The organism is Chryseobacterium sp. SG20098 (assembly GCF_031844745.1).
Taxonomy (GTDB): Bacteria; Bacteroidota; Bacteroidia; order Flavobacteriales; family Weeksellaceae; genus Chryseobacterium; species Chryseobacterium cucumeris.
This window is the reverse complement of sequence record NZ_CP134622.1, coordinates 2,768,235-2,825,905: the sequence shown is the minus strand read 5'-3', so window position 1 is coordinate 2,825,905 and position 57,671 is coordinate 2,768,235. Positions and strand designations below refer to the sequence as shown.

58 protein-coding genes (2 of these 58 cut by a window edge) are annotated in these 57,671 nt (G+C 35.3%); 21 read left to right on the top strand and 37 right to left on the bottom strand.

The window, feature by feature from the left end; all coding sequences use genetic code 11:
• Nucleotides 1-417, bottom strand: the 5' portion of a protein-coding gene (gene tsf, locus RHP76_RS12975) for a translation elongation factor Ts (protein ID WP_034692936.1). Its footprint begins 408 nt before the window's first position; only the first 417 of its 825 coding nucleotides appear in the window; its start codon is at nt 415-417; the stop codon falls past the left edge of the window.
• Nucleotides 418-560: 143 nt separating this feature from the next.
• Between tsf and RHP76_RS12970 the strand changes: the two genes are divergently transcribed.
• Entirely contained in the window at nt 561-1,331 is a 771-nt protein-coding gene (locus RHP76_RS12970; protein ID WP_062675713.1) for a DUF6759 domain-containing protein, read from the top strand.
• A 61-nt stretch (nt 1,332-1,392) separates the two neighbouring features.
• On the opposite strand, the gene RHP76_RS12965 is transcribed toward RHP76_RS12970, so the two are convergent.
• Both RHP76_RS12965 and gltX read right to left on the bottom strand, forming a co-directional pair.
• Nucleotides 1,393-2,349, bottom strand: coding sequence for an acetyl-CoA carboxylase carboxyltransferase subunit alpha (locus tag RHP76_RS12965; protein WP_062675714.1), 957 nt, complete (start codon nt 2,347-2,349; stop codon nt 1,393-1,395).
• A 49-nt stretch (nt 2,350-2,398) separates the two neighbouring features.
• Complete coding sequence (gene gltX, locus RHP76_RS12960; RefSeq protein WP_062675914.1) at nt 2,399-3,907, bottom strand: glutamate--tRNA ligase; 1,509 nt, start codon at nt 3,905-3,907, stop codon at nt 2,399-2,401.
• A 440-nt stretch (nt 3,908-4,347) separates the two neighbouring features.
• Here gltX and RHP76_RS12955 point away from each other — a divergent pair, with 440 nt between their 5' ends.
• The 3 genes from RHP76_RS12955 to RHP76_RS12945 all read left to right on the top strand — a co-directional run bounded on the left by RHP76_RS12955 (nt 4,348) and on the right by RHP76_RS12945 (nt 8,725).
• Complete coding sequence (locus RHP76_RS12955) at nt 4,348-5,778, top strand: MAC/perforin domain-containing protein (protein WP_311228362.1); 1,431 nt, start codon at nt 4,348-4,350, stop codon at nt 5,776-5,778.
• A 279-nt stretch (nt 5,779-6,057) separates the two neighbouring features.
• Entirely contained in the window at nt 6,058-7,458 is a 1,401-nt protein-coding gene (locus RHP76_RS12950) for an MAC/perforin domain-containing protein (protein ID WP_062675716.1), read from the top strand.
• Between the two features lie 301 nt (nt 7,459-7,759).
• Nucleotides 7,760-8,725, top strand: coding sequence for a glycosyltransferase family protein (locus RHP76_RS12945; RefSeq protein WP_120232695.1), 966 nt, complete (start codon nt 7,760-7,762; stop codon nt 8,723-8,725).
• Nucleotides 8,726-8,777: 52 nt separating this feature from the next.
• Here RHP76_RS12945 and RHP76_RS12940 read toward each other — a convergent pair whose 3' ends face one another.
• From RHP76_RS12940 to pdxA, 18 genes are all read right to left on the bottom strand, one after another.
• Nucleotides 8,778-9,659, bottom strand: a complete 882-nt coding sequence (locus tag RHP76_RS12940) for a hypothetical protein (protein WP_120232696.1) — start codon at nt 9,657-9,659, stop codon at nt 8,778-8,780.
• Nucleotides 9,652-10,554, bottom strand: a complete 903-nt coding sequence (locus tag RHP76_RS12935; protein WP_238590662.1) for a glycosyltransferase family 2 protein — start codon at nt 10,552-10,554, stop codon at nt 9,652-9,654. The genes RHP76_RS12940 and RHP76_RS12935 overlap by 8 nt, the downstream gene beginning before the upstream one ends.
• Nucleotides 10,533-11,672: a glycosyltransferase family 4 protein gene (locus tag RHP76_RS12930; RefSeq protein WP_120232697.1), complete on the bottom strand. Its 1,140-nt coding sequence runs from the start codon at nt 11,670-11,672 to the stop codon at nt 10,533-10,535. Before RHP76_RS12930 ends, RHP76_RS12935 begins: the two co-directional genes overlap by 22 nt.
• Nucleotides 11,672-12,919, bottom strand: coding sequence for a glycosyltransferase family 4 protein (locus RHP76_RS12925; protein WP_311228361.1), 1,248 nt, complete (start codon nt 12,917-12,919; stop codon nt 11,672-11,674). The genes RHP76_RS12930 and RHP76_RS12925 overlap by 1 nt, the downstream gene beginning before the upstream one ends.
• Before the next feature lie 76 nt (nt 12,920-12,995).
• Nucleotides 12,996-14,231, bottom strand: coding sequence for a glycosyltransferase (locus tag RHP76_RS12920; RefSeq protein WP_280213549.1), 1,236 nt, complete (start codon nt 14,229-14,231; stop codon nt 12,996-12,998).
• 3 nt (nt 14,232-14,234) lie between these two features.
• On the bottom strand, nt 14,235-15,422 hold the full coding sequence (locus RHP76_RS12915; RefSeq protein ID WP_311228360.1) for a glycosyltransferase family 4 protein: 1,188 nt from the start codon (nt 15,420-15,422) through the stop codon (nt 14,235-14,237).
• Nucleotides 15,423-15,425: 3 nt separating this feature from the next.
• Entirely contained in the window at nt 15,426-16,412 is a 987-nt protein-coding gene (locus tag RHP76_RS12910) for a WaaS/CpsH family glycosyltransferase (RefSeq protein WP_062675723.1), read from the bottom strand.
• Nucleotides 16,413-16,416: 4 nt separating this feature from the next.
• Nucleotides 16,417-17,163 (bottom strand): glycosyltransferase family 2 protein, encoded by a 747-nt coding sequence (locus RHP76_RS12905; protein ID WP_062675724.1) that lies wholly within the window; start codon nt 17,161-17,163, stop codon nt 16,417-16,419.
• Between the two features lie 53 nt (nt 17,164-17,216).
• Nucleotides 17,217-17,981 carry a polysaccharide deacetylase family protein gene (locus RHP76_RS12900; protein WP_311228359.1) on the bottom strand — a complete coding sequence of 255 codons (765 nt, stop codon included), beginning with the start codon at nt 17,979-17,981 and terminating at the stop codon, nt 17,217-17,219.
• Between the two features lies 1 nt (nt 17,982).
• Nucleotides 17,983-18,783: a glycosyltransferase family 2 protein gene (locus RHP76_RS12895; protein WP_311228358.1), complete on the bottom strand. Its 801-nt coding sequence runs from the start codon at nt 18,781-18,783 to the stop codon at nt 17,983-17,985.
• On the bottom strand, nt 18,784-20,031 hold the full coding sequence (gene rocD / locus RHP76_RS12890; RefSeq protein ID WP_062675727.1) for an ornithine--oxo-acid transaminase: 1,248 nt from the start codon (nt 20,029-20,031) through the stop codon (nt 18,784-18,786).
• Between the two features lie 285 nt (nt 20,032-20,316).
• Nucleotides 20,317-21,450: an FAD-dependent oxidoreductase gene (locus RHP76_RS12885; RefSeq protein WP_062675728.1), complete on the bottom strand. Its 1,134-nt coding sequence runs from the start codon at nt 21,448-21,450 to the stop codon at nt 20,317-20,319.
• A 78-nt stretch (nt 21,451-21,528) separates the two neighbouring features.
• Entirely contained in the window at nt 21,529-22,101 is a 573-nt protein-coding gene (locus tag RHP76_RS12880) for a Crp/Fnr family transcriptional regulator (protein WP_065119699.1), read from the bottom strand.
• Between the two features lie 128 nt (nt 22,102-22,229).
• Nucleotides 22,230-23,585 carry an acetyl-CoA carboxylase biotin carboxylase subunit gene (gene accC, locus RHP76_RS12875; RefSeq protein ID WP_062675730.1) on the bottom strand — a complete coding sequence of 452 codons (1,356 nt, stop codon included), beginning with the start codon at nt 23,583-23,585 and terminating at the stop codon, nt 22,230-22,232.
• A 98-nt stretch (nt 23,586-23,683) separates the two neighbouring features.
• A complete protein-coding gene (gene accB / locus RHP76_RS12870; protein ID WP_034692974.1) occupies nt 23,684-24,166 on the bottom strand; it encodes an acetyl-CoA carboxylase biotin carboxyl carrier protein in 483 nt (160 codons plus the stop codon).
• 127 nt (nt 24,167-24,293) lie between these two features.
• The gene (rpmF, locus tag RHP76_RS12865) at nt 24,294-24,497 is read right to left on the bottom strand and encodes a 50S ribosomal protein L32 (protein ID WP_002976251.1); all 204 of its coding nucleotides are present in this window, start codon (nt 24,495-24,497) and stop codon (nt 24,294-24,296) included.
• A gap of 67 nt (nt 24,498-24,564) precedes the next feature.
• On the bottom strand, nt 24,565-25,095 hold the full coding sequence (locus tag RHP76_RS12860; protein WP_062675731.1) for a YceD family protein: 531 nt from the start codon (nt 25,093-25,095) through the stop codon (nt 24,565-24,567).
• An 84-nt stretch (nt 25,096-25,179) separates the two neighbouring features.
• Nucleotides 25,180-26,271: a 4-hydroxythreonine-4-phosphate dehydrogenase PdxA gene (gene pdxA, locus RHP76_RS12855; protein ID WP_120232703.1), complete on the bottom strand. Its 1,092-nt coding sequence runs from the start codon at nt 26,269-26,271 to the stop codon at nt 25,180-25,182.
• A gap of 48 nt (nt 26,272-26,319) precedes the next feature.
• Between pdxA and RHP76_RS12850 the strand changes: the two genes are divergently transcribed.
• Genes RHP76_RS12850 through RHP76_RS12840 form a run of 3 tightly spaced genes read left to right on the top strand, consistent with a single transcriptional unit; the run spans nt 26,320 to nt 29,052 of the window.
• Entirely contained in the window at nt 26,320-26,904 is a 585-nt protein-coding gene (locus tag RHP76_RS12850; RefSeq protein WP_120232704.1) for a riboflavin synthase, read from the top strand.
• Between the two features lies 1 nt (nt 26,905).
• Nucleotides 26,906-28,360 (top strand): HAMP domain-containing sensor histidine kinase, encoded by a 1,455-nt coding sequence (locus tag RHP76_RS12845; RefSeq protein WP_062675734.1) that lies wholly within the window; start codon nt 26,906-26,908, stop codon nt 28,358-28,360.
• Nucleotides 28,360-29,052: a tRNA1(Val) (adenine(37)-N6)-methyltransferase gene (locus RHP76_RS12840; RefSeq protein WP_311228357.1), complete on the top strand. Its 693-nt coding sequence runs from the start codon at nt 28,360-28,362 to the stop codon at nt 29,050-29,052. The genes RHP76_RS12845 and RHP76_RS12840 overlap by 1 nt, the downstream gene beginning before the upstream one ends.
• A 38-nt stretch (nt 29,053-29,090) precedes the next feature.
• On the opposite strand, the gene RHP76_RS12835 is transcribed toward RHP76_RS12840, so the two are convergent.
• Complete coding sequence (locus tag RHP76_RS12835) at nt 29,091-29,801, bottom strand: cell division ATP-binding protein FtsE (protein WP_062675736.1); 711 nt, start codon at nt 29,799-29,801, stop codon at nt 29,091-29,093.
• A 154-nt stretch (nt 29,802-29,955) separates the two neighbouring features.
• A complete protein-coding gene (gene rpmH, locus RHP76_RS12830) occupies nt 29,956-30,114 on the bottom strand; it encodes a 50S ribosomal protein L34 (RefSeq protein ID WP_002976260.1) in 159 nt (52 codons plus the stop codon).
• 236 nt (nt 30,115-30,350) lie between these two features.
• Between rpmH and RHP76_RS12825 the strand changes: the two genes are divergently transcribed.
• A complete protein-coding gene (locus RHP76_RS12825; RefSeq protein ID WP_062675916.1) occupies nt 30,351-31,355 on the top strand; it encodes a DHH family phosphoesterase in 1,005 nt (334 codons plus the stop codon).
• 33 nt (nt 31,356-31,388) lie between these two features.
• Here the strand turns inward: RHP76_RS12825 and RHP76_RS12820 are convergent, their stop codons facing one another.
• From RHP76_RS12820 to tilS, 8 genes are all read right to left on the bottom strand, one after another.
• Nucleotides 31,389-32,195, bottom strand: coding sequence for a patatin-like phospholipase family protein (locus RHP76_RS12820; protein WP_062675737.1), 807 nt, complete (start codon nt 32,193-32,195; stop codon nt 31,389-31,391).
• Between the two features lie 71 nt (nt 32,196-32,266).
• Nucleotides 32,267-33,049, bottom strand: a complete 783-nt coding sequence (locus RHP76_RS12815; protein WP_062675917.1) for an alpha/beta fold hydrolase — start codon at nt 33,047-33,049, stop codon at nt 32,267-32,269.
• Between the two features lie 110 nt (nt 33,050-33,159).
• A complete protein-coding gene (locus tag RHP76_RS12810) occupies nt 33,160-33,684 on the bottom strand; it encodes a biopolymer transporter ExbD (protein ID WP_120232708.1) in 525 nt (174 codons plus the stop codon).
• 182 nt (nt 33,685-33,866) lie between these two features.
• Complete coding sequence (locus RHP76_RS12805) at nt 33,867-35,402, bottom strand: T9SS type A sorting domain-containing protein (protein WP_311228356.1); 1,536 nt, start codon at nt 35,400-35,402, stop codon at nt 33,867-33,869.
• Nucleotides 35,403-35,537: 135 nt separating this feature from the next.
• Nucleotides 35,538-37,607: a protein-disulfide reductase DsbD family protein gene (locus RHP76_RS12800; protein ID WP_311228355.1), complete on the bottom strand. Its 2,070-nt coding sequence runs from the start codon at nt 37,605-37,607 to the stop codon at nt 35,538-35,540.
• Nucleotides 37,608-37,942: 335 nt separating this feature from the next.
• Nucleotides 37,943-38,902, bottom strand: coding sequence for a redoxin domain-containing protein (locus RHP76_RS12795; protein ID WP_120232710.1), 960 nt, complete (start codon nt 38,900-38,902; stop codon nt 37,943-37,945).
• Nucleotides 38,903-38,963: 61 nt separating this feature from the next.
• A complete protein-coding gene (locus RHP76_RS12790; RefSeq protein WP_288440949.1) occupies nt 38,964-39,542 on the bottom strand; it encodes an RNA polymerase sigma factor in 579 nt (192 codons plus the stop codon).
• Nucleotides 39,515-40,867 (bottom strand): tRNA lysidine(34) synthetase TilS, encoded by a 1,353-nt coding sequence (gene tilS / locus RHP76_RS12785; protein ID WP_062675742.1) that lies wholly within the window; start codon nt 40,865-40,867, stop codon nt 39,515-39,517. The genes RHP76_RS12790 and tilS overlap by 28 nt, the downstream gene beginning before the upstream one ends.
• A gap of 87 nt (nt 40,868-40,954) precedes the next feature.
• On the opposite strand from tilS, the gene RHP76_RS12780 reads away from it, so the two are divergent.
• Nucleotides 40,955-41,788, top strand: coding sequence for an OmpA family protein (locus tag RHP76_RS12780; RefSeq protein ID WP_047435593.1), 834 nt, complete (start codon nt 40,955-40,957; stop codon nt 41,786-41,788).
• 52 nt (nt 41,789-41,840) lie between these two features.
• On the opposite strand, the gene RHP76_RS12775 is transcribed toward RHP76_RS12780, so the two are convergent.
• Genes RHP76_RS12775 through RHP76_RS12765 form a run of 3 tightly spaced genes read right to left on the bottom strand, consistent with a single transcriptional unit; the run spans nt 41,841 to nt 44,026 of the window.
• Nucleotides 41,841-42,803, bottom strand: a complete 963-nt coding sequence (locus tag RHP76_RS12775; protein WP_120232925.1) for an HTTM domain-containing protein — start codon at nt 42,801-42,803, stop codon at nt 41,841-41,843.
• Nucleotides 42,804-42,807: 4 nt separating this feature from the next.
• The gene (locus RHP76_RS12770) at nt 42,808-43,380 is read right to left on the bottom strand and encodes a hypothetical protein (RefSeq protein WP_120232711.1); all 573 of its coding nucleotides are present in this window, start codon (nt 43,378-43,380) and stop codon (nt 42,808-42,810) included.
• A gap of 52 nt (nt 43,381-43,432) precedes the next feature.
• A complete protein-coding gene (locus RHP76_RS12765) occupies nt 43,433-44,026 on the bottom strand; it encodes a hypothetical protein (protein ID WP_311228354.1) in 594 nt (197 codons plus the stop codon).
• A gap of 827 nt (nt 44,027-44,853) precedes the next feature.
• Here RHP76_RS12765 and RHP76_RS23445 point away from each other — a divergent pair.
• The 6 genes from RHP76_RS23445 to RHP76_RS12740 all read left to right on the top strand — a co-directional run bounded on the left by RHP76_RS23445 (nt 44,854) and on the right by RHP76_RS12740 (nt 48,667).
• Nucleotides 44,854-45,009 (top strand): CCPGW family putative bacteriocin, encoded by a 156-nt coding sequence (locus RHP76_RS23445; protein ID WP_409193480.1) that lies wholly within the window; start codon nt 44,854-44,856, stop codon nt 45,007-45,009.
• A gap of 133 nt (nt 45,010-45,142) precedes the next feature.
• Nucleotides 45,143-45,790, top strand: coding sequence for an O-methyltransferase (locus tag RHP76_RS12760; protein WP_311228353.1), 648 nt, complete (start codon nt 45,143-45,145; stop codon nt 45,788-45,790).
• 85 nt (nt 45,791-45,875) lie between these two features.
• Nucleotides 45,876-46,592: a C40 family peptidase gene (locus RHP76_RS12755; protein WP_311228352.1), complete on the top strand. Its 717-nt coding sequence runs from the start codon at nt 45,876-45,878 to the stop codon at nt 46,590-46,592.
• 22 nt (nt 46,593-46,614) lie between these two features.
• Nucleotides 46,615-47,082: a DUF1648 domain-containing protein gene (locus RHP76_RS12750; RefSeq protein ID WP_311228351.1), complete on the top strand. Its 468-nt coding sequence runs from the start codon at nt 46,615-46,617 to the stop codon at nt 47,080-47,082.
• Nucleotides 47,079-47,423 carry a cupin domain-containing protein gene (locus RHP76_RS12745; RefSeq protein ID WP_311228350.1) on the top strand — a complete coding sequence of 115 codons (345 nt, stop codon included), beginning with the start codon at nt 47,079-47,081 and terminating at the stop codon, nt 47,421-47,423. Before RHP76_RS12750 ends, RHP76_RS12745 begins: the two co-directional genes overlap by 4 nt.
• 5 nt (nt 47,424-47,428) lie before the next feature.
• On the top strand, nt 47,429-48,667 hold the full coding sequence (locus RHP76_RS12740; protein ID WP_311228349.1) for a 3-deoxy-D-manno-octulosonic acid transferase: 1,239 nt from the start codon (nt 47,429-47,431) through the stop codon (nt 48,665-48,667).
• Here the strand turns inward: RHP76_RS12740 and RHP76_RS12735 are convergent.
• The 3 genes from RHP76_RS12735 to RHP76_RS12725 are packed head-to-tail and all read right to left on the bottom strand — an operon-like array spanning nt 48,659 to nt 51,094.
• Nucleotides 48,659-49,285, bottom strand: coding sequence for a deoxyuridine 5'-triphosphate nucleotidohydrolase (locus tag RHP76_RS12735; protein ID WP_311228348.1), 627 nt, complete (start codon nt 49,283-49,285; stop codon nt 48,659-48,661). The genes RHP76_RS12740 and RHP76_RS12735 overlap by 9 nt on opposite strands.
• Complete coding sequence (locus RHP76_RS12730) at nt 49,285-50,040, bottom strand: glycosyltransferase family 2 protein (protein ID WP_311228347.1); 756 nt, start codon at nt 50,038-50,040, stop codon at nt 49,285-49,287. Before RHP76_RS12730 ends, RHP76_RS12735 begins: the two co-directional genes overlap by 1 nt.
• Nucleotides 50,041-50,062: 22 nt before the next feature.
• The gene (locus RHP76_RS12725) at nt 50,063-51,094 is read right to left on the bottom strand and encodes an acyltransferase family protein (protein ID WP_288440971.1); all 1,032 of its coding nucleotides are present in this window, start codon (nt 51,092-51,094) and stop codon (nt 50,063-50,065) included.
• 145 nt (nt 51,095-51,239) lie between these two features.
• On the opposite strand from RHP76_RS12725, the gene RHP76_RS12720 reads away from it, so the two are divergent.
• From RHP76_RS12720 to RHP76_RS12695, 6 genes are all read left to right on the top strand, one after another.
• Nucleotides 51,240-51,716, top strand: a complete 477-nt coding sequence (locus RHP76_RS12720) for a lipocalin-like domain-containing protein (RefSeq protein ID WP_120232718.1) — start codon at nt 51,240-51,242, stop codon at nt 51,714-51,716.
• A 172-nt stretch (nt 51,717-51,888) separates the two neighbouring features.
• Nucleotides 51,889-54,702, top strand: coding sequence for a leucine--tRNA ligase (leuS, locus tag RHP76_RS12715; RefSeq protein ID WP_311228346.1), 2,814 nt, complete (start codon nt 51,889-51,891; stop codon nt 54,700-54,702).
• Nucleotides 54,703-54,942: 240 nt separating this feature from the next.
• Nucleotides 54,943-55,806 carry a MotA/TolQ/ExbB proton channel family protein gene (locus RHP76_RS12710; protein WP_034693032.1) on the top strand — a complete coding sequence of 288 codons (864 nt, stop codon included), beginning with the start codon at nt 54,943-54,945 and terminating at the stop codon, nt 55,804-55,806.
• A gap of 61 nt (nt 55,807-55,867) precedes the next feature.
• Nucleotides 55,868-56,476: an ExbD/TolR family protein gene (locus RHP76_RS12705; protein ID WP_126652498.1), complete on the top strand. Its 609-nt coding sequence runs from the start codon at nt 55,868-55,870 to the stop codon at nt 56,474-56,476.
• 11 nt (nt 56,477-56,487) lie between these two features.
• Entirely contained in the window at nt 56,488-57,057 is a 570-nt protein-coding gene (locus RHP76_RS12700; protein ID WP_062675756.1) for a biopolymer transporter ExbD, read from the top strand.
• 29 nt (nt 57,058-57,086) lie between these two features.
• A protein-coding gene (locus RHP76_RS12695) for an energy transducer TonB (RefSeq protein ID WP_062675757.1) crosses the window boundary here: on the top strand, nt 57,087-57,671 show its 5' portion. 258 nt of this gene lie beyond the right edge of the window; only the first 585 of its 843 coding nucleotides appear in the window; it begins with the start codon at nt 57,087-57,089; its stop codon lies off the right edge, out of view.

Here is a 57,671-nt window from a genome sequence, read left to right as displayed (position 1 = left end):
GATTTCGATTTTCTCACCGATAACTCCTGTTTGCTCAACTAATTTCTCAGCAACAGTGATTCCGTGGAAATCTGTAGCTAAAAGCTCTTCTTTAGTAGCAGCGAAAATAGCCATTTCAGCTAATTCGTAAGCTAGCTCAACGAATGCTTCGTTTTTAGCAACGAAGTCAGTTTCACAATTTAAAGAAATTACAGCACCTAAAGTGTTGTCTTCATTTACTCTTGCGATTACTGCCCCTTCAGTAGACTCTCTGTCAGCTCTGTTAGCAGCAACTTTTTGTCCTTTTTTTCTAAGGATATCTACCGCTTTTTCGAAGTCTCCTTCAGCTTCAACTAGAGCTTTCTTGCAGTCCATCATACCTGCACCTGTTTGGTTTCTTAATTTAGCTACGTCTGCAGCAACTGGTGTATAAGACATAATATCTATTATTTTTTATTTAAGATTAGTATTAATTTTTAGCTTAATTTTAGAGCAGTGCAAAGATAATGATTTTAATGATAAACTAAAAAATGACTTTTCACGTTATTAATATATTTAATACTATTTTAAAGGTTTGATTAATGAAAAAAATCTTCTTCCTTCTATTTATATGCATTTTTGCTCTAGGTTTTTCTCAAAAAAAGAAAAAAACAAAATCTAAAGCTGTTGTTGAAAAAGAAACTGTAATTATCTATACCGAACAGGAAGCTGAGATTTCAAAAGAGGCAAGAGTCATTGCCGGATTTTTGAAACAGAACCCAGGTCATGCTAAAACTGACTATTTCAAAAGAAAGCTGATTGATATTATTATGGCAGATAATTCGCCGGAAGCAAAGCCTACAATCAGACCAATCAGTAAAGAGAAAATTGAAAATATTGTAAAAAATAATGAACTGAATAGCGGTAAAACACTTGCTGCAAATAAAACAAACACAGTAAACGGTAAGGCTGTGTCTAATAATACTGCAGCGGCTATTGAGGCTTTAAAAGAAGAAAGAAGAACTACTTTTGCATCGGTGGGATCTGCAGGTACAGCAAAAACGGCAGGAACATCTAAAGCTGAGCCAAGTGAGGAAGGGAAAAGGAGAGCAGCTATGCTTACTCATCTTTTTAATAATGATATCAACAAAAGTGAAGCTTATATCAATATTAAGAATAGGTCGTCCTGTAATCTTATTGTTAAGATCAGCGGGAAAAAATATTACAATTTAACGGTTCCAGCAAAAGGAGAAAATTTTATCCTGGTTGATAAGGGAGAGTACGTAATGACCACATCAGTCTGTGATGCAAAATATTCATCTGTAAAGAAAATTACTCAGGATATTGAAATTGCTCTGAATGTTGCGGAATAGAATAAATAAGAAGAAAACTAAAGAAAAAAGGTTAAGAAAAAATTCTTAACCTTTTTATTTTTTATCCTTTAAACTGGCCCATTGCAATGAATTTGTCCTGTCTTTGGGTTTCAAGCTCCTGACCTGTAAATTTGGAGAAAGCTTTGATATTCTGTAAAATTGAATTTTTCAGGTTTAAATAGGTTGTCTCCTGATCATAATGAGCACCTCCAAGCGGTTCCTCAATGATTCCGTCAATGAACTTTTCTCTTAAAGCATCTGCCGGAGTAAGATTTAATGCGTTGGCAGCATCTTCTTTGTGATCCCAGTTTCTCCATAAGATAGAAGAACAGCTTTCTGGTGCAATTACTGTATACCAGGTGTTTTCCAACATATACACTTTATTTCCAACACCTATTCCTAATGCCCCACCACTGGCACCTTCTCCGATGATGTAAGTGAAGATTGGAGTTTTCAGCTGAACCATTTCAAAAATATTTCTTGCAATAGCTTCACCTTGTCCTCTTTCTTCAGCTTCCAATCCTGGATAAGCTCCCGGTGTATCTACTAAAGTTACCACAGGGATATTAAACTTTTCAGCAAGTTTCATTAATCTTAAAGCTTTTCTGTATCCTTCCGGATTTGGCATTCCAAATCTTCTGTGCTGTCTTTCTTTAGTCGTTCTTCCTTTTTGAGTCCCTATGATCATTACTTTCTGACCATCAAGGGTAATCAATCCTCCAATCATTGCCGGATCATCAGCGAAATTTCTGTCTCCATGAAGTTCTAAGAAACTGCCTTTGTCTGCCATTCCGTTGATATAGTCCAGTGTATAAGGACGATCCGGGTGACGGGACAGTTGTACTCTTTGCCAAGGTGTAAGATTTCCATAGATTTCTTTTTTCTTTTCTAAAATCTTATCCTCAATCTGGCTGCATGCTAATTTTACATCAACACCACTTTCTTCTCCTACTAAAGAACACGTCTGGTATTGGTCCATCAATTCTTTGATAGGAAGTTCGAAACTTAAATATTCCATTTCTTGAAGTAAATTAAATCTTTCAAATGTATGAAAAATTATGGTTATTCTATTTAAAATTATTTATAGCATTGCTTATTCTGGAGATACTTTCCTCTTTACCAAGGATTTCCAGAATATCCGGAACGTCCGGTCCTTTCAGTTCTCCTACTAAAGATAATCGTAACGGCATCATTACTTTACCCATTCCTAATCCTTTGTTTTCAGCAAAATCATGCATGGTTTGTTTTAATGTTTCAGCAACAAAGTCTGTAGCTTCAAATGAAGCAGCCAATTCTCCTAAAATTGCTGATGTTTCTTCATTCCAAGCCTTTTTTGAGGCCTTTTCATCATATGAAGTAGGAGCTTCAAAGAAGAATTTTCCGCTCTCATAGATGTCTTTCGGGAAAGTGGCTCTTTCTTTCATCAGATGAATTACTTTCAATAGTTTTTCATCAGAAGCACCGGAAAGATCAAGATCTGTGTTTTTCAGAATCTGAAGAAGCTCTTCATCAGATTTCATCTGAATATATTGGTGGTTGAACCATTCAGATTTTTCTTTGCTGAATCTTGCTCCCGCTTTATGTACTTTATGAAGATCGAATTCCCTGATCATTTCATCCAAAGGAAGTATTTCTTTATCATCTGCAGGAGACCAGCCTAATAAAGCAACCATATTAATGAAAGCGTCAGGAAGATATCCGTTTTCTCTGTATCCTTTAGAAATTACCCCTGTAGCAGGATCTTTAAAGTCAAGAGGGAATACCGGGAATCCGAATTTATCTCCGTCTCTTTTGCTTAATTTTCCTTTTCCTTCTGGTTTCAAAATTAAAGAAAGGTGGGCAAACTGTGGTGCTTCCCACTGCATTGCTTCATATAATAAGGTGTGAAGTCCCAAAGATGGAAGCCATTCTTCACCTCGGATGACGTGGGAGATTTCCATTTCATGGTCATCAATAATGTTGGCAAAATGATACGTTGGCATTCCGTCATTCTTTACCAGAACTTTATCATCTAAAGTATTGGTATTGACTGAAAATTTTCCACGAATAATATCTTCAAGATTTAATACTCTGTCAACAGGCATTTTAAACCGTACTACATAAGGCGTCTTTTCGTCTAATAACCTTTGAACCTCTTCTTCAGAAAGGGCAAGGCTGTTTCTTAAACGGTTTCTTGTTTTATTATCATAAGAGAAAACATCACCTTTCGCTTCATATTCTGCACGCATTGCATCCAGTTCTTCTGCAGTATCAAAAGCAATGTAAGCATAGTCTGTCTTCAGGATCTGTTCAGTATATCTGTCGTAGATGTCTCTTCTTTCAGACTGTCTGTAAGGAGCGAATTTTCCTCCTTTCTTAGGACTCTCATCAGGAATGATTCCGCACCATTCTAAAGCTTCTTCAATATATTCTTCAGCTCCCTCTACATATCTGGCGGTATCTGTATCTTCAATTCTTAATACAAATTCTCCTCCTTGATTTTTAGCAAAAAGATAATCATATAATGCGGTTCTTACGCCTCCCAAATGTAATGGTCCTGTAGGACTTGGAGCAAAACGTACTCTTACTTTCTCCATTTCAATTTTAATTTTTGCAAATTTACTTAAAATTATGCGTTTAAGAGATGATTTATGACCGCGTATTGTTTTTTTGATCCTGACTTTTTTATTTATTTCTATAGATTTTCGATAATTACGGTTTTTAAAACTTCCAATCTTATATTTCTGATCAAATTTTTTAGTCATTGATTGTAAACTATAAAATTAAGGTTGTGAAAAATGAATTCATAAATAGTAAATATTGTGTTTAATACGTGTTTTCTTTTGTGAGTATTTGTACGTTTGTTTCTATAATTTATTTTGTTTATTTAAATCACAATTAAGTGATGGTTTTAATATTTATTCATGGTGTTTTAAGCGTGTGATAAAATCACTAATAAATGATATATGTCAGTTGTTGTTTTTATATTTCACCTGGTATTGAAGTTTATATTTGTAGGAAATTTTAAAATAATACTATGAAAAAACAAGTTTTATTTAGCTTCAGTGCAGCACTGTTGCTTTTCATGGGGTCATGTTCTTCAGATGATCTTAATAACGAATCTACTCCTGATAGTCCGGCAAAAACGAATCGTTTATCAGCAGCGAAATTTGCAGGTGATGGTGCTTATGATGTTTTAGGACATGGTTTTAATGCTACCGGGGAATATGCCAATGCTAATTCTGCAGGGTTTAAAGTAATTGATATTGATCGTTTTAAATCTGAACAGGCTGCAAGATTACTTTCTGAAAATACAAATACACAGCAGTATCTTGAAGAATATGGAGAAAATGCAGAAACCTATTCTAAAATGGTTTCTACAAAAGTAGACGCTACTGCAGGAATTCCCTTGTTTAAAAAAACAGTATCAGTAGGATTTAATTCTGCAGTTACGACCAACCATAAATTTGATGCCAAATATATTTATGGCAGTTACAACCTTATTATTAAGCAAAAAAGGCTAAGATTCAATGCTACCACAGATATGTTGGCGGATTATGTAACTCCGGAATTTACCCAGGATTTGCAAACGAAAACTCCTCAGCAGATTGTAGAGGATTATGGAACCCACGTTATGATTGATATTTATACTGGAGCTAAAATGGATATCATGTTTCAGTCTGAAACAACTAACGAAAGCCGTGACCGTGCTGCCAGAATTGGAGTAAAAGTGGGGGTAAAATCTATCTTTGATGTAGATGTAACCAATGATGTGAATACTTCGGAATCATCTATGAATTACTCTAAGAAATTATCCTACAGAACAAGAGGAGGGGATCCTTCAAAAGGTTTGGTTGGAGAACTGAATCTTGAACAGGCTGCTCCAAAAATTAACATTACAAACTGGCAAAGCAGTTCTACTGCTAGCAATTCTGTATTGGTGGAATTTGGAAATAACGGCCTTGTTCCTATCTATAATCTGGTAAAAGATGCTGCCAAAAAAGCTCAGCTTAAGACGTATGTAGATCAGTATTTAATTGATAACCAAATTTCATTGGAGTATAATACTACAATGTTATATGGCTACCAAAATCAGGCAGACAGTAATCATTATTTCACTTTCAATACAAACCTTCAGCCATCTTCTTACTGGACTAATGAAGGACCGACATTTAAAGTGTTTCAGTATAAAGCACCTGATACAGTTCCTATTTATTGCTATAAAAGTACTTCGGGAGCTGATCACTACTTTACCCAGGCAAGTACGTTACAGCCATCTTCTTATTGGAATGTTTATATGGGAGTAGCATTCTATGCTTATAAAGATCCGGGAGCTGGAAGAATTCCTGTATATAGCTATAAAGCTAAAAACGGATCGGATCATTATCTTTCAGTGTCATCTAATTTAGGTCCTGTGAACTATTGGAGCATCAGAGAAGGTATTGCTTTCTATATTCCAGCTAATTAATTTTTGGATTTATATAAATCAATTTGGTTATACATTATGAGTGGAGTCGGTAATTCTGACTCCACTTTTTATTTATCATCAAATAGTGCTTGAGTTTGATGTGAAAATAATAATAGTAATTATTTATTTTTGTTATTTCTCCATTGTGTGATGTTGTAACTGTTTATTAATAGAGTTTTAAATGATTATTAAATTCACTTATTGATGATATATATCATCAATAAATTATTTCCTCACTTGGTGATGAGTTTTATATTTGCAGAAACTTTTTAATAATCTATGAAAAAACAAATTTTATTTTGCTTCAGTAGTTTACTGATGCTTTTTATGAGTTCGTGTTCTTCTGAAGATCTAAATTCAGAGGTAACGCCTGAAAGTCCAGCGGCAAAGGCTAATAACAGAATGTCTGCAGCTAAATTTGCAGGCGACGGAATTTATGATGTCTTAGGACATGGCTTTAATGCTGCAGGAGAATATGCTAATGCTAGTTCTGCGGGATTTAAAGTGGTTGATATTGATCGTTTCAAAGCTGAACAGGCAGCAAGACTGGTTTCTGAAAATACAAATACTCAGGAGTATGTTGAAGAATATGGAGAAAATGCAGAAACTTACTCCAAAATGGTATCTACAAAAGTAGATGTGACTGCAGGAATCCCTTTATTTAAAAAAACACTTTCGGTAGGATTTAATTCTGCGATTACTACCAATCATAAATTTGATGCCAAGTATATCTATGGTAGTTACAATCTTTTGATCAAGCAGAAAAGATTAAGATTTAATGCAACAACAGATATGTTGGCTGATTATATTACACCTGAATTTGCACAGGATTTACAGGTAAAATCCCCACAACAAATTGTACAGGATTATGGGACTCACGTAATGGTTGATATTTATACCGGGGCAAAAATGGATATCTTATTCCAGTCTGAAACAAGAAATGAAAGTCGTGACCGTGCTGCAAGAATCGGAATAAAATTGGGAATGGCTAAGATTTTTGATGTTGATGTTCAGAATGATGTCAATACATCAGAATCTAGCATGAACTATTCTAAAAAATTATCATACAGAACAAGAGGAGGAGATCCTTCAAAAGGTTTGATTGGGGAACTTAATCTCGATCAAAACACTCCCAAAATCAATATAGCAAACTGGCAGAACAGTTCTACACCCAATAATTCCGTATTAGTGGATTTTGGAAATAACGGGTTAATATTTATTTTTGATCTGGTAAAAGATCCTGCTAAAAAAGCAGAACTTAAATCATACGTTATCCAATACCTTATCGATAATAAAGTAATGCTGGATTATATTCCGGTTCCAATTTATGGATTTTATAGCGGTTCAGATAGGGATCACCTGCTTTCTACATGGGCTGGAACTCCTAATAATTATCAGGCGGAAGGCGAGCAGTTTAAAGCGTACAGCTATAAAGCACCTAATACAGTCCCTGTTTATCAGTTCTATAGTGCAAATGACAGGGATCATTATTATTCCACTTATCAGGGAACACCATGGAATTATACCTATGAAGGGATAGCTTTCTATGCAACAATGGATAGCACAAAAAAACCTATTTATCAATTTTACAGTGGCAGCGACAGAGATCATTACTACAGCACTTATCCGGGAACACCCAATAACTATGTTGCAGAAGGAATTCCTTTTTATGCTTATTAACTAAATAATATTAATATTTTACAATAAAGAAACCGTTTCAATTTTGAGACGGTTTCTTTCATATGATAAAGAAATAGAAATCAATTGTGAAAAATTTCATTAGTGATATGAATTTAAGACTGATATTTTTTACTCGCTTATAGGTAAAAATGTATTTTTGTAGCTTATTAGTTTAGTTTATCAATGAAAAAGCACTTTGTTTTTATCAGAAACTATCTCAGAAACTACAGAAATAAGTTCATAATACTTTTAGCACTGTCATTGAGAAGGGTTGAAACTAAATAATTTAACTTACTAACAAATGAAAATTATTTTCCACGAAAATCAATTGTGCTATAGAGGGACGTCCAATGCTCTTTTTGATTATGCTTATTATAATGAGGAAATGCTTGGTAACGAGTCGATGATTCTTTATCCTAAAAATAGTCCGAATAATGCTGAAGAAGCTATTGAACGTTTTAAAAAAAGGTTTAACGTTGTTGGATATAGCGACATCAAGGAAAGGGATGAAATTATTAAAAAGGCAAATGCAGATCTTTTCTATGCAATAAAATCCGGAGAAAGAGAAACAGATACTCCTCATGAGCTTATTAAAACGGCTATTCATGCGGTTTTTAAATACAACGAACCCTATGGAGATGTTTATGCCTATGTTTCTGAATGGCTGGCCAAAACGATGAGCGGAGGAAAGCTTCCTTTTGTTCCCCACATTGTAGATCTTCCCGAGGTGAGTGGAGACCTTCGTGCTGAACTTAATATTCCGAAAGATGCAGTGGTATTTGCAAGATATGGAGGAACTGAAACTTTTGATATTGGTTTTGTAATGGAAGCCGTAAAGAAAACGGCTCTGAAAAATAAAAATATATACTTTGTTTTTATGGGAACTGATGAATTTGTAAAGAGAAATTTTTTCAGGTCTTACAAGAATATTATTTTTCTTCCACCGACTACTGATGTAGAAAGAAAAGTGAAATTTATTAATACTTCTGATGCATTTTTGCATGCCCGCACGCAAGGAGAGAGTTTCGGAATGGCTGTAGGTGAGTTTTCTATTAAAAATAAACCTATTATAACATGGTCCGGATCTGATGAGAAATCACATCTGGAGATTCTGGGAGATAAAGCTATTCTATACAAAGATAAGCAGGATATCATGCAAATCCTGAAGAGCTTTCAACCGGATGCAGGTAAAAACTGGGATTGTTACTCAGAACTTTTCAATCCGCGGGCAGTTATGGAGAAATTTGAAAATGTTTTTATCAAATAAAATAATAAAGGCTAATGTAACAACATTAGCCTTTTATTTTGGTCTGAAAGAATTAAAAAAGACTTCTAATTCTCATCTTTATTTTTTTCGTGAAAGATAAATTCAGATTGAGTTTTTGCTGAGGATATTTCTTTGAAAAGGAAAGAATAAATTCATCAATGTTTTTTGCAGGGAAAAAGGAAAGCTCTTTCCAAATGCCTTTATATAAAGGATGAAAGTCTATGAATGTCTTATAATTGTCAGCATTCACCGTTTTCCAGGAGTTTAAAAACGTTGAAGTGTCAAAATCATTTTTATGCCCCCAGTTATTGATCTTTTCTGAAATTTCACTTTCTTCCCGCGCCCATGACTGATGTATTAAATAAAAATCCAGTGGCAGAATTCTGCCTTTATTTGTATTTCTTGCATATTCATATTGAGGATTGTTTGTAATAAGCATACACTTTTCATCAAAAGGCGTAATAACAAAGAATCCCTCCGCATTATGTTTGAATAATGTCACAAAATTTACCTGAAAATTAAAAGGATTTTTAGCAGGGTTCTTTAGTAAAAATTTATTCCCTTTCAAAAACTTTGCTAATACTCCGAAGTCATAAGCATATTCATCTCCATCCATCTGGATATGCCATCCGCCAGAGCCCATTTTTTCTGCCATCATGTTCCTTTGTCTGGTCTCCAGCTCCATTGGCTGCATCCCTTCAATGAAAAAAGTGTCTTTGTAAAAGATGATTTTATTCTGAGTATCCAATTTTTTGATATCACTGAAAACACTTTCAGGAATATGAATATCATTACCTGCCCATGTCTTATTATTGGCATCATAGCTTATCACAATACAGTCCGCATGCTCATAAATATGCTTAAGAGATGTAAAGATGTAACAGTAGTCATATGATAGAAGATATCCTACTTTAATAATATTTTTTTTACTCATTTTTTATTTTATCTAAATTGGAATAAAGACCGTCTAATATACCTTTTATGTACGCTTTCGCCATGGAAAATTTTCTTTTTTTAAGGGCTTTCCTTGCAAACTTCCATCGTTCTTTGGTTACATATTTTAAATTCCCGTCATACAGCCTGCACATCCAGATCCGGTTTCTGGTGATGTAATACTCATAAAAACTGCCTTTGTCGCTGGCAAGATTGAAAGCTTCACATTGTGTATTGACGGCAATTTTCCATTGGGTGTTTTTAAGAAGCCGCAGACACCATTCAGACTCTTCATAATACATGAAAAAGCTGGTGTTCATTAAGCCTACATCGTCCAATATTTCTTTTCGGAACATCAAGGCGCTTCCATCTACATATTTTATATTGTAGTTGTAATGAGGAGCATTTACATGGTTTTTATCCTGTTCAGAATGGGTGTGTCCTCCCTGAAAACCTTCTTCCGGGAATAACAGCCCACCGTCTGAGAATATTCTGTCACGAATGTTTCTGTAGCAGATTCTTGGGCCAATGATTCCTATATCTGGAAATTCTTTTAAATCGTTATATAACTGACTAATTGTGCTGCGGGATATTTCAATGTCCGGATTTAATAGTAAAAAATAATTCCTGCCGTCTTCAATCGCTTTTTTAATGGCTAAATTATTACCGAAAGCATAACCCCCGTTATAATCACTTAAAATATAATTGATTTGCTTTTGTGAGCCCAGTTGCTCTATTTCCTTTCTGTCTTTTGAATGATTATCTACTACATAAATAGATTGTTGCGAAATGCCTTCGTTTAATAATGAATTAACTTCTCGCTGGGTATCTTCAAAAGAATTGTAATTCAGTATGATAATGGCCAGGTCATCCATTAGTGTAAAATCTTTTTCCATTTTTCAATTGCTTTTTCTTCAGAAAAATTATTTTTAAAATATTCCTCAGCCTGTATTTTCATATCCTGATAATAAGATTGATCCAGTAGTAAAGACATGATCTGATCTTTAAAAATTTCAGGATGATCATTTACCAGACATCCATTTGAAGTTTTTGAAGGGAACCCATCAATCGCTCTTTCTGTTCCCACAATAGGAAGTCCATAGGATAACGCTTCTATGACTTTAATTTTGATTCCTGTGCCCTCCAGCATTGGGCAAATTGCAATTTTTGACTGGTGGTAATACTCTTCCAGGCTTTCTGCAAATTCTATTAAGGTAACACCTTTTCTTTCTTGAATATGCTTGCAAATTCTCCCGATAATTACAATGTTGATATTTGGAGGAAGCAATGGATATACATGATCAAAAAACCACTGTATGGATTGTATATTGAAAATGTTTTCAGACCCTACGAAAATCAGATCATACTTTTTATCACCATCACTTTTTTCGAAATGAGATGGGAAAGAAGGCGGTATATTGATTACTTTTTCACCTAAAAATCTTTTAAAAACAAGGTTTTCATCTTCTGATATGGTGATTACTTTATCAAACTTTGAAAGATTATTGATTTCCTCATTGAAACGTTTTCCGATATCTAATGATTTGTTTTTGTAGAACTCATTCAGGGTAATCCAATCATGGGTATCTATGATTTTTAAAGTATTTTTCATAGATTCATGATCAACTAATCCAGCCCAGAATTCATAATTGATAATGATGGCATCATATTTTTCCTTATTGAAGATGTTAGAAAATTCTTGCTTGGCAAAATCTGTCAATAAGTGGTTATATTCATTAGGCTTTTTATAAAATTTTGATATTTTGTGCTTCCAATATGCGGAAGATGTTTTTACTTTTAATGGTCTGTGTTTAATTAAGAACAGATGATCAACAATATTTTGATCAATATCTGTAGTGTCGTTTTGGCTCTTATAAATCTCAGCGGCTCCTACCAGGTCAATATGATATCCCATTTTTTTTAAAACAGTAAGGGTCGTTTTTGCTCTCGTAGTATTTCCTGCCCTGTTTGAAAATGGATTTTCAGGAAAAAAAAATAGAATTTTTTTTGTCATTATAAAGATGTAATGGCGGAATTAAATTTGTTGATGATGGTATCCCATGAATAGTTTTTTAAAACATAATCTCTCGCTTTGATGCCTTCAGAAACAAGATCATCCTGTGATTGTTGCATATAAAACGTTAATGACTGGGAAAATTCTGTACTGTTTGTAAAGCTTTTTCCGGTTTTACTCTTTTCAATATGAGAATACAAAACCTCACAGTTTTTATTTACAATGATAGGGATTTTCAATAACATGGCCTCTAATGTAATCAATGAAAGGCTTTCATAGAATGAAGGCATTATAAGTGCGCTGGCATTTTCCAGTAAAGCATTTTTGAGGTCGTGGTCTACAAATCCCGTAAGGATAATATCATCTCCCTGAGTTATTTTTTCCTCAAGAGAATTTTTGCCTGCCAAAACGAGCTTTACATCTCGATATTCAGGATGTTTTTCTTTGAAATCTTTAAAATATTCAATCATCATGACACAGCCTTTGTCTTCAACAATCCTTCCTATATAAATAAAGTATTTGGTCTGATAAAGATCCTTAGGGAGTTCACCCGATGCAGCATCATAATCATCAAAACCAATTCCTGCAATTTCTGATTTTAACTTTTTTGCCTGAGGATAAACGCTTTCTACAAAATCTTTTTCAATCTGTGTATTGTACATGATGAACTTTGGAAGAGAAAACAATTGAGAATAGCCATCAAGATAAAACTGAGACTCGTCGTGGGCAGTTGGAATAAGAATGCTTTTGTCAGCAACTTCTCTGATTCCTATATTGGTTGGGTGATATAAATAGGTAAAGAAAATAAAAGCCTTGTAATCTTCTTTTTTCTCTTTTATAAATTGAATTAAATCCGGGGAGAATGGTCCTTGTACTTCTAACCATTCATTGAAATTAAAGTTTTTTTTGTTGTATTTAAATCTCTTATAAAGCAAATAAGGGAAGTTTAAAAAGCTTAGCTTTCTACTATAATATTTATATAAGTTACGGGCTGTTTTACTGAGCTCATTAAATCTTTTTAAATCCTTTTTTAACGTTTTAAATCTTCTTACTTTAATATCATTGATAATTTCAACACCTTCCGGGTAATGATTATCCCAACGTTCGAATTCTATAGCACAGGTTGTAATAATTTCAATATCATAGAGAGGAGACAATTTTTCAGCTAATAATCTTGCGTGAAGTTCTGCACCTCCGTTGATCTCCAGCCCATATCTTTGGACTACTATTGCAATTTTGTCTTTCATCTGAAATATGATAAGCTCATTCGTAAATATAACAATTCGTCTATAAGCTGGCGAACCAGAACATTAACCAATACAATTATTTTCTGCCTTTTTTGAAGAAAGCATTGACTTTCTTTCTGATTTTATTATAAAGAGTTCGCTCGAGATAATGAACTCTGGAATTTAATCTTTCGATTTCGCTTAAATAGAAAACATTATTGACATCACTTCCTCCGGTGCTTTCTTTTTTACCAAAACCATCAATGAAATTCAATCTGATTTTAAATAGCTCTCCGATAGATTGAATAGAAAAATTTTCAGCAATTTGTGATTTTGCCTTTTCTCTCATTGAAGCCAGACTGTCAAAATTGTTTTTGATATACTGGAGTTTTTCAACAGCATCTTTCAAGCTAGGCTTGGCAAGCGTTAAGCCTTCGTCAATCAGTCCTTTTGTATTGGATGTTTTGATGAAATCATACTGGATAAGGAAGCTGTTATTTACATTCATAAAATCCAGATTTCCGGAATAGCCCGTTCCGACAACAATTTTTCCATAGGCCATGGCTTCTGCCATAGTCAGACCGAAACCTTCTGAACCGTGGAGAGAAATCAGAACATCAGACTGCTGGATCAAAGAATGTAGTTTCTCCTTTGAAAAATGCTCGTTAATGATGATGACGTTCGGAATATTTTGGTAAGCTTCCAGCGCTTTCTGAGCATCCTTGCTTCTTTCAAGATTATGAGTTTTCACAATAAGAACACTGTTTTTATCTTCTTTGAAAACTGTTGTGAAAGCTTCCAGCGTAGCTTCCGGATTTTTCCTGATGGTGGTACTCAGAGAATCGAAAATCGTCAGATAGATCTTTGATTCCGGAGAAATATGATATTGGCTTAGCTGAAAATCCTTAGACTCTGCCATTTTTTGGATCGGATGAGAAAATCTGATCACAGGAATTCCTGTATACTTTGTAAAGATATTCACACAGAAATCACTGGGTACCCACAGTTCATCAAAGACATTTAATATCTCAACAACTTTCTCGGAAACTTCGGGAAATTCCCAGGCCCAATAAATAATATTATAATGATCCTTAAGATTCAGATCCTGATTCTTAGAAAAGAAATTGTTGATAAAATTGATATTAATGTGGAAAACATTAATAGAAGATGATGACTCGGAGCCCGAATCAATTCTTTCAAAAGTTTCACTGGAATAATTAATCCGGTTGACTTTGATGCCGATTGTTTCCAAAGCGATAGCATTCAGCCGTGTAGCTTCGGAAATTCCGAAATTTCCATCAAAAAAACCGTGGTAATTTACACTTAATGACATGGATTATAATGTTTTAAGTTTTTCTTTTACTTCTTCAGGTGAAAATGCTCTCAGACTGTCCACAGAATTTCTGCTTAAAGTATTCCAAAGCTCTTCATCATTATTCAGCTGAATAATAGCCTCTGCGAAACTGTTCTCATCATTGGCAATCAGTACATTCTTTTTATCGGTAAGTTTCATTCCTTCAGCTCCTATATCCGTTGTCACCACAGGAAAAAAGTATTCAAAGGCCTGTCCGATTTTTCCTTTCACGCCAGCACCGAATCTTAAAGGTGCCACCATAATTTTCGAATTCATAAAGTGCTCTTCAATGCTTTCCACAAAACCTAAAAATTTAAACTTAGGAAATAGTTTAAGGTCAAGTTTTTCTGCAACATTCCCGATAATGCTTACTTCCAGTTCAGGATTGGTTTTCCAGACGATAGGCATTATTTTTTCATAGAGAAACTTTACTGCATCAATATTCGGCTCGTGAATAGAACCAATGAAGGTAATTCCCTTGCTTTCACTGAAGCTTTTTCGCTCAGAAATATCAATTTTAGGATAATGGATATTAGATATTGTAACGATCTTATTTTTGTCCGCATACTGGCTCATAATTTCTTTCTCCTTATCAGATATAGCAATGATATAATCCAGTTGTGGGGCAACGACAGTTTCCAGACGGAAAAAATGTTTATAATTCTTCTTTAAAGAAATACGGGTAGGTTCCAGTTCGATCGCTCTTTTAAACCTTAAAAAATGAATATCCACCATATCATAAATGAATTTGGCAGAAGGTAAAATGGCTTTCATTTTTTTATAAAAAAGATTCAGCGCCAGAGGGCCGTTGAACCAAACGTAATCTATCTTTTTAAAAGAAGACAGGAAATCATAAATATTCCTGTACTTATTGTTCTCTATGTAAACGATAACATTATGCTGCTGATAAAACTTCACATAAGAATCGTCTTCAAACATATGGGGTGCAAATAAAATGCAGTTGTATCCTAATTCTTTGTAAATAAATATAAGTTCTTTTAGTCTGTTAGCCCCGGATTCTTTATCGTGGGCAGGAAAATCTCTTGATGCAAACAGGATTGTTTTTTGGGAAGCGTCATATAGATTAATGTTGACTATATCCTTAGACTGAAGGTTTTTAAGTTTTTCTTTTCTTTCGAAGTGCTTTTTTATTTTTTTTAAGATTCCCATTTGTCAGTTTTTAGTATCGAGTTCAAAAACTTTATTTACCCAACTATCCAAAGTATATCTGTAGTAGATTTCTTCCGGAATTTTCTCGTAAGGTTTTTCAAAAAAAGATTTGTCAAGATTACTAATATTTTTGTTTAAAATCAAAATATTATTGGGATTGTAAAAATCATAGGTTTTAATGGCTTCATTATCAGTTATGATTTTCTTTTCCAGAGACATGGCTTCAAAAACTCTGAAACTGAGTCCATATTGCCCTTCACGCATCAGATCAAGTAGCACTTTTGAATTCTTATAATATTTTGGAAGATCATTATGCGGAATCTTCTTAATGCTGAACACCAGGAAAAGATTCTTAGGCACTGTCATGAACATATTGGTGAGCTGATGCTTCCAGGATTTTTTTCCAATGATCATAATCTGGAACTTCAATCCTTGTTCAATGAGCTTTTTAGCCAATAGTTTTATCAATGAAACCCTTCTGTTGTCATAAGAGGTAATGTAAAAAAGATCCATTTCAGGCTTTTGAGACTCTTTTGCACAATGCGGAAGATAAATATAATTGGTTAATTTTTCAAAGCCGTGTTTTTTAACATCAATATAATCAAAGGAAAATACTTTGTCAAAAAGATAGAGTTTGTCTTCCACAGGAACTCTTTCAAGATTATCGTAAAGATAGGTTACCAGACGGTCTGTAGATTTTCGGATTTTTTTAAGGGTAGACAGATCAAATGTATCAGGATTCATCACCAGAATCTGATCCTGATGCCCTAATTTTTCCAGAGAATCCAGAACATATTTCTGTCTTTTTTCAGTCTTAAGATTTTTGTTTAAAAAAGTTTTGCTTAAAGCATTTACAGCTCTTTCGTTGAAGTTGGAATGAGTAACGGTACTGATCTTTATATGATGAGCATCAATACCTCGCTGGCATAATGTTTCAACAATATACTTATCATAATCCCAAAAATCATAACTAATGATACAAATCTTCATTCAACTAATTTTGCTCTTTTTTTAATGATTCATAGGTTTCATAAACGCTTAAAGATTGCAGGTAAGATAACTGATAGCCTTCTTTTCCGTCTAAAATACCAAGTCTCATTATATAGGCTTTAAAAAATTTAAAAGCAGTTTTAAGATATTGAATCCAAACACTGTACTTTTTTCCTTTAGCAGCCAGTTCTTTCCCCTTTAAAACTCCGTAATGAATCATTTTTTTTTTGTAAGATTCATAATCTGAAACGGAGTAATGGAGTAATTTATTTTTTAAAACTCCAATGGTTCCATTAACCTCCAGAGTTTCATGTACCTTTTTTCCTGCCATATATCTGGCCTTCGATTTTCTGAATAGCCTGAAATTTTTATCAGACTGTGTTCCCGAAAAATGAATTGGTTTCTGGGCAAAAAAGAATTTCCTGTAAAAATAATAGGCATCTTTTTGCCCGGGTTTATTCAGCTTATCAATAATTTCCTGCTTCAGGGCTGGTGTAATTCTCTCATCACCATCCAAAAATAAAACCCAGTCATTGGTTGCAGTATCCAGAGCCAGATTTCTTTGCTTTGTAAAGTCTTCAAATTTATTCTGAATCACCTTTACATTGGGGAATTTCTTTGCAATTTCTACAGTGTTATCCGTGCTAAAAGAATCTACTACTATTATTTCATCGCAGAAATCAAAAGATTCCAGGACATCCTGTATATTTTTTTCTTCATTATATGTTATGATCAAACCACTTATATTCATCACAACGCTTTGTTTGACAGAGAAGTAAGTAAATACTTCCCTAAAATTGTTTTTTAAAATAGTTTTAGTCTGCCAAAGATAAGTTTTAATTTGAATTTTATAAGCGAATCTTTGCCTTTTATATCAATTCTACACAGTTCGTATGGGCGCTGGGTAGGGTAATAATTCACTTTATTTCCAATTCTTACTGCAAAATCAATTCCTAATTCTTTCAAAATAGAAAAAAATGCTAATTTATCATGTTTTTTTTGTGGATATTTTCCATAAGGATATGCCAAAACCTTTGAATATCTTATATTTTCGGCATCGAGAATCTCCATGTTTTTTTTTAGATCTTTTTCTATAAAGTCTAAAGACACGTTTCTTACATTTTCATGGGCATGGCTATGAAGGGCAATCTCAAAATATTTTTTATCCAGACTTCTGATTTCATCAAAGGTCATCATTGAATAATTATTATATCCCTTTTCAATAAATCCTGTTGGAATAAAAATTGTTGCCTTCAGATTATACTTTTTCAGTAAATAGGGGAGATACTCAAGGTTGTTTCTATATCCATCATCAAAGGTGATGACAATGTTTCTTTTTGCTGAAAGAGTAAGTTCCGAAAAAAAATATGAAGTATATTTTTTCGAACTCAGATATGAAAACTGCTGTTCAAGATTTTTTAAACTGACGGTAAGATCTTCATGACTTTCTTTTTCAACCTGGTGATACATAAGAATGACCAGTCTGTTGTAGGGAAAGGCAAATAAATAGAGACGGAAATATACAACGATAAGTACCGCCAATAAAAGAGGAATAAGATGCAGAATCATACTATTTTACTGTATTTTTTTCAATTTCCTGCAACCGTATTTTTTCGTACAGTCGTGTTTTTTCATGCAATTTTATGTATTTCAGGAAGGTGTAATAAGACATTGTTTTGGCAATGTAAAATCCTGGAAATCCATCCAGAAAACCAAGTTTGAAAATAAAAACCTTAATAAACTCAAACATTGGGCTTACAATAATTTTAAATCTATTGATTCTTTTTCCTCTCTCAAACATCTTTTCAGCCATCATATCCGAATATTTATTGATTTTCGAAACATGATGATGAATGCTTTTATAAGTATAATGATCCAGCTTTCCTTCCATAAGACCCACTTTCTCATCAGTAATCAAAAATTCATGGACTTTATCATCAGAATACTTTGCATATTTTTTTCTGAAAAGCCTTTCACGGCATACATTTCCCCAACCACCAAATCGGATCAGGTGAATCCCAAGATGATTGTTGAATTTTGCTTTATACACATTGAATCCGGTGCTTCCAGAAGAAGTAATGCGTTGTATAGATCTTTTCAGAGTTTCATCAGGAACTTCGTCGGCATCCAGAAACAAGACCCATTCATGGGAACATAGAGCAAGGGCATGGTTTTTTTGTTCACCATACCCATTAAATTTTTTCTCAAAGAATTTTACCTGAGGATATTTTTGAGTGCAAATCTCTTTGGTCTTATCTGTAGAAAAGCTGTCGACAATAATTATTTCATCTACAATATCTGTTAATGAATCTAAAAGTCTTACAATATTCTCTTCTTCATTATAAGTAATGATTGCAAGGGAAAGAGCCATTTATTTATACTCAAGAATTGTCTTCTCAATAATTTTCACACAATCCAGCAATTGCTCTTCAGTAATTACCAATGGCGGTGCAAGTCTGATGATATTGCCATGCGTAGGTTTTGCCAGCAATCCGTTTTCTTTTAATTGCAAGCAAAGGTTCCATGCAGTAGAACTATCAGGGGTATCATTGATAAGGATAGCATTTAAAAGACCTTTTCCTCTTACTTTGGTAATAAGGTCTGTCTTTTCAATAAGCTTCTCTATTTCAGCTCTGAAAAGCTTTCCTAACTCTTCTGCTCTTTCAGACAGTTTTTCATCAGCTACCACATCCAATGCTGCCACTGCTACTGCACAGGCAATAGGGTTTCCTCCGAATGTAGAACCGTGTTGTCCCGGTTTGATAACATTCATGATGTTATCATTTGCTAATACAGCAGATACAGGATACATTCCTCCGGAAAGTGCTTTTCCTAAAATCAGGATATCCGGCTGTACATTTTCGTGGTGGCATGCAATCAGTTTTCCTGTTCTTGCAATACCTGTCTGAACTTCATCAGCAATGAAAAGAACATTGTATTTTTTACATAATTCAGAAGCATTTTTAAGGAAGTTTTCATCCGGAACATATACTCCGGCTTCTCCCTGAATAGGTTCTACAAGGAATGCCGCAATATTTCCAGCTTCTCTGCTCAGAACTTCTTCTAAGGCTGCAATATCGTTATAAGGAATTTTGATAAATCCTGGCGTAAAAGGTCCGTAGTTTTGGTTGGCATCCGGATCGTTAGAGAAAGAAACAATAGTTGTCGTTCTTCCGTGGAAATTGTTTTCGCAAACGATAATTTTCGCTGCGTTTTCAGCAATTCCTTTTACTTCATAACTCCACTTTCTGGCTAGTTTTACAGCAGTTTCCACAGCTTCAGCTCCGGAATTCATTGGTAAAACTTTATCAAATCCAAAAAGAGTTGTTATTTTCTGCTCATATTCTCCTAATTTAGAGTTGTAGAAAGCTCTTGAAGTTAAAGCAAGCTTTTGGGCCTGTTCTACCAAAGCACCTACGATTTTAGGGTGAGAATGTCCTTGGTTCACGGCAGAATATGCTGAAAGAAAATCATAGTACCTTTTACCTTCCACGTCCCAAACGAAAACACCTTCTCCGCGGTCCAGAACTACTGGAAGTGGGTGATAGTTGTGTGCTCCATGTTTGTCTTCAAGGTCAATAAAATACTGCGAGTTTTTTGTTTGTTCTGCTGTTGACATATATTTTGGTTTTCAACAAATTTACGCAATATTAATGATACTCATAAACAAAAATAGAGTAGAGTATAAGGCTGTGATTAGAGTATATTTTGAGGTAAAATGAATCCTCTAATGGAAAATATTTTCTTAACGGATAACAGTTGCAGGTATTCTATCTTTAAGAATAAGAAATTTATACTGAGAAGATAATTCTACATTTTAATTATTCCGATATTGATTTGCTGTTCCATCAGGACTATAATTTTTAAATGCTGTTCCCTAAGTAGCTTTTGATTAGGGTTTATCTTATAAATTGTTCTGGTACGAAATATCAAAAACTTTTTCCATTTGTTTTTCGTTAACAGAGCCAGGTGTTGCCTTTAGTAAAGTATTACGGAGCCAAACCGCCAGACTGTTCTCATAGTGTGAAATTTTACCGATGGCTGAGCTTGTGTTAACAATGTAATGCGCTTTTTTCATACGCAGTTTTTCGTATTGAGTGAAGACTTCATCCACGTTTTTCCCTTCACCAAAAAGTTTTCCTAGGATATATGCATCTTCAACGGCCTGGCAGGCACCTTGTCCCATATTAGGAGTCGTTGCATGGGCTGCATCGCCAATCAGGCAAACACGGTCTTTTTGCCATTGATAAATCGGTTCCAAATCGATAATGTCACTAACAAATATTTTTTCTTGCGGTGTTACGGAAATCATTCTTGGAATTTCGGGATTAAATTCAGCAAAAAGCTCAGCAAGATTATTGGGATTTTTGACCAGGTGCTCGTTAACCACAGCGTACCAGTAAACTTTGTGATCACTAATTTTCACGAAGCCGAAGCGTCTGCCTTTTCCCCAGGCTTCATAAGCATGGTGATTATATTTTTCTGTCCAATCAGATTCGATGACGCCACGCCAGCATTTTTGCTTGGAAGATCTGAGTTTTCCAATATTTAAAATTTGATGACGTACTACTGATTTAATTCCATCTGCTCCAATAACAGCATCTGCATTAGCGATAGTTCCGTCTTCAAAAGTGAGTTGATAACCGTTTTCCTGTTCGATTTTGGATAAACGTTTAGAAAGTTCAATGTTTTTAAAACCAATTTCTTCAGTTAGAATATTTTGTAAATCAGCACGATGGATGGCAGTGTTGCTTACTCCATATTTACTTTCGAATGTATTCAGTTGTACGTCCGATATGGTTTTGAGCTGTGGATCAGTAATGTTAATAGTTGAAATTTTATGACCTGCCATTTCGATTTTGTGGCGAATGCTTAGTTTGTCAAAAATCTGCATGGCATTATTAGCCATAATGATTCCGGCGCCCACAGGTTTTATTTCGGGTGCACTTTCGTAAACGGTAACGTCCAGATTATTTTTTTGTAAGGCTAAAGCTGTTGTCAAACCACCAATTCCGCCACCGATAATTGCTATTTTCATTGTGATTGCATTTATATTATGAGGCAAAATTAAGGGCTGAAAAAACCAAAAACGTTCACTTAAGTTAATTTTCTGAAATTAGCAAATTCTTTTCCGGATTCTGCTCAACGATTGTGGCGTAATTCCTAAATATGACGAAATATATTTCTGTGGAATTTTGTTCAAGATTTCGGGTGACTTTTTCAAAAGATTGATATAGCGTTCTTCCGGTGTATAAAAAAACAGTTCGTCAAGCCTTTGTTTTGCATCCAGAAAAGCTAGATCCGATATGCGTTTTGCCAGCCCAAGCCAGCAAATATCTTTCTGAATTAAAATCTCAACATCTTTTTTATCAAAATATAAAACTTCAGTTTTTAGAAGAGCCTGTATAATTGCCATTGATTTTTTTCCGGTAATATAGCTTGCGTAATCACCAATTACATCATTATTCACCTGCAAAAGATAGCTGATATCCTCGCCTTTCTCGTTGATATAATAAATCCGGACGGCGCCATTCAAAATGAGTCCTAAACGATCAAATACTCCATTTTTAGGTACTATCATTTTGTTTTTATCATAAGTTACGATATAGCAAATATCCAAAAATTCCTTCGCACGCTCCATAGAAATCTGAAGTGTCTCTGCTAATTTCTCCTGTATTGCTGATGTCATCGCTCCTATGTCGGTTTTAATTGATACTACAAAAATAACTTTTCCTGCTTTATTAGAACGAAATAGAGTATAAAACTGAAGAAGGCGCCTTTTCGGACGCCTTCTTTTTATATGAATGATAATTCTTTTTAGTGATTATCGTATTTTCTATCCATTACAAAATCTTCCATGAATTTTGTAGTATAGTTTCCTGAAAGATAATCTTCATTATCCATCAGCTGTCTGTGGAAAGGAATAGTTGTTTTTACTCCTTCAATATAGAATTCTTCAAGAGCACGTCTCATTTTTGCAATAGCTTCTTCACGGGTCTGAGCCGTAGTGATAAGCTTGGCAATCATAGAGTCATAGTTAGAAGGAATTGTATATCCGGAATAAACGTGAGTGTCTACTCTGATTCCGTGTCCTCCAGGGATATTTAATCCTGTGATTTTTCCCGGAGACGGTCTGAAGTCTGCGTAAGGGTCTTCTGCGTTGATTCTACATTCGATTGAATGTAATTTAGGATAATAGTTAATTCCTGAAATAGGAGTTCCTGCAGCAAGAAGAATTTGTTCTCTGATCAGGTCATAATCAATTACCTGCTCAGTGATAGGGTGCTCTACCTGGATTCTTGTATTCATTTCCATGAAATAGAAATTTCTGTGTTTGTCTACAAGGAATTCGATAGTTCCTACACCTTCATATCCAATGAATTCAGCAGCTTTTACGGCAGCTTCTCCCATTTTCTCACGAAGTTCGTCTGTCATGAAAGGAGAAGGTGTTTCTTCAGTTAATTTCTGATTTCTTCTCTGTACAGAACAGTCTCTTTCAGAAAGGTGGCACGCTTTACCGAATTGGTCACCCGCAACCTGAATTTCGATGTGTCTAGGCTCTTCAATCAGTTTTTCCATATACATACCTCCGTTTCCAAAGGCAGCTACAGCTTCCTGAATAGCAGATTCCCAGTGATCTTTAAGGTCTTCAGCTTTCCAAACAGCTCTCATTCCTTTACCTCCACCACCAGCAGTAGCTTTGATCATGACAGGGTAACCTGTTTCTTCAGCTACTTTTACAGCGTGTTCGTAAGATTCGATCAATCCGTCAGAACCTGGTACACATGGTACACCTGCTGCTTTCATGGTAGCCTTAGCATTTGCTTTGTCTCCCATTTTTTCAATCTGTTCAGGAGAAGCACCAATAAATTTGATACCGTTCTTCTGGCAGATTCTTGAGAAGTTAGCATTTTCAGATAAGAATCCGTAACCTGGGTGAATCGCATCAGCATTGGTAATTTCCGCAGCAGCAATAATGTTAGGGATTTTAAGATATGAGTCTTTACTCATTGCAGGGCCAATACATACTGCTTCATCAGCAAATCTTACGTGAAGACTGTCTTTATCAGCAGTAGAGTATACCGCAACGGTTTTGATCCCCATTTCTTTACAAGTACGTAAAATACGCATTGCAATTTCGCCTCGATTGGCTATTAATATTTTTTTGAACATCTTCTTCAATTTGAAAATTAGATAATTTGAAAATTAGATAATGTTATTTTAATGTAGAATTTAATCTAACATCTAATGTCTAACATCTAACTTCTAAATTAAGATGGATCTACTAAGAATAAAGGTTGGTCATACTCTACAGGAGTAGCGTCATCCACTAAAATTTTAACAATTTTTCCGCTGATTTCAGATTCAATCTGGTTGAATAGTTTCATTGCTTCAATAACACAAACTACTTTACCAACAGAAACTTCGTCACCTACATTTACGAATACATCTTTATCAGGAGATGGTTTTCTATAGAAAGTACCAATCATTGGAGATTTGATTGTTACATATTTGCTGTCATCAGATGCAGCTTCAGCTTTTTCAGCAACAGGAGCGGCCGGAGTTGCAACAGGTGCCGGAGCAGCTACCGCTTGTGGAGCAGTGTGGTATACTGCAGGTTGTGCATAAACAGCATCGCTTCCAGCTAATGGAGTTTTAATAGTGATTTCGAAATCTTTAGTTTTGTACTTCACTTCTGATACTTCAGCCTTAGATACAAACTTGATAAGATTTTGTATGTCTTTAATGTCCATAAATTTGATATTTGATTTGATGTCAAAGATACCAAAAAAACGTAAAAAACAACAAAAAACCGCCAAATTTTATCAAAATTGGGCGGTTTTTGTATTAAAATGAGGCTTTTTCAGCGAAAAGCGACTCTTAGTTTTCTTCAGTAGCAGCTACTTCTTTTTCCAATACTACTTTACCTCTGTAGTATAATTTTCCTTCATGCCAGTGAGCTCTGTGGTATAGGTGAAGCTCTCCTGTTGTTGCATCTTTAGCTAATTGAGGAACTACAGCTTTGTAGTGAGTTCTTCTCTTATCTCTTCTTGTAGACGACTGTCTTCTCTTTGGATGTGCCATTTTCTAATAACTTTTTTAATTGATGAGCGATGAGATTCATCATCTCATCATATTTAAATTATTCTATTTAATTATTGTCTTTTAATTTTCTTAAAGCATCCCATCTAGGGTCACTTTCATGTTCTTCTTCTTCAGTTACCTCAATATCTTTAGGACTGAACTGGTCAAGAATTTTAAGATCTTCATCACTTACATTCGGTGAAATCTTTTTCATCGGAATAGAAAGCATTACATTTTCGTAAATCAAATGTGCTACATTGAAAGCATGCTCTGCAGTAGGAATAGTAATAACATCTTCATTGCTGTCATCATATTCTTCCCCGAAATTCACCAGAATTTTGATTTCATTCTCAATAGGATAGTCGAAATTTTCATTTGTGATATCACAAACCAACTCAACCCATCCATTAATTTTAATCTCAAATTCTAAAAAAGTAGTGTGTTTATCAAGTGATACATTCACTTCTATTCTAGGATTTGTAAATTCCTGCTCAGTGTCAAATAATTGAAAGAACGTTTTATCTATCTCAAACTTGAACTCGTGTTTTCCGTTTTTAAGTCCGGAAAAGCTTACGTCATAGTTTCTTAACTTGTCCATAAAATGAGTGTGCAAAAATATGCATTTTTTTTATAATAACAAATAAAATCTGAAACAAATTAATTTAAAATTTGTTTTAAAGATTTATGCTTCAGTTTCCTCCGGTAGATCTTCATCTATTCCATTGTCTACAGCCATTTTTCTAGGCTGAAGGCGGTCATTCATCAGTTCGCTGTATTCACTTCTGTTCTTGAAAACCTTGATCGCTGTGAAGATTGCTTCTGTAAAACTCTGCTCATCGGCCACATTTTTTCCTGCAATATCGTAAGCAACTCCGTGATCGGGAGATGTTCTGATAAAAGGAAGTCCCGCAGTATAATTTACTCCTTCCTCATAGGCTAATGTTTTGAAAGGAGCCAGTCCCTGGTCATGATACATCGCCAAAACAGCATCGAAATTTTTGTATTTACTCGGCTGGAAAAAGCTGTCTGCCGGGAAAGGCCCGAATGCCAGTATTCCATTGTCAGAAAGTTCTTTAATAGCCGGGCTGATGATTTCAATTTCTTCGTTTCCGATTACACCTCCGTCTCCTGCGTGAGGATTTAATCCTAATACGGCAATTTTTGGTTTTTGAATACAGAAATCTTCGATAAGCGTTTGATTTAATACTCTGATCTGTTTCTTTATTTTTTCCTTGGAAATATTTTCAGCTACCTGTGCAATAGGAATATGATGCGTGGAAACAGCTACTTTAAGATCTTCAGTAACAAGGAACATTAATCCTTTTTTGTTGAATTTCTCTTCAAAATACCCTGTATGTCCCGCATGTTTGAATCCCATTTTTACCATTTCATCTTTGTTGATCGGAGCAGTTACCAATACGTCAATATCTCCATTCGTCAAAGCTTCAGTAGCTGCTTCTAAAGAATCAATCGCCATTTTCGTAGATTCTTCAGTAGGAACTCCCAATTCTACATTCACGTTTTCTTTGGTAAGGTTAACCATATTAAGTTTCCCAGCCTGTGCCTGTGAAGGTTCGTTAACGTAGTTGAAATTAAGATTCAGCTTAAAAATATTTTTCTGATAAGTGAATAATTTTCCCGAACCAAAAATTACAGGAGTGAAAAAATCTGTAATAGTTTTGTCTTTCAGAGACTTCATAATGATCTCCGGGCCGATGCCATTGAAATCACCGATTGAAATTCCTACTCGTACTTTATGGTTTTTTGGGCTCATTTTGATTATCTTTGAAGATTATAATTTACAAATTTAGCAAAAAATAATATGTTCACAGGAATTATTGAAGCAGTTGGTGTTATTGAGAAGATTGAAGAAAAAGGAAGCAATATAGATTTTACCCTGACTTGCCCTTTTACAAATGAACTGAAAATAGATCAGAGCCTTGCTCACAATGGCTGTTGTCTTACAGTTGTTGAAATAAAAGACAATCATTATGTGGTGACGGCAATCAATGAAACATTGGAAAAAACCAACCTTGGAAAATGGGAATTGGGAACCGTTGTCAACCTTGAACGCTGCATGAAGATGGATGGAAGACTCGATGGTCATATTGTTCAGGGACATGTTGATAAAACCGGTGAAGTGGTGAGTATCGAAAATAAAGACGGAAGCTATTTTATTACTATGAAGTACGAAAATGACGGAAGTTTTGTAACGGTACCTCAGGGATCAATTACCGTAAACGGAATCAGTCTTACTGTTGCTAAAAGCGAAGATGCTCAGTTTTCCGTAGCCATTATTCCTTACACCTGGGAATTCACAAATATGAAACATTTGAAAATTGGTGACAAAGTAAACCTGGAATTTGATATCATTGGTAAGTATATTGCTAGGTTAATTAAAAAGTAGAATGTCAATAAATAAGTATAAAGGATATAGCTTAAGAAACCGGGTGTTTTTCGGTTTCTTGCTGGTATGTTTTTTAAGTGTCGTTGCTACATCACTTGTTCCTTACTTTGTATTGAGAAATCATTCTTTACAGCAGAGTAATATCGATATGCAGGATAAAACCAATGCTGTCATGCGATATCTGGACTATGCGGTAAGCCAGAAACTTATTGAAACAAAAGATCTTCCGGAAGTTTTAGGGAATAAAATCTTTGAAATAGCGGATATCAACCAGCATGACATTTTTATTTATGATCTGAAAGGAAACTATTTGCTTTCCAACAAAGATGAAGGATTGGTGGAGCAGAAAACAATTCCTATAGAAATCATCAATAAGATTCTGTCTACCGATGCAAGGGTAGATATGGTGAATTATGATGCAGCTAAGGATGCAAAATTGACTTCTTCCTATCTTTTGCTGAAAAATAATGAACTTGAACCTATCGGAATTGTTTATATCCCTTTATATCATAATGAATCTGCTTATCTGGAGGTTCTGCACCAGTACGTAAAGTATATTCTTTTAGTCGATATATTTCTTATCCTTTTTAGTATATGGATTAGCTGGGTTACGTCTAATAGTCTTGCCAAAACCATTACGAAATTCTCTGATATGATTACCCGTATTACTTTGTTTGAAAATGAAATGCGCCCTATCAGATATTATAAGAATGATGAGCTTAATGCTTTGGCAAGAGCTTATAACAGAATGATTCTACAGATTCAGGACCAGAAAGAAAGACTTAGATTCAAAGCATCCGAAGAAGCGTGGAGAGAAATGGCCAAGCAGGTAGCTCATGAGGTGAAAAATCCGTTGACGCCAATGAAGTTGACCATTCAGAATTTTGAAAGAAAATTTGATCCTGAAGACCCGAATATCAGAGAAAGGGTAAAGCAAATGAGTAAAACTATTGTTGATCAGATTGACCTGATTGCTACAGTAGCCTCAGCATTCTCAGAATTTGCCAAACTTCCTGAAAAAAATAATGAAGTGATCAATCTGAATACGGAAGTTGAAGATATTCTACGTGTATTCAATGATGACAGTATTTTCATGCATGCCAATAAGACGAATATAATGATCAATATGGACAGAATTTATCTTTCCAGAATCATTACAAACCTTGTTACCAATGCAAAACAGGCAGAGAGTGATCAGAGAAAACTCATTATCAATGTAGATGTGGAGCAGCATCAAAGAAGGGTGATTATCTCTGTTCAGGATAACGGAGTCGGGATTCCTGAAAATATGTACGAAAGAATTTTTGAACCGAATTTTACATCTAAAAGCAGTGGGATGGGGCTTGGCTTATCCATGGTGAGAAAAATGATAGAGGATTATAAAGGTGAGATCTCCGTGAAATCAGAAGTGGGGAAGGGGTCTACATTCATTATTACACTGCCTACCAATTTATAGTGAAGCTTTTTACATTTAAACAATTTGAAATTCAGCAGTCTAAAGACGTCTTCCGTGTAGGAACAGACGGTGTTCTGCTTGGTGCTTTGGCGGATGTTGAAAATGCTTCCAGTATTTTGGAAGTAGGAACAGGCACAGGACTAATTTCTCTTATGCTGGCACAAAGAAATCTACAGGCGGAATTTTTAGGGCTGGATATTAATGATGATGCTGCCAAGCTTACCCAGCTCAATTTTGAAAATTCTCCTTTTCATGCCAGGTTGAAAAACAGTCATCAGGACTTTAAAACTTTTGAAACGGAAGATCGTTTTGATCTTATTGTATCCAATCCTCCGTATTTTGAAGAATCAGGATCTGAAAAAGATAAAATTGCTCGTCAGACCGTAGAATTGAACTTCATGCAGTTGATCAGTAAGGCGGCAGAATTATTGTCAGAAAAAGGGATGTTTTCTGTAATCATACCTGTGGAAGCAGGGGAAGTTTTTATTTCAATCGGTAAGGAAAATAAACTGCATCTGAACAGAAAAGTGAGTATTAGAGGAATTGAAAATGCAAAGGCAAAAAGATTGATTCTGGAGTTTTCATCACAAGTAAAAGAAGTTAACGAGTCTGATTTTATTATAGAAAAAAGTCCGAGACAATACTCGGACCAATATCTTGAACTCACCAAAGAGTTTCATGTTTTTAAATAGAGAAGTTAGTTATTTCTGACCTTCTTATTTTTTTATTCTTATTCGAATAATTCTGAAGTATCCAATACAGAAACTTTTCCGTCTTCACATCTGATGGCTTCACCAGGGAAGTTCTGAATCATGTGGTAATCATGTGTTGCCATTACTACAGCAGCTCCATTTTCAAGGGCAACCTGCTTTAATAGCGTCATAATTTCGTTAGAAGTCTCAGGGTCAAGGTTTCCTGTTGGCTCATCGGCTAAGATAAGATCCGGATGGTTAAGAAGAGCTCTCGCAATGGCAATACGCTGTTGCTCTCCTCCGGAAAGTTCGTGAGGCATTTTGTGCTTCTTGCTTTTCATGTTCACGCTTCCTAAAACCTCATTGATACGGTCTTCCATTTTTACTTTGTCATTCCATCCTGTCGCTTCAAGAACGAACTTAAGGTTTTTCTCAACTGTCCTGTCTGAAAGTAACTGGAAATCCTGGAATACGATACCTAGTTTTCTTCTTAAGTTAGGGATGTCAGAGGGCTTTAGTTTTGCCAGATCAAATCCTACAACAGCTCCGTGTCCTGATGCTAATGGAATGTGTCCGTAAAGCGTTTTCAGTAGGGAACTTTTTCCGGAACCTGTTTTTCCGATAAGGTAGCAGAATCTACCTTTCTTTATATTAAGATTTACATCAGAAAGTACAGTAAAGTTTTTTTGCGCAATCTTTGCATTTTGTAAACTTATAATATTGTCTCCGGCGATATTTGTATGTGGCATAATTAAATTTTAAAGGCTGTTTTCTAACAAAAAAATTTCAATCTTTAAAAATAGAAAAAAGAAGTCTATTTGACTCTAATTTTAGTAAATTTTAACAACAAAAAATGCCTGAAAAGGAACTTCTCAAGCATGTTTTGTATATGATAATTAGAAATTATCTCTTAGCGCGTGCAGCACTTACAGTTAATCTCTTTCTGCCTTTAGCTCTTCTCGCAGCCAAAACTCTTCTTCCATTTGGCGTAGACATTCTTTCTCTGAAACCGTGTTTGTTTCTTCTCTTTCTTTCTGATGGCTGGAATGTTCTTTTACTCATTACTATATGTTTAAATCGTAATTAATCTATTAATTTTCAGGTTGCAAAGATATATAAATTTTTATAAGTTACAAACTTTAATTATCTTTTTTTAAAATTAAATGTAATGTTTTTTGGTCGGGTATTAACAAACCCTCATCACAAAACCATTTTTCCGGCACAAAAATAATATTTAAATGATTTATATAAAAGCTCTATCTTTGAAAACTTTAATTTTAACGAAAAATAAACACCGGATGTTTACACCAGCAGAACTTTTAGATATCAATACATTACTTACCCAGGATAGCAGAATAGTGATCCTTACCCATTATAACCCGGATGGAGATGCTATTGGTTCAAGCTTGGGATTAAAACATTATCTGAAAGCAAAAGGAATTCATGCAGAGGTTATCGTACCTAATGATTTTCCGAAATTTCTGAAATGGATGCCGGAATCTAAAAAAGTTATTATTGCAGAATATAAAAGAAAACTGGCTGCTGATATGATTGCGGGAGCAGATGTTATTTTCTGTCTGGATTTTAATTCCCCGTCAAGAATCGGATTATTGGGAGACTGGTTGGTAAAAGCTCCGGGGAAGAAAATTCTTATTGATCATCACCAACAGCCGGAACAATTTGATTTTGTGTATTCTGATACAGTCATTCCTGCCACTTCACAGATGATTTATCATTTCATTGAAGCAATGGAGGATGAAAAGCTGGTGAACCAGGATATGGCAGAATGCCTTTATACCGGAATCATGACGGATACAGGAGGTTTCCGTTTTCGTTCTACCAGCGCTACTACCCACAGAATTATCGCTAATCTTATCGAACATGGTGCAGATCCTGCCATGATCACTTCCAATACATGGGATACCAATACGGTTTCCCGTCTGCATTTGCTTGCTTTAGTTCTTGGAAGAATAGAAGTAGTGAATGACGGAACAGTGGCTGTGTTAAGCCTTACCAGAAATGAACTGAAAGAATTTGGTTTTCAGAAAGGAGATACGGAAGGTTTTGTGAATTATGGTTTGAGTATTGCTGGAGTGAAAATGTCAGCATTCTTTATGGAAGATCTGTACGAAGACTTCGTTAAAATTTCTTTCAGAAGTAAAGATGATGTGGATGTGAACCAATTCTCAAGAAAATATTTCAATGGTGGCGGGCATATTAATGCAGCCGGAGGGAAATCTTTAGATTCTTTAGCGGGAACGATCGTCAACTTCAAAGAAAAAGTAAAAGAGGAAGGTTTATAGAGGCAAAAATCTGTAAATTTTTCTGATTAACTTCTAAATACTTCTACGAAACCCCTTTTCTTCAAGCTCCTGGCAGGTATAATCATACACTTGCTGAAACATTTCATCCATATATCTTTTGTTGAAAAGACTGTATTTCGTCATTTTGGGCGGATCAAGAAAAATATTGCAGTATTTTGCTTTAGAATAGACCGACTTTGCGATCGCTAAGTGAAGGATTCTGTCGAATTCTTTCATCAGGCTCATCTTGCTTAACTCATCATAGCTGATGGAATTGACATGAGAGGCAATCAGAAAATTACATTTATCCATGATAGGCTCAATGGGAAGGTTATCCAGAACGCCGCCGTCTACATAAATTTTCTCACCAATTCTTACCGGTGGAAGAATAAAAGGAACGCTTGAGGAAGCCAGTAATGGTCCAAAAAGCTCTCCTTCAGAAAAGAAGTCTACGATGCCATGCGTCATTTCCGTGGCAGCTACATACACCGGAATTTTTAAAATACCGAAATTGTCTTCAGGGAAATAATCTTTGAACAGTTTTAAAATAAAATTGGAACTGAAGATTCCGTTTTTGGATAATTTTAAAGATGACCTGGAAAAAAAAGAAGTTTGCTTGACAATTTCCATCATCTCTTCCGGCGTTTTTCCAAAAGAATAAAAAGCACCAATGATGGATCCTGCGCTGGTTCCTGAAATAATGTGTGGTTTCAGATTGTATTCTTCCAAAGCTTTCAGTACGGCAATATGAGCAATCCCACGCATTCCTCCGCCTGAAAGTGTAAGTCCGATAACCGGTGGTGCCGGTGGTTTCTTTTTTTTGAATGAAAATAAAGCCATTACCCAAATTATCCTCTACTAATATACAGGATTTTTTGTTATGCACAGCTTAATTTGTCAGGTAACCTGTTTTATAAAACCAGTTTTTTAGGAAGATTGTGAAGAAGTTCTGTATTGATGATTTCTGCACAGATTCCTGGCTTTTCCCAATGACCGTTGTGTCCGCAGTCCAGGATATAAGATTTGATATTCGTTCTGTCCGGAAGATGTTTGATCATCATATCCGTTTTTACCGCATTATCATGTTTACCCGCCAGTACTAAGATTTTAGCTTCCAGGTTTTCAAGGACATGTTTTTTGTCGGTTCTTTCTACCATACCCTTTACGCAGGAAAGAGCACCTAAATTATTGGTGGAAAGGGCTGTTTCAAGTGCAGTTTCTATTTTACCTTCCAGAATGTCTCTTTCATTCGGATTGAATAAATTAGGTACTCCGGCTCTTGCATAATGGGCAAAAGCATCCTTGATGATTCTGTAGCTTTTGATTCGCTGCTGTTTTTTCTCTTCATCATCCGGAAAATACGTAGAGAAAAATAATGTAAGACTTTTTAAAGAATCAGGATACTTTTCTGCAAAAGCGAGAGATGTATATCCTCCCATAGAATGTCCCAGAAGATGTATTTTTTCTAAATGCTGATCATCCAATACTTTTTTTACTTCTTCAGCCATCAGTTCCATGGTGTGAACTTCAGCCAGAATTTCAGACTGTCCATGGCCGGGAAGGTCAATTTTGAGCAGTGAAAAATCTTTGGAAAGGTGATGTTCCATATCACTCCAGATGGATAGATTTTCCATAAATCCGTGAAGAAGTACCAACGTTTCTTTTCCGTTTCCTTTTCTTTCAAAGTTCAGCATGATTCCAAAATTTAGAAGGTTAAAAATAATACAGCAGCTTACATACTGTGGATCTGTTTCTCCTTTCAAATTTAGTCAAAAAAAGAGCATTTAAAAAATGCCCTTGTCTTTTATTGAGTTAATTCCTTATAAACCTTTGTTTCCCAAGGTTTGATGTCTGTTACGCCATATCGTTCCTTTTTAGAAATAGCAAGGTTGTCCAGCATGTCTACAAAATTTTTGTAGTTGGCTTCATCTGTTGGTTTTACAATCACTGTGAATTTGTTGGGTGCAGGAGCATTTTTATACGCTTCAGCAATGATCTTTGAAATTTTTATTCCACTGAAATCTGTTTCTTTTAGGTTTCCTGTATTCAAATCTTTCTGATTGCTCTGATGATAAAATACCCGGTTGTCTTTTCCAAGGATAAAGGTAATCTGGTTTTGATCACCAATTACCGGTTTATCAATAGAACTGGGATTTGGATCTTTTGCAGGGAGTCCCAGGTCCATTACATTAGGTTTTGTAAAATTGGTGGTGAACATAAAGAAAGTGATAAGTAAGAATCCCAGATCGACCATAGGCGTCATGTCCACTCGGATCATTTTTTTCTTTTGCTTTCCGCCTTGTTTTTCTTGTGCAATTACTTCTGCCATGATTAAAGTTTTTAAATGTTAGACTATATTTTTTTTTGAAGAATTCATACAAAACATATGCCTTGATTGTTAAAAACTTTATATATTCATGAATCTATTGATTATTATTGTATAAATTTTACGTATTTCTGTTTTTTAATACTTTTCTTGAAGGAAAAGGGTATTATGATATTTTTAAGGGGTTACCGGGTGATTGTTATTTTCTTTGTAAGAATAATTTCTTCTCTATTTTTTACCTGTACCATATAAAGTCCTTCCATGAATGCAGATGTGCTGATTTTAATTTTTTCTTCATTATATTTTTGAGAGAAAAGTTTTCGTCCGGACATATCAGTAATGCTAATAGTACTTTCCCGGGGCAGATGATCTAAATAGAAAAATTCTTTTGCAGGGTTAGGGTAGAGGTTGGGTTTATGCCTCTGTTGATTTTCCGGAATGCCAAGCTGTTCAGGACTTAATTTAACTATCCAGGCATCGATCATACCATGATGTCCGGTAACGTCTCCACTTGTAGATCCTGTACTTCCTGAAACAATATATCCGTTATCAGCGGTCAGTTCAAGAGCAGTTAAGTAATCGAAATCGGGACCTCCCAGGGTTTTCTCCCACTTCAGATTTCCGCTGCTGTCCAGTTTTATGATCCAGTAATCCAGATTACCGTGGTGATTGGTTACCTGTCCGTTGTTGGAAGCTGTCCAGCCCGCAACAATATAATCCCATTCGGGAGTCTGGCGAATAGTTATGGCGTTGTCATGAAAACTTCCTCCAAAATATTTATCCCACTCGATGGTTCCGTTATTGCTTAGTTTTATAACCCAATAATCGGGAAGTCCGCTCTCAAGATTTGAAGAATTAAAAGAAGTGCCCACGGCAATATAACCGCCATCAAAAGTCTGTTGCGCATAATATCCTATGTTATCACCAATATTGCCCAACGTTTTTTGCCATTGCATATTTCCGCCGGAATCGAGTTTTACTACCCAAAAGTCATTGTTCCCGTAGCTTACAGTAATATCGCCATCTGTAGACACGGTGGTTCCTGCAATAATATACCCGCCATCAAAAGTTTGCTGCACAGAATTGACCTGTTCACTGCTGCTTCCACCCAGCGATTTCTGCCATTGTATATTTCCGTTAATATCTAATTTTACGATCCAATAGTCTCCTCCTCCATGATTTCCGCTCACATCACCGTCATTGGAACTTGAAGATCCGGCTACAATATATCCTCCTTCAGAAGTCTGTTGAATAGATTGTGCAATATCCACACTGCTTCCACCCAGCGATTTCTGCCATTGCATATTCCCGTTGGAATCAAGTTTTACAATCCAGTAATCATAATTTCCATGATTTCCGCTGATATCTCCGTCACCGGAATTGGATGATCCGGCAATAATATATCCTCCATCGGTAGTTTGACGGATGGATTGTGCATCATCAACATTGCTTCCTCCTAACGTTTTTTGCCATTGTATGCCTCCTGCAGGGTTTAATTTTACGATCCAGTAATCTCCTCCTCCGTGATTTCCGGTAACATCTCCATCATTGGACATAGAATTTCCGGCTACAATGTATCCTCCATCGGAGGTTTGCTGAACGGCATTCGCAGATTCACCATGGGTGCCTCCCAATGCTTTTTGCCATTCTATGGAAGGGGCAGACTGGGCAGCTAATGCGGAATAGATAAGAAATAAAAAAGTAGATGTTAAATATCTCATATGTATTTGAATTGGTGATAGTTATTCAAATATAATTAATTTTAGACTACGTTTTGTATTTTATTGTTTATTTAATTCATGAAATAAAAAAACTCACACGATAAAGTGTGAGTTTTTGAATGATATGTTAATAAATTATTTATTCTTTTTATAGAAATTTACCCCGCATTCAAGGAATTTTTTGAAATCCTCTTTAGGCATATATCCTGAAACAGGCGTGTTGATGACTTTTCCGTCCGGAGTGATTAAAACATAGTGAGGTTGAGAGTTATTATTGAAGTTCACCTGCTGGAATAAACTCCATCTGTCTCCAATTGTTTTTACCTTCTTGATCTGTCCGTCTCCAAGGTCAATTTTGGTTTTCTGATCCTCAGGAAGCTCTTCCTTATCATCGACATAGAGAGAAGCCAGTACTACATCATTCTGAAGAATCGGTAAAATGTCTGGTTCGCTCCATACAAACTCCTCCATTTTTCTACAGTTTTCACATCCATATCCTGTGAAGTCGATCAATATAGGCTTGTCTTCTTTTTTAGCCAGTTCTATTGCTTTGAAGAAGTCGTGTTCAGGATGCATTCCTAAAATTCCGTCTTTTTCATCATGGAAATAGCTTACATTGAGTGGAGGTAAAATTCCACTTAATAACTGAAGTTTCGGACGGTCAGATGGGATTAACCCTTGAACCAGATAGATCACGAAACCAATTCCCAATACCCCTAATATTTTTCTGGTGACAGAAATTTTAGGCTTTTTATCATCATGAGGGAATCTGATCAATCCTAATAAATAGATTGCTAATCCTAAGGCAATAATAATCCAGATCGCAATGAAAAGTTCTCTTTTTAAGAAGAATGTTTTGGATACAAGATCGGCTTTAGACAAGAATTTCAATGCTAATGCCAGTTCTACGAATCCTAAAACAACTTTTACCGTATTCATCCATCCTCCGGATTTGGGTAGACTTTGTAATGCCTGTGGGAATAATGCCAGCAATCCGAAAATAATAGCCCATGCCAGCCCGAATCCTGCCAACGCAAAAGTCAACAGCATCGGAACATTGGATGAACCTGTTACCGCACTTCCCAGTAAACTTCCTAAAATAGGTCCCGTACATGAGAAAGAAACGATCACCAGAGTCAATGCCATGAAGAAAATACCAATAATTCCTCCTGCCTCTTCTGCTTTGGAAGATTTGTTGGCAATAGAACTTGGCAGCGTGATATCATAATACCCGAAGAAACTTCCGGCAAAGAAGATGAATATGATAAAGAAAGCAATATTCAACCATACACTTGTAGAAATCTCGTTGAAGATATTTCCTGCGATTCCATCAATAATATGGAAAGGAATACTCAGTAAAACGAAGATAAGAAGAATGAAAAAACCATAAATAAGAGCATCTCTTTTTCCTTTTGCTTTGTCTTTACTTCCTTTCGTAAAAAATGAAACGGTAAGTGGAATCATCGGGAAAACGCATGGCGTAAGCAAAGCAATTAATCCTCCGATAAATCCTAAGAACAGATACGTCCAGTAGTTTTCATCCACTTTGGTAGAGGCAGTACCGCAATCCGTCAGTGGTTTTTTGAAATCAATACTTTCAATTTTCAACTGCTTTGGATCCAGTTTTGAAGTTTCTGTGATCGTAGCTTCAGTTTTTGCAGGATTTTCAGTAACCGTCTCAGTTATTTTTACAGAGTCTTTTGCAGGACCTGCAGTTTCCTCGGTCGTAGCCTCTTCCGTTGCCCCTTTTGGTGTAACTTTTTGGTTGAATTCTAATGTGTTGGGAGCCAGGCAAACTCTGTCGTCACAGGTCTGATACGTAATCTCAGAAGTGACATCTGCGGGTTTTGTTGGATCTTTTAATTTAAATTTTTGCTTAAATACAGCAGAATTGGAGTAGAAAACAATTGTTCCTCCAAACGCTTCAGAAAACTCTTCATGTTTTTTACCAACTTCGGTAAATTTTCCGATCAACTCAATATTCTTTCCTGTCACTTTATACTCCGTCGGAATTCCGGTGTCTTCTGGTAGATCTTTAGAGTAAATATGCCAGCCGTTTTCCATGGTAGCATTCAATACTGCTTCGTATTGATTGTTCCCCAGATCGTTGATGGTGAATTTAAACTTTACAGGATTTTTTATCTGCGCATTAATTCCTGTCGCTAAAAATAGTAGAATTAATAAAAACCAATTTCTAAATTTCATTGTTCATTTCATTAAAGTTTTGAGACTCCATTTCGTTTTCTCATTCTTTGCAAATCTTCTGACTTACCTGGAAGGAAGGCTGTCAAATACAGCATTATTCCTAATGAGTCTGTGTCCAGATTTTTTGCCTCGCTAAAATAGATAATTTTTCGTCCCTAAAAAATTTAGAAACTTTCTTTTTTTAAGCGTGATCCCTAAAATATTTTGTCTTCTGCCCTAATCGCAATAGAAGTGTTACTTATTTTATCATTCAAAATGATTATAGATTTTTTCAATTTTGCCAACTTGGTATTATGATGAGATTCTTTTGCCATGACAAAAACTCTCCGAGAAAATCAATTCAGATTTTTTAAAATATCTTCTACAGATGCTCTGTTTTTATAGTCCGGATCAAAATGTCTCCATGTAATTTCTTTCCCTTCATTAAGGATGAAGGTTGCCGATACAGGAAGCCTTCCGGAATGATCTGATCTGCTGTTGGCAAAATCCTCCTTTAATTTTGAGTTGTAGAAATTAAGGGTTTCACTGTCTGGAGTATAGAGAACATCGAATGCTTCTGCAATTTTATATCCTTCGTCATATAAAACCGTATACTCTGTCTTTGTTTTGCTGATCGTCTTTTCTATAAATTCCGGTTTTTCGGGAGAAATAATAACAAGTCTCGCGTTTTTTGATTTCAGCTCAGGGGTCAGATTTTGTAATGTTTCAATGTATTTGTTACAATACGGACACCATTGCCCCCGGATAAAAACAATTACCAGTTTTTTGTTTTCCTTTGATAATGAAAATGTATTACCCAAATGATCTTTCGCATTGAAATTATCAATTTTATCACCTATCATTTTTCCTTTTACCTGATCTAACGTTTTGCCGGATTGAGACATCTTTTTTTTCAGGACAGATGCTCCAACTTCCAGAAACTGTTCAGGATTATAGTATCCGAAATCATATTGAACCAGTTTCCCTTTTGGATCCAGGAATAAAAAGGAAGGATAGTTTACCACTTTAAATTCTTTGGCAAGGCTTAGACCTTCTTTTTCTGCATCAATGGCAAGGTTTACAAAATTTTTGTTGAACATCTCTCCGATTCTCGGATCAGTAAAGGTGTTTTTTGCCATCAGCTTACAAGGTCCGCACCAGGTGGTGAACAGATCAATGAAGATCAGTTTATTCTCTTTTGATGCGATTTTTTTCGCGGCTTCTAAATCAATTTTTTGAAAATTGATACCTGCGCTTTGTGCGTTAAATGAAATTCCTACTAATATAAGAAGACTCAATACGATTTTTTTGAACATATATTTCTTTTCTTATTATGTTCCCTGATCCATAAAAAAATCACCCTTAACTAAAAATATTTTATATAACTATCTGTTTTTCAGTTGTAGAAATATTTTTATTTTTAATTTTTTTGATCTGCTCTACACATTTGTATTTTTGATTCTGAGCATTATGTTTGCTGGAATACTGGTATTTATCCTGAATTTCTTCAATACTTTTGTTTTCAATAAAAATATCATGGATGAGATTCTGACAATGGGAAGAAATCGATTTGATATAACCAACCAGTTTTTCCCAGTAATACCTTTCATTTTCAATGGCAGTACTTATTTCCTCCTGATGTTCCATGAAATAGTTTTCAGGAGACTCAACATAAAAGTTTCTGTTTTTTAGTTTTTTAAACCACAGGTTTTTTACAATTCCGATAATATAATTTCCCAGACAGGTTTGGACTTTGAAGTCATCAGCATTGAGTTTTTCGTAAAGAATGAGTAATGCATCCTGGAAAATATCTTCTGCATCTTCCAGATTACCTTTATTGTTCAGAATAAATTTCTGAGTATAACCAAAATACTGTTGGTATAAAATTCCAAAAGCTATATTGCTGTCTTTCTTAAAATCATCAACAGCTAACGAATTAGTTGTTTTTCTGTCCACGTTACAGTTATCTTTTTTTGAGTAGTTCTGTCTGCCTGATACCTGCGATCCTGTCTGAGAGGGATGACACCCAAAATATGGTTTTTGGAGTCACACAATAACCAGATCTTTTCCTTGATCAAAGCAGATAATTTTTCGTCTCTAAAAAATTTAGAAACTTTCTTTTTCCCTGAAAACCCTGTCGGAAAAAATTCATCTCCATCCTGTTGTTTTCTCAATAGGAGGGGAAACTGAAGCTTTTCAGCATCGAAATCCCATTCAAATTCTTTTTGGATTTCTTCATTGTTTTCAATATCATCTACGAGATTGATTCTGATCAGGTTTTGAGAAAAATCAAAGTTTTTGATCAGTACTATTTCTTCCGGAGTTCCCTTTTCTTCATTTTTATCAATGAAAATAAGTTCATCACGGTTGACAATCAACTGATATTCTTTTGAAAAGAAAGAACTGTTGTTTTCAGCTTTAAAAATTTTGGGGATTTCTTCCTCCTGATTGAATCCGAATTTTTTTAAGATTTCAAATTTTACGAAATCACTTTCCTGATCCAGCTTTTCCTTTGATAAGATTTTATAGTTTTGGTTAAATACTGTAAGCTGATTTTCTATCTCCTGAATCTGTTTCTGAACAAAATCTTTAGTCTGATTCAGATATAAAGAACTTTTTCTGAAATTTTCCAGAAAATGATCGTTGGTTTCCATCAGCACCGGAACAATCTCATTCCTGATCTTATTCCTCAGATAATCACTTTTTTTATTAGAAAGATCTTCCCGAAATTCAATAGTATTCTGTTCAGCAAATTGGTAAATTTCTTTTTTTGAAACATTTAAAAGGGGACGAAGGATGTTATTATCATTTGCTGGAATTCCACTCAATCCATTAATGCCGGCAGCTTTGGACAGATTAATAATGAACGTTTCCAGCTGATCGTTAAGATGATGGGCGGTAACGAGAAATTCCAGTTTTTCTTTTTCCTGAATTTCTTTAAAAAAGGCGTATCGAAGCTCTCTTGCCCATAGCTGAATAGAGTTTTCGGGTTTCTGATCTTTTTCTGAAACTTCATACAAATGAAATTTTATATGATTTTTCTCACAAAAATCCTGCACTGTTTTCTGATCCAGATCCGAATCATTACCACGAAGTTTATAATTGATATGAGCTACCTGAAACCGGAACCTGGAATCTTGAATTTTCTGCCCTAAATCCTTGAAAAGAGAGGCGAGAACCATAGAGTCTGCTCCTCCGCTTACCGCCAGAAGATAGGTGTGGTTTTCTGGTTCGTGAACGAGATTTTTTAATTGATTGGTGAAGGCTGATTGATCCAACATAGATGTTGAGAATTTCTTTTATGCAAAGATAACCGATATAATTCAATTGAATTTTCCTAACTTTGAGTAGTCTAAAAATGATTATTTATGAAGATTTTAAAAATTTTAGCAGTTTCTGCAATGGCGCTGGGGATGACATCTTGTGTCAGCAAAAAGCAGTATGATGCTTTGAGCACAAACTATAAGCAGTGTATTGAAAATATCGGAGAAAGACAAAGAGAAATTCAGGATTTGAAATCTCAGAATTCTGCATTGGCGGGTGAAAACAACTTGTTGAAAAGCCAGCACGATGCATTAAAATCATCACTTGATGCGTGTCTGTCCAATACTGGAAAAAGTTCTGCTAACATTGACAAACTGGTAGGCGAAATCAATGCGTCCAATTCTTATATCAAGCAATTGATCTCCAGTAATGCTAAAAATGACAGTTTGAACCTGGCATTGTCTAATAAACTGAAGAGATCTTTGGATAATGTATCTGATGAAGATGTACAGGTAAAAGTATTGAAAGGAGTAGTAATGATCTCCCTTTCTGATAAAATGCTATACAAAACAGGAGATTACAACATCCTGCCTGCCGCTCAGGAAGTGTTGGGTAAAGTAGCAAAAGTAATCAACGATTACGATAAATACTCTGTATTGATCGAAGGTAACACGGATAACGCTCCGTTGAACTCTCCAAATCTTCCAAGAGACAACTGGGATCTTTCTGCATTAAGAGGTACTTCAGTTGCTAAAGTTCTTCAGACTCAGTTTGGAGTAGATCCGGCAAGAATTACTGCTGGTGGACGTTCTGAATACAACCCGAAAGCGACTAACATGAGCGTTTCAGGAAGATCAGAAAACAGAAGAACGGAAATCATCATTATGCCTAAACTTGATGAGTTTATGAAACTGATGGATATCGCTCCTAAGAAATAATGATTAAACCTTATATCATCATAAATCCCGAAGCAATTCGGGATTTATTTTTTTATGAACCAACCTGTTTGGGAATATACTCTGCCGATATTTTTTTCTTTGAAGAAGTGACTGTCTTTTTATCAGACTGTTCAAAATAAAAATTGGTGATATTCCAGACGATCATAATCGCTGAAAAATAATATAAATTCAAAACCAGTGCAATTCCTATATGCATGGAGATGGTAAAGAAAAGCCATGTTTTCTGTGTGGGTTTATACCAGATAAAAAAAGGATAACATATCTCAATAATAATGGTACTCCATCCAATCAAACTTATCAGATAAGAGTGTTCTATCAGCCAGCTGAAATCAATATTCAGGTCTCTGTTGGAGTAGGGGAGATGAATAGCTTTCCAGATAGATTCACCGTTCCACCAGTTGAACCCTAAAGCTTTATCCAGTCCGGAAAAGAAATAAGCAATAGAAATATGAATCTGAAATAATCTTTTAACTGGAGTAATATTACTATGCCCCGGTTTTCTGCCGAAAATAAAATTTCTCAGTGAAAAGTGTTGGTCAGCAGGAAAAAGAATCAGATAAAATAAAGACATGCTTGTGAAAAAATCTGCACCATAGGCAAAAAAAGAACTTCCCTTAAGTAATGCTATCTGTAAAATAAGCAACAATAATGCAGAGATTCTTGAATAAAATCCGGTGATGATCAAAATACACAGTGTAATAAACGATACCTTGGTTATTGCCATTGTTGCACTTTCTTCAATCCCGAGAGTTTGTAAAAAGCTTACTATTTTTGAGAAGGTTATCAACCAGTCTGGAGTAAAAACACTCATAATGTCCTGAGGAATAATACTGTTGCTTGAAAATAATTTTTCAAAATCCGGCAACACTGCAGCAAATTGTAAAAGAATTACAATTCCTATGGCAATCCTAAAGAAGCTTAAGAATTCCGTTTGATTATCTTGTCTGAAAAAGAAATTTTCAATTTTGGTATAGAATGCATTCAGATTTTTCATCACTTTAGTATTTGAATTCATCAATAAGAATAAGATTTTCACTCGTTTTTCCTTTTTTGAAATCTGCAATAGCAGGGTAGTTGTACAGATAAAGCTTTGTAGTTACACTGGATGCTAACGGATTTTCTTTCATTACGTGGGCTGCGATCTGTCTGATAATGATATCCAGGTACTGATAATATTTTTTGTCGTATTTATTTTTGTCGGAAATTTTATCAAGAAACATGTTAAAAACAGTTGTATATCTTACTCTGCTCTCTTTGTTCTTAAAATAAGGCAGGTTTTTCTGTTCAAGGATATTACCATTTTGATCTTTTAATTCAAAGCTCATGACAAAGTCGCTGGCAACATTGGGTGCGTAGAAACCATATCCTGTATCAAAACCAGTGTAAGAAGTAAATATATTAACGGGTTTTGATTGGGCAATGTCTTCGGAAATAGTATATAACAGCGGTTTTTTATAGTCTTTATTTTCATAATAAAAACCATAATATCCATCAAATGTTCCTTTCAGGCCAATGGTGAAAACCAGAAGCAGGATCATAAAAATTCCGGATAACTGAAGCTTTCTTTTCATGACAAAAGATTTAAGAAAAGGCTGTCTTCGGACTAAAAACAGCCTTTTGAGGTTATTTGTAATTCATCAATACGCTGTTCAGCTTTACATTGATTCTTGGATCAATGGCTGTATTAACTTTGTAAGATTTTATAATCACATTGGTAAGATTTCTTCTACCCATCGTTGGTGGACAAATTGTGTATTCTTCTGCTCCTTTAACGGTTAATCTACTTAGAGAGGCGATGTCTTTCTGGCTTAGCAAAGCTGCATTGGTTGCAACCTGGTTGTTTTGAATAGCATAATAATCTTTTCCCAATTCTTTAGCTCCATATTTTTTCAGGATACCGTCCACTTTTTCTCTTAGATCTCCATACTTTTTCCAGTCGATATTAGCTTTCATTAAGCATCCGCGGATTACATACTGTCTGTTGATTTTATAAATAATGAAATTGGTACCCAAACTGTTCTGATGAAGTTTCTGAAGACTTAATAAACTTTTCATGTCTTCGTCAGAAATTTTTTTCACATCTTTCAGGATGTAATTATGGTCTACAATGCAATTGCCTTTTTCTTTATAAAAAGACATTTCCTGAGGTTTTAGCTGGGAAAATATCATCACAAGTCCCACTATCGCTCCGATTAATAATAAAGTCTTTGTTTTCATGTGGTTGTTTTTAAAATATCCCTACTCTTTTTTAGGATTTTCGGGTGCCTCCATTATTTGAATGTTTCATGGTTGGAAAACTTATATCAAAGGTAGAGGCATATGAGCGGTCAAATACAGGTGTTTTTCCTATATTTTATGAGGATTTTGACTTGTGAACTGATATATGAATCGGGATTTTGAATAATATTGGCTATTCATGGATATTTCAAGCTGATATATTGTGGCTTACAATATGACTTTTGAGAATGAATTGTAGAAATGAACTTAATGAAGTTCTGTTGAATGATGTAGAGAAAAATGATGATGAAGGAAATGGATGAGGTTTTAATCTGAAATAACCTGAGAGGGAATATGTGAGTATAAAGCAAAAATAAATCCCGAAGGTGGACGGGATTTATTTTTTAATCAAATTAATTCTTCCTTTTTCAGGAGTGAAATAATTCGTTGCAAAAATGAAGTGGATATTTCTTTCTTACTTTTTGCTGCAGAAGCATCAGTTCTACTTTTCAGTACAACTTTTTTGTGATTCTCATGGTTAGTTTGTGTCTCTCCTGCAATCATCTTGTTTTCTCTTAGTGTTTTTACCCCTTATTCTTATTGCAAACTTATAACTAATACCACAAAAATAATATCCGTGTTTTCACGGTATTTTATATGGGGTTTTCACTGAAGTTTATTTTTTTATTTATTAAATGTGTAGTTTTTGTGTTTATAATTATTTGATTAATAAAAGAATATGTATATTTAAATCTCCGTTAAAGGAAATATTAAAGAGGTGTCCGAAAATCTAAAGAGTAGGAAATTAATACTAAACTAAAATCATTATGAAAAATTTAAAAAAGCTTTCAAGAGGAGAAATGAAAACTGTACAAGGTGCTATTAACGGATGTAATCCACAGATATTTTGTACGAGTCTACAAACAAAGTGTTGCCCGGGATGGGTTTGTGCTGGGATAAGACAATATTGTATAGCCATATAATATTTTTTACATCGAATTTAGATGGCTAAGAAAAAGAGAGGAATTAATTTCTCTCTTTTTTGTATTATATATTGAACAAAAAGAAGGTTTGGGAAAGTTTTAAAATCATTAAATTTGTTTAAATTAAAATGGTATGAGTTTTTTTGAAGAAAAGAATCCTGAAATGGACAGATATTTGGAGGCACACGCTTCTTCGGAATCCGAAATTCTGAAAAAGCTGAGAAGAGAGACGTATCAGAAAACAACACAGCCTCATATGATTTCCGGATATCAGCAGGGAAGATTGCTGACGATTATTTCCCAGATGCTGCAGCCGAAAAATATTCTTGAAATAGGAACATTCACCGGATACGCTACCTTATGTCTGGCAGCAGGACTGGCGAAGAACGGGAAAATTACAACATTGGATGTGAATGAAGATCTTGCCTATCTTCCTAAAAAATATTTTGAATCCAGCGAATATGCAGGTCAGATTGAATTTAAACTTCAGGATGCCAAGGAATATTTAAAAGAAACAGATGAATTTTTCGATCTGATTTTTGTAGATGCCGATAAAGAAAACTATGCTGAATATTTCAGACTGATTAAGCCGCATACAAAATCCGGAACAGTGATCCTTTTTGATAATGTCTTGTGGTATGGAAAAGTGTTGGAAGAAAATCCGAAACTGAAATCTACCCAGTCGATCCAGGAATTAAATGATTTGGCGGCAAAAGACGAAGATTTTGAAAATCTTATTTTACCTTTGCGTGATGGAGTCAACTTTCTTCGCAGAAAGTAACTGAAATATTCAAGGATTAAACATTTAAAGAGAGATATATCGTATTTTTAATCTTTAAATCATTCAATCTTTAAATTGAAAATTAATGAATAAAGGAGTTTGTATTGTTACAGTAGCGCCGGTTCGTGCAGAAAATTCTGACAGAGCTGAAATTGTTACGGAAATATTGTTTGGAGAAAGTGCAGATATTTTGGAAGTAGATAGAAACTGGACCAAAATAAAAATGCATTATGATGGCTATGAAGGATGGATGGATACCAAGCAGCTGAAGCCTATAACAGACGAAGAGCTGGCCAAAAGAAAAGTGACTGTCGTTACCGAAGATTTTTCTTCCGTATTAATGAATGATGGTAAAACGTTACTTTCTATGGGTTCCGAAGTGGAGTTTCCGGTGGTAGCTTCAAGAAGAAGCCATGATGTGCGTGAAAGTATCGCTCTGACAGCAAAAGAGTTCCTGAATGTACCTTATCTTTGGGGAGGTAAAAGCTTCTTCGCAGTAGACTGCTCCGGATTTACCCAATTGGTTTACAAAATTCATAATATAAAAATACCCAGAGATGCATCACAACAGGCTGAGGTAGGGGAGCCGCTTACTTTCGTTGAAGAAACACAGCCCGGAGATCTTGCATTCTTTGAAAATGCAGAAGGGAAAATTATTCATGTTGGAATTATGCTGGAAAATCAAAAGATCATCCATGCTTCCGGAAAGGTAAGAATAGACACACTTGATTCCACAGGGATTTTCAACAAAGAAATGAATAAGCATACTCATAAACTAAGAGTACTGAAAAGTGTAATCTAATACTAATTCAATCTCGTCTGAAATGGAAAATATTCTTTTTACAATTTTTGATATTTTTAATTTTGGATTAGTCGTTTTTCTATGGTGGTTTACCCTGAAAAACTTTAATACATTGCCAGAGAGAATTCATGTACATTTTGATATGGAAGGAAAAGCGGATGGATTTGGAGGTAAAATGTATGCTTTTCTGATGCCTGTATTGGCTCTGGGATTATATGCTCTGTTCGTGTATGGCTTGAGGCATCCCGAAGATACTAATTTCCCGGTAGAAATTACAGCTCAGAATATGAATGCTCAGTTTTTAATTATGAAGATTGGCCTGAGAATTCTTTTTTTGTTTTTAGCGGTTATTTTTATGAATATTCAGGACTATATGTTCAGATATGCCGTAGATGATCAGGCTAAACCGAGAATTACATTCGCAACCATCTTTTTATCTGTCGTGTTATTTACTCCTGCATTACTTTTTATTGCCCATCTATTCAAATGATACATTCTAAAGATAATTCAGAACATTATATCTGGGGAAGCCAATGTGACAGCTGGATTCTTAAAAATACCCGAAGCTTATCCGTAAAGCAGGAGAAAATGCCTGCAGGAACTTCAGAAAAACTACACTTTCATAAAGTGGCAGAACAGTTTTTCTATATTCTGAAAGGTGAAGCAGTATTCTATATCAATGAAGAAAAATTCCTGGTTGGGCAGGGTGAATCTATATCCATTGAGCCGGGAGCAAAGCATTTTATCTCCAATGAATCAAATGCAGAAATTGAATTTTTAGTCATATCAAATCCTCCCACGGATCACGACAGAATTGAAATTAAAGAATAAGTAAAATGGCTTTTTTATACAATATATTTATCAGTCTTCTTACCTTCGGCATGAAGGTTTTTGCCTTGATTAATGATAAAACTAAAAAAGGCGTTGAAGGAAGAAGTCAGTCTTTGAATAAAGTAAAGTCTGCATTTTCAAAAACAGATCAGGTAATTTGGATGCATGCTGCAAGCCTGGGCGAATATGAACAGGGATTACCTGTTCTGGAGAAATTGAAAGAGAATTTTCCTCAACACAAAATACTCGTGACCTTCTTTTCTCCATCAGGATATGAAAATGTGGTTAAGAAAAAACATATTGCAGACGTTATTTGTTATTTGCCTTTCGATAAAAAAAGTATTGTAAGAGAATTTACAGACCAATTTAATACTGAACTATTTTTTACGGTTAAATATGATTATTGGTACAACCTCCTTGCAGAACTGAAAAATAAAGGGACAAAGATTTATGTCATTTCTGCACTGTTTTATGAAAGACAATCTTTTTTTACTTCCTATGGAAAATGGTTTGTGAAGCAGCTTCAGAAAAATGTAGACTGGTTTTTTCACCAGACTCAGTTTTCCTTGGCCTTGGCGAAAAGCGTTGGATTAATGAAGTCTTCCGTAACGGGAGATACAAGATTTGACAGAGTAAAACAGCTGCGAGAAAGAAATAATCATGTAGATTTCATTGCAGATTTCAAAGGGGAAAGTAAAGCTGTTGTTTTTGGAAGTTCATGGCAGGCAGAAGAGAAAATAGCAGAAGTAGTTTCCCGTAAAAATAATACGGTAAAACTTATTATTGCCCCCCACGATCTGAAAAGAGTAGAGCATTTGAAAAATATATTCCCGGATGCCTTATTGTATAGTGAAATACAAAATACCCGGCCTTCAACTTTCAATACTCCAATTCTGATTATAGACAGCATTGGTTTATTATCAAAATTATATTCTTATGCAGATGTAGCTGTTGTAGGAGGAGGATTTCATGATGCGGGACTTCACAATATTCTGGAAGCCGCTACTTTTGGTGTTCCTGTGATCTTTGGAAATCATTACAAAAAGAATCCGGAAGCGGATGACCTGATCTCGGCCAATGGCGGAAAGTCTTTCCCTGACGAATATGCAGCTTCAGAATTTGTTTTATTTCTTACGAATGAGGATAACAGAGAAGAACTTACTGAAATGTCTCAAAATGCAGAAAAATTCGTAGACGGAAAACCTGATTCTACCAGAATGATTCTTCAGAAAATCCTATCGTAAAAATCCCTGGCTTTTAATGTCTTTCATAATCTGATCGATATTATCCGGAATTCTGTCACATTCAAACCAGTTGAAGTCAAGACCATTATTGATGCATAGCTTCTGGAGATAATGATTTTCTAAAACTTTATTCAGGGTATCATGAAGATATTCATCAATTTCCATCCAGTAATCTTCATCCAGTTTTTTTACAAGAATTAATGACTTGAAAATTTTGTTGATGGTGTAAATATAAAGCTTGTAAACATTATCAAACCTTTGTCTGCTGAGATCACCATTATTTTCCAATACCTTATTCACGAGAAGAAGATTCAGGGAAACCTCTCCGAATTTATCGGTCGTTATTTTTACATGTTCCGTGATTTCAGCACTTATTTTTCGAACAGTAGACAGGAAATATTTAGCATTTCCCACATACTTTGAGGCCAAGAGCATCTGTTCCTTCACATGTTCTTCTATCGCGTTTCTTTTATCATCCGTGGTTTCCGGATCAATCAGTTCGAAGTAGAGTTTTTTAGATAATAATTTATCCTTTCTCAGGAGTCTGAAAATAAGTTTGTCCTTCTCCGCTCCGGAAAAAGCACTCAGAGCGGCTTTGAACTCTTTTGAATACTCCATTAATTGAAAATTTTCGAATATTTCAGAAATCCGTTTAATGCCCAGTTAGCCGTATAATACAACGATTTTACTGTGGAGAATCCCATGAAATCTTTATAAACAAGATATTGATCTTTAATGATGTTTTTTTTATTTCTTGAAACGCTGTTTTCACGCATCCTGTATTTGGCCAGTGTCTTTTTTACAGGAATCCCTTCCGGAATTACTTTTAAAAGATTCAGCCACATCACATGATCTTCGCGTTTACTTTTTACAGGGAATAAAAACTTGCCGACTCTTTGAGTGTCATACATTGTAGAAACCGGTGCCAGACGACATGTTTTCAGCAGATTGGAGAATGTAACCACTTTATCCGCCAAGAAATCTTTAAGTATAGGCTGAAGCTGTTCATCGCATCTTGAATAATTACAATAAACAAGTTCTGCTTTGTGCTCCTGCATATAATCCGTCATCATTTCCAGATAAGCGGGATACCAGTAATCATCGGAATCCAGAAAGGCAATGTATCTTCCCTGTGCTCTTTCCAGGCTGTTGTTTCTTGCATTTCCTGCGCCTCCGTTTTTCTCCAGTACCTGCAGTTTTATTCTGGGATCATTATATTTTCGGATGATCTCAACGGTATTATCTTTGGAAAGGTCGTCAGTAATGAGCCACTCCCAATTTTCATAGGTTTGGTTAAGAACAGACTGTATGGTTTCCTCGATAAATTCTGCAGAATTATAACAGGGAGTAATGATGGAGACAAGATCTTTCATTTATGTTTTTTAAACTGCTAAATTATAAAAATCTTTTTTCATAAAGATGCCAGGAGCTTATACCTACTGCAATTACCACCAACATACATACCAAAGCCATTACAAATGGATTGTAATCTTCAAACAATCCTAAAGTCTGGAAAGTCCTGATAATAGGGAAGTGGAAAATGTAGATTCCATAGGTGAAATCACCATATTTTCCAAAATTATTTAAGAATTTGAATGAATAGGCAACATACATTACGATAACTCCGATCATCATTGGAGAAAAAAGCTGAACTTTTAAAAATAAGTCAATCCACACAGTAACGAATGCAATAATGAAAATGATATTTTTATGCTGGATAAATTTATCGAAATTAAAGTAAATCAACATTCCAGGGATAAAATAGGATAATGTTCCAGGGAGCTGTTTGGCAATCGAAATTTTATTTAAAGATTCAAAATAATTGAGATAAATAAGTGATAAGAAGTATAGAATAACCAAACTTACATTTCTGTATTTATTGTTTTTCCCGAAAAGCAAAAACAACAGAGGAACCGCAAAATAGTAGCACATTTCTATTTTCAGTGTCCATAGGGCTCCATTCACTGCTTGATTCCCAAAAACTCCGGGAAGCCAGGGTGCCTTAAAATTTAAAAATAATGAATTCCAAAATAGGTATTTATAAACTTGTGTATTGCTGAAATATTCAGTGAAGGAATAGGTACTTACCAGGCTTAATAAAATTGCGCATAAAAAAATAACCAATAAGTAGGCGGGAACAATTCTTCTGATTCTCTTTTTTAAATAGCTTTTCAGGCTTGAAGACCTTTCATAGCTCCTTGCAATAAGAAATCCGCTCACCGCAAAAAAGCCGAAAACAGCAATTTCTATAGGGCTATGCTCAAAAATCCTGAGGTCAGGAGAAGCGCTGAGTGTGCCAAGATGTCCCAAAAAGACAATAAAGGCAAGGAGAACACGTATAAAATCAAAATTGTTTCTCGTAATATCCTGCATTTGTATTTTGTTTCCTGCAAAAATAACTTTTTTAATAGAATGAACGATGCTCATGTATTCATTATTTGTTAAATAAAGGGAAAATTAGGTGTCCCTATTTTTAAATATATATAAATAATCGTCGATGAAATAATTTTTCATAAAAAATAGTAATATAAATCAAAAAAATTATAATTTTAGCGCTTGAAAAAATTGATCTATGAAGAAATTAGCATTACTATTTGCAGGTTTATCTTTGTTTGCTGCAGCTACAGGCTGTAGTAGTGACAATGATACTGTTCTGGAAGCTCCTCTTGTTGGGACATGGCAACCGTTAAAAGAAGTAGTTACCACTGTAGAAGTTGGTGAAGACCCGGTTTCTAACACGATTACTTATACAGACTGTCAGAAAAAGACAAGATGGTGGTTCAGCGTTGATTCTAAGGGAGGGAAAACGAACTGGGGAGATACTGCTACCCCTGGTCAGTGTGCTATTCTTTCAGATATAAAATTCAATTATACTTATAATAAGGAAGGGAAAGACGTTCAGATGAAAATTCAGGGAATCGTAGAGCCGCAGAATGCAAAGGTGATTACTTTGGATGCAACAACGCTCAATCTTGCGGTAAGAGAGGAGACTCAGGATCCTACTATATTCCAGACAAGAACATATACCTTCAAGAGAGTTACTCAATAATAGTATATACTTCAGGATATAAAACAGATCTCATCTCCGGATGGGATTTTTTTGTTGAGGTAGAATTTGTAATTCATCATAATTTCAATTTCTATTTACTTTAAAATCATTAATTTTGTGAATCTTGACAAAAAGAAAAAATAATCAGTCTAACATATAACATATATATCAAGTGTTTTACGATCATCAGCAGATAGAAAAAAAGTGGCAGAAATACTGGGAGGAAAATCAAACCTATAAAACCTCTAATAACACAGACAAACCTAAGTTTTATGTACTCGATATGTTTCCGTACCCATCAGGAGCAGGACTTCACGTAGGTCACCCGCTGGGATATATTGCATCGGATATCTATGCGAGATACAAAAGACATCAGGGGTTTAATGTACTCCACCCGGTAGGATATGACAGCTTTGGACTTCCTGCTGAACAATATGCTATTCAGACAGGGCAGCACCCGGCTATTACTACAGAACAAAATATCAACAGATATGAAGAGCAGCTGAGAAAAATCGGTTTCTCATTCGACTGGAGCAGAGAAGTAAGAACTTCAGATGCTTCTTATTATAAATGGACACAATGGATTTTTATCCAGTTGTATCATTCCTGGTATAATAAAAATACAGATAAGGCGGAGCCTATTGATTCTTTAATTCAGCATTTTGAAGAAAAAGGAACAGAAGGATTAAATGCCAATCAGAACGACGAATTAAATTTCACTGCAGAAGAATGGAAGAATGCTTCTGAAATTGATAAAGAAGACATCCTTTTAAACTACCGTCTTGCTTACAGAGCAGAAACCACTGTAAACTGGTGCCCTGCATTAGGAACTGTATTGGCCAACGATGAAGTAAAGGATGGAAAATCCGAAAGAGGAGGATTCCCGGTTTTCCAGAAGAAAATGATGCAGTGGAGTATGAGAATTTCCGCATATTCTGAAAGATTATTACAGGGATTAAATACTTTAGACTGGCCGCAGCCGTTGAAAGATTCCCAGGAATACTGGATTGGGAAATCTCAGGGAGCACAGGTTCAGTTCAAAGTAGAAGGACATGACGAGACTGTTGAAGTATTTACAACAAGACCTGACACGATCTTTGGAGCAACCTTTATGGTACTGGCGCCGGAAAATCCTTTAGTGGAAACGATTACTACAGATGCTCAAAAAGTAGAAGTAGATACTTATATTGAAGAAACATCCAAGAAAACGGAGAGAGACAGAATGTCTGACGTGAAAAACGTGAGCGGAGCTTTCACAGGAACTTATGCAATCAATCCTTTCAGCAATGAAAAAATGCCGATCTATATTTCAGACTATGTGTTGATGGGATATGGAACAGGAGCAGTAATGGCGGTTCCGGCACACGATGAACGTGACCACAGATTTGCCAAGAAATTTAATCTTGAAATCAAGAAAGTGGTAGAAACGGAAGAAGATGTTCAGGAAAAATCTTTTGATTCCAAAGATTCCGTTTGTGTAAACTCTGATTTCTTAAACGGATTACATTATAATGAAGCGAAAGCAAAAATGATTTCCGAGATCGAAACGAAAGGAATCGGTCATGGAACAACAAACTACAGACAGCGTGACGCTATTTTCTCAAGACAGCGTTATTGGGGAGAACCAGTTCCTATATATTATAAGGATGGAATGCCTTACACATTGCCAGTTTCCGCTTTACCTTTGGAACTTCCTGAAGTTGAAAAATACTTACCTACAGAAGATGGAGATCCACCATTAGGAAATGCAAAAGAATTTGCATGGGATGAAGCTAACCAGAAAGTAGTAGCTACAGATCTTATTGATGACAAAACTATTTTCCCGTTAGAATTATCTACAATGCCAGGTTGGGCAGGAAGCTCATGGTATTTCCTTAGATACATGGATCCGAATGATGAAGAAACTTTTGTTAAAAAAGAGTTAGCAGATTATTGGGGACAGGTAGACCTATATATAGGAGGAAGCGAACATGCAACCGGTCACTTATTGTATTCCCGTTTCTGGAACATGTTCTTAAAAGACAGAGGATATATCAGCCATGATGAACCATTCCAGAAACTGATCAATCAGGGGATGATCTTAGGAATGAGTGCATTTGTATACAGAATTGACGGCACAAATCAATATGTATCTAAAAATTTAGCTAAAGATTACCAGACTCAGCAGATTCACGTAGACGTATCCTTATTAAAAGGAACTTCTGACGAATTGGATACTGAAGCCTTCAAAGCATGGAGACCGGATTATGCAGATGCAGAATTTATTCTGGAAGACGGAAAATACATCACAGACCGTGAAGTAGAAAAAATGTCCAAGTCAAAATATAACGTAGTCAATCCTGATGATATCTGTGAAGAGTACGGAGCAGACGGATTAAGATTATATGAAATGTTCTTAGGACCGTTAGAACAATCCAAGCCTTGGAATACTCAAGGATTAAGCGGAGTATATGGTTTCCTTAAAAAATTCTGGAACCTGTATTTCAACGGAGACGTATTTGAAGTTTCAGACGAAGAACCTACAAAAGCGGAATACAAAGTTTTACATACCTTAATAAAGAAGGTAGTATACGATATTGAAAACTTCTCTTTCAATACTTCAGTATCATCCTTTATGATTGCTGTAAACGAGCTTCAGAAAATAAAATGCAACAAGCGCAATATTTTAGAACCGCTTGCCGTTATCATTTCTCCGTATGCTCCTCACATCTGTGAAGAATTGTGGAGTTTATTAGGACACGGTACTTCGTTAGAATTTGAACGATTCCCGGCATTGAATGAGGATTATCTGGTTGAAGACGAAATTGAGTATCCGGTAAGCGTAAATGGTAAAATGAAGTTCAAAATTTCACTTTCCGCTCAATTATCTGCCAAGGAAGTAGAAGATTTGGTGATTTCTAACGAGAAAATGCAACAGATTTTGGAGGGTAAAACCCCTAAAAAAATCATTGTAGTCCCTCACCGTATTGTGAATATCGTAATTTAAAAAAAAATTAACATTGGGAAATTAAAAAAAATGGGTGTCTTATTTTTATGATTTTTTAATTCAAATGTTAAATTTGGAAAAAATAAATAAAATAATTTAAAATAATTATTATTTCGAAATCGTATTAAAATTTCTTTATCAAAAAAAAGCAAAATGTTTAATTAAGACTCTTGCATTTTAATTAATTTTGCCTTTAATTTACACCCTGTAAAATTTTAAAACAATATAATTTAGTTAAATATGGAAATGAATGTTTCAAAAAATGATGAGCAAGTAGTTGCTAGAAAGGCAGGAGGTTTAAATCCAGCTGTTATTATTCCTATTCTATTTGCTATAGGAGTATGTATTTATTTATTCGTTCTTGGTAGCCCAGGAAACTTTAAGGATGCAGAAAAACTAGGAAGTGGTTCTGTAGCTTTTTCAAGTGTTGAAGGAAAAGACATTCACCCAGAATCGTTTTTAGGTATTATCTACAAAGGAGGGGTTATCGTACCAATCTTGATTACTTTCATGATTACTGTAATCGTTTTCTCTTTTGAAAGATATTTCGTTCTTGGTAAAGCAGCTGGAAAAGGAAACTTAGACAACTTTGTTGTACAGGTAAGAAGCTTACTAAACCAAAACAAAATCGACGAAGCTATCGAAGAGTGTGACAGACAACAAGGTTCTGTTGGTAACGTAGTAAAAGAAGGTCTTACTACTTATAAAGCACTTTCTCACGATACTACATTAAATAAAGAGCAGAAAATGGTAGCACTTAACAAAGCTATCGAAGAAGCTACTACTCTTGAGATGCCAATGCTTGAGAAAAACATGATGATCCTTTCTACTCTAGGTACAGTTGCAACCCTAATCGCACTACTTGGAACAGTAATCGGGATGATCAAGGCATTCTTTGCATTAGGTTCAGGAGGTGGTACTCCAGATGCTGCTGCTCTATCTACAGGTATCTCTGAAGCCTTGATTAACACGGCATTAGGTATTGGTACTTCAGCAATCGCTATTATCCTTTATAACTTCTTTACATCTAAAATTGATGGATTAACTTACAAGATCGACGAGATCTCTATGAGTATCCAACAGTCTTTCGCTGAATTCAACTAAGAATTAGCAAGATATTTGCATTAGCAATTAAAAGAAGTTTAATTAAAAATATTTTATAATAATGGCGAGAGTCAAACCTAAAAGACATGGAGTAGTAACGGACATGACCGCAATGTGTGACGTTGCGTTCCTACTTCTTACGTTCTTTATCTTGACCACTCAGTTTAAAAAACCTGACGTGGAGCAGATCAAACCGCCATCTTCAATTTCGGAAAAATTGCTTCCTGATGCTAGTTTAATGACTATCAACGCTACTCCGGACGGAAAATTCTATTTCCAGCCAGTAGAAAATGCATCAGAAAGACTTGCTCTTTTGGATAAAATGGGACAAAAGTATGGGATTACTTTTGACAACAACCAAAAAGCTGCTTTCCAGAAAGTTCAGGCAATCGGAGTTCCAATGAACCAGCTTAAAGGTTACTTGGATATGCCTGCAGATGAGCAGAAAAATTATAAGAGTCCTACAGGTATTCCTATGGACAGTACAAATAAGCAATTAATTGATTGGGTAAAAGAAAGTTTGAGCGTTAACCCTGACTACAAGTTGGCGATTAAAGGTGACGTTACAACACAATACCCTAAAGTGAAAAGCTTATTTGAAGGTTTAAGAGATATTGATTTTCTTAAATTTTGGTTGATTACATCACAAGAAGGTAAACCTAACGAATAATATCGATAGAAATGGCAGAAGTACAAGTACAAGAAAAAGGCGGCAAGGGCGGCAAGGTCCGTTCCAAGAAGCAAAACACCAGAGTCGATATGACTCCGATGGTGGACTTGGGTTTTCTATTGATTACCTTCTTTATGTTCACAACTACGTTCAGTAAACCGAACGTGATGGATTTGGGTCTTCCGGCTAAACCGAAAGATGAAACAAAAAAACCACCTCCAACAGAAATTAAACTTTCTAACTCAATTTCTATCTTATTAGGAAAAAATAATAGAGTTTTCTGGCACCAGCAGGATGCTACATCCTTGAATGACCAAACTCTTATGGAAACTACTCTTGACAGAGAAGGAATTAGAAAAGTAATTCAGCAGGCAAAATCTAGAGCTGCAGATCAAACGAAATTTACCGTGATCATTAAGCCAACTGACGATGCTGTATATAAGAACTTTGTTGATATTCTTGATGAAATGGCAATTACCAAAAGTGAGCAGTACGGGGTTACTGATATCAAACCTTGGGAGAAAGCTATTTATGAGAAAAAAGTAGGAGGTGCTGCTGCACCGGCTGCTGCTACAAAGTAATTTAACCATAAAATTGTTATATCTAATCTATGGCAGATGAAAATGTATACGGTCAGAATCTTACTTTAGACGAGATCGTATTTGAAAATAGAAACAAGGAATATGGTGCCTATGATCTTAGACATCAGTATCCGAGACTTTTAACCAAGTCTTTTATTATCGGAACAGCATTATTCCTTTTGGCAGCTTTGTCTCCGTTCATCTATCTTACGATTAAAAATCTTACAGCTCCGCCTAAGCAGGAAGTGAAGGCAGATCTTGTAGATATTATCGAAGAAGATCCGATTATCGAGCAGCCTAAAGAAGAAGAACCACCTCCACCACCTCCACCTCCAAAAGAAGAGGAGAAAATTGAGGTAATTCAGAACGTAGTTCCTGAGCCTGTAAAAGCTCCGAAAATTGAAACTCCACCACCACCGATTTCTAAGCAGTTGGAAACTACAACTGGTTTACAGAATCAGGAGGGGGTAAAAGCTCCGGCTTATACACCACCACCGCCACCACCATCTACAGGTACTAAAGCTAGTACAGTAGAAGTGAAAGCGAACAACCCTAACGAGATCTATAAAGATGTTGACCAGTCTGCAGAATATCCTGGAGGTATGGGTGCATTG

Coding starts and splice junctions, on each gene's coding strand:
- RHP76_RS12950 (WP_062675716.1), top strand. CDS start 6,058: ATGAAAAAACAAATTTTATTTTGCTTCAGTAGTTTACTGATGCTTTTT.
- RHP76_RS12895 (WP_311228358.1), bottom strand. CDS start 18,783: ATGGCTCTTTCCCTTGCAATCATTACTTATAATGAAGAAGAGAATATT.
- RHP76_RS12760 (WP_311228353.1), top strand. CDS start 45,143: ATGAGTTTTTTTGAAGAAAAGAATCCTGAAATGGACAGATATTTGGAG.
- accB (WP_034692974.1), bottom strand. CDS start 24,166: ATGGACATTAAAGACATACAAAATCTTATCAAGTTTGTATCTAAGGCT.
- RHP76_RS12755 (WP_311228352.1), top strand. CDS start 45,876: ATGAATAAAGGAGTTTGTATTGTTACAGTAGCGCCGGTTCGTGCAGAA.
- RHP76_RS12775 (WP_120232925.1), bottom strand. CDS start 42,803: ATGAAAAATCTGAATGCATTCTATACCAAAATTGAAAATTTCTTTTTC.
- RHP76_RS12955 (WP_311228362.1), top strand. CDS start 4,348: ATGAAAAAACAAGTTTTATTTAGCTTCAGTGCAGCACTGTTGCTTTTC.
- RHP76_RS12795 (WP_120232710.1), bottom strand. CDS start 38,902: ATGTTCAAAAAAATCGTATTGAGTCTTCTTATATTAGTAGGAATTTCA.
- RHP76_RS12825 (WP_062675916.1), top strand. CDS start 30,351: ATGTTTACACCAGCAGAACTTTTAGATATCAATACATTACTTACCCAG.
- RHP76_RS12710 (WP_034693032.1), top strand. CDS start 54,943: ATGGAAATGAATGTTTCAAAAAATGATGAGCAAGTAGTTGCTAGAAAG.
- RHP76_RS12735 (WP_311228348.1), bottom strand. CDS start 49,285: ATGGAGTATTCAAAAGAGTTCAAAGCCGCTCTGAGTGCTTTTTCCGGA.
- RHP76_RS12935 (WP_238590662.1), bottom strand. CDS start 10,554: ATGGAAAAAGATTTTACACTAATGGATGACCTGGCCATTATCATACTG.
- RHP76_RS12835 (WP_062675736.1), bottom strand. CDS start 29,801: ATGCCACATACAAATATCGCCGGAGACAATATTATAAGTTTACAAAAT.
- rpmH (WP_002976260.1), bottom strand. CDS start 30,114: ATGAGTAAAAGAACATTCCAGCCATCAGAAAGAAAGAGAAGAAACAAA.
- accC (WP_062675730.1), bottom strand. CDS start 23,585: ATGTTCAAAAAAATATTAATAGCCAATCGAGGCGAAATTGCAATGCGT.
- RHP76_RS12725 (WP_288440971.1), bottom strand. CDS start 51,094: ATGAGCATCGTTCATTCTATTAAAAAAGTTATTTTTGCAGGAAACAAA.
- RHP76_RS12810 (WP_120232708.1), bottom strand. CDS start 33,684: ATGGCAGAAGTAATTGCACAAGAAAAACAAGGCGGAAAGCAAAAGAAA.
- RHP76_RS12805 (WP_311228356.1), bottom strand. CDS start 35,402: ATGAGATATTTAACATCTACTTTTTTATTTCTTATCTATTCCGCATTA.
- tilS (WP_062675742.1), bottom strand. CDS start 40,867: ATGTTGGATCAATCAGCCTTCACCAATCAATTAAAAAATCTCGTTCAC.
- RHP76_RS23445 (WP_409193480.1), top strand. CDS start 44,854: ATGAAAAATTTAAAAAAGCTTTCAAGAGGAGAAATGAAAACTGTACAA.
- RHP76_RS12880 (WP_065119699.1), bottom strand. CDS start 22,101: ATGACATCAGCAATACAGGAGAAATTAGCAGAGACACTTCAGATTTCT.
- pdxA (WP_120232703.1), bottom strand. CDS start 26,271: ATGAGCCCAAAAAACCATAAAGTACGAGTAGGAATTTCAATCGGTGAT.
- RHP76_RS12965 (WP_062675714.1), bottom strand. CDS start 2,349: ATGGAATATTTAAGTTTCGAACTTCCTATCAAAGAATTGATGGACCAA.
- RHP76_RS12900 (WP_311228359.1), bottom strand. CDS start 17,981: ATGATTCTGCATCTTATTCCTCTTTTATTGGCGGTACTTATCGTTGTA.
- RHP76_RS12905 (WP_062675724.1), bottom strand. CDS start 17,163: ATGAATATAAGTGGTTTGATCATAACATATAATGAAGAAAAAAATATA.
- RHP76_RS12745 (WP_311228350.1), top strand. CDS start 47,079: ATGATACATTCTAAAGATAATTCAGAACATTATATCTGGGGAAGCCAA.
- RHP76_RS12700 (WP_062675756.1), top strand. CDS start 56,488: ATGGCAGAAGTACAAGTACAAGAAAAAGGCGGCAAGGGCGGCAAGGTC.
- RHP76_RS12730 (WP_311228347.1), bottom strand. CDS start 50,040: ATGAAAGATCTTGTCTCCATCATTACTCCCTGTTATAATTCTGCAGAA.
- RHP76_RS12945 (WP_120232695.1), top strand. CDS start 7,760: ATGAAAATTATTTTCCACGAAAATCAATTGTGCTATAGAGGGACGTCC.
- RHP76_RS12800 (WP_311228355.1), bottom strand. CDS start 37,607: ATGAAATTTAGAAATTGGTTTTTATTAATTCTACTATTTTTAGCGACA.
- RHP76_RS12765 (WP_311228354.1), bottom strand. CDS start 44,026: ATGAAAACAAAGACTTTATTATTAATCGGAGCGATAGTGGGACTTGTG.
- RHP76_RS12780 (WP_047435593.1), top strand. CDS start 40,955: ATGAAGATTTTAAAAATTTTAGCAGTTTCTGCAATGGCGCTGGGGATG.
- RHP76_RS12820 (WP_062675737.1), bottom strand. CDS start 32,195: ATGGCTTTATTTTCATTCAAAAAAAAGAAACCACCGGCACCACCGGTT.
- RHP76_RS12940 (WP_120232696.1), bottom strand. CDS start 9,659: ATGAGTAAAAAAAATATTATTAAAGTAGGATATCTTCTATCATATGAC.
- RHP76_RS12720 (WP_120232718.1), top strand. CDS start 51,240: ATGAAGAAATTAGCATTACTATTTGCAGGTTTATCTTTGTTTGCTGCA.
- RHP76_RS12885 (WP_062675728.1), bottom strand. CDS start 21,450: ATGAAAATAGCAATTATCGGTGGCGGAATTGGTGGTTTGACAACAGCT.
- RHP76_RS12915 (WP_311228360.1), bottom strand. CDS start 15,422: ATGGGAATCTTAAAAAAAATAAAAAAGCACTTCGAAAGAAAAGAAAAA.
- RHP76_RS12815 (WP_062675917.1), bottom strand. CDS start 33,049: ATGCTGAACTTTGAAAGAAAAGGAAACGGAAAAGAAACGTTGGTACTT.
- RHP76_RS12850 (WP_120232704.1), top strand. CDS start 26,320: ATGTTCACAGGAATTATTGAAGCAGTTGGTGTTATTGAGAAGATTGAA.
- RHP76_RS12705 (WP_126652498.1), top strand. CDS start 55,868: ATGGCGAGAGTCAAACCTAAAAGACATGGAGTAGTAACGGACATGACC.
- RHP76_RS12930 (WP_120232697.1), bottom strand. CDS start 11,672: ATGACAAAAAAAATTCTATTTTTTTTTCCTGAAAATCCATTTTCAAAC.
- RHP76_RS12925 (WP_311228361.1), bottom strand. CDS start 12,919: ATGAAAGACAAAATTGCAATAGTAGTCCAAAGATATGGGCTGGAGATC.
- RHP76_RS12740 (WP_311228349.1), top strand. CDS start 47,429: ATGGCTTTTTTATACAATATATTTATCAGTCTTCTTACCTTCGGCATG.
- RHP76_RS12750 (WP_311228351.1), top strand. CDS start 46,615: ATGGAAAATATTCTTTTTACAATTTTTGATATTTTTAATTTTGGATTA.
- gltX (WP_062675914.1), bottom strand. CDS start 3,907: ATGGAGAAAGTAAGAGTACGTTTTGCTCCAAGTCCTACAGGACCATTA.
- rocD (WP_062675727.1), bottom strand. CDS start 20,031: ATGTCAACAGCAGAACAAACAAAAAACTCGCAGTATTTTATTGACCTT.
- RHP76_RS12860 (WP_062675731.1), bottom strand. CDS start 25,095: ATGGACAAGTTAAGAAACTATGACGTAAGCTTTTCCGGACTTAAAAAC.
- RHP76_RS12770 (WP_120232711.1), bottom strand. CDS start 43,380: ATGAAAAGAAAGCTTCAGTTATCCGGAATTTTTATGATCCTGCTTCTG.
- RHP76_RS12920 (WP_280213549.1), bottom strand. CDS start 14,231: ATGTCATTAAGTGTAAATTACCACGGTTTTTTTGATGGAAATTTCGGA.
- RHP76_RS12910 (WP_062675723.1), bottom strand. CDS start 16,412: ATGAAGATTTGTATCATTAGTTATGATTTTTGGGATTATGATAAGTAT.
- RHP76_RS12845 (WP_062675734.1), top strand. CDS start 26,906: ATGTCAATAAATAAGTATAAAGGATATAGCTTAAGAAACCGGGTGTTT.
- RHP76_RS12970 (WP_062675713.1), top strand. CDS start 561: ATGAAAAAAATCTTCTTCCTTCTATTTATATGCATTTTTGCTCTAGGT.
- rpmF (WP_002976251.1), bottom strand. CDS start 24,497: ATGGCACATCCAAAGAGAAGACAGTCGTCTACAAGAAGAGATAAGAGA.